The sequence below is a fragment of the Actinophytocola sp. KF-1 genome, assembly GCF_054661535.1.
Genome location: NZ_BAAFVK010000003.1, coordinates 288,358 through 344,075 on the forward strand (window position 1 = coordinate 288,358; position 55,718 = coordinate 344,075).

At 73.0% G+C, this 55,718-nt stretch carries 54 protein-coding genes and 3 pseudogenes (1 of these 57 running past the window's edge); 32 read left to right on the forward strand and 25 right to left on the reverse strand.

Going from position 1 to position 55,718, the window contains the following annotated elements:
• The 4 genes from ACYQ77_RS11225 to ACYQ77_RS11240 form a co-directional block, all read right to left on the reverse strand.
• A protein-coding gene (locus ACYQ77_RS11225; RefSeq protein ID WP_459710104.1) for an ATP-binding protein crosses the window boundary here: on the reverse strand, nt 1-2,773 show its 5' portion. The gene continues 143 nt to the left of window position 1, outside the view; the window shows 2,773 of its 2,916 coding nt (coding positions 1-2,773); it begins with the start codon at nt 2,771-2,773; its stop codon lies off the left edge, out of view.
• Nucleotides 2,774-2,876: 103 nt separating this feature from the next.
• A complete protein-coding gene (locus ACYQ77_RS11230; protein WP_459710106.1) occupies nt 2,877-3,116 on the reverse strand; it encodes a hypothetical protein in 240 nt (79 codons plus the stop codon).
• 18 nt (nt 3,117-3,134) lie between these two features.
• A complete protein-coding gene (locus ACYQ77_RS11235; protein ID WP_459710108.1) occupies nt 3,135-6,140 on the reverse strand; it encodes a type 2 lanthipeptide synthetase LanM family protein in 3,006 nt (1,001 codons plus the stop codon).
• Nucleotides 6,141-6,245: 105 nt separating this feature from the next.
• Nucleotides 6,246-7,478, reverse strand: coding sequence for a helix-turn-helix domain-containing protein (locus ACYQ77_RS11240; protein ID WP_459710109.1), 1,233 nt, complete (start codon nt 7,476-7,478; stop codon nt 6,246-6,248).
• A 320-nt stretch (nt 7,479-7,798) separates the two neighbouring features.
• Between ACYQ77_RS11240 and ACYQ77_RS11245 the strand changes: the two genes are divergently transcribed.
• Both ACYQ77_RS11245 and ACYQ77_RS11250 read left to right on the forward strand, forming a co-directional pair.
• A complete protein-coding gene (locus ACYQ77_RS11245; protein ID WP_459710111.1) occupies nt 7,799-8,416 on the forward strand; it encodes a hypothetical protein in 618 nt (205 codons plus the stop codon).
• Nucleotides 8,417-8,426: 10 nt separating this feature from the next.
• On the forward strand, nt 8,427-8,717 hold the full coding sequence (locus tag ACYQ77_RS11250) for a hypothetical protein (protein WP_459710112.1): 291 nt from the start codon (nt 8,427-8,429) through the stop codon (nt 8,715-8,717).
• On the opposite strand, the gene ACYQ77_RS11255 is transcribed toward ACYQ77_RS11250, so the two are convergent.
• Together ACYQ77_RS11255 and ACYQ77_RS11260 are read right to left on the reverse strand one after the other, a co-directional pair.
• Nucleotides 8,714-9,352, reverse strand: coding sequence for a response regulator (locus ACYQ77_RS11255; RefSeq protein ID WP_459710114.1), 639 nt, complete (start codon nt 9,350-9,352; stop codon nt 8,714-8,716). The two genes, ACYQ77_RS11250 and ACYQ77_RS11255, sit on opposite strands and share 4 nt — an antisense overlap.
• Entirely contained in the window at nt 9,353-10,420 is a 1,068-nt protein-coding gene (locus ACYQ77_RS11260) for a sensor histidine kinase (RefSeq protein ID WP_459710116.1), read from the reverse strand.
• A gap of 88 nt (nt 10,421-10,508) precedes the next feature.
• Here ACYQ77_RS11260 and ACYQ77_RS11265 point away from each other — a divergent pair, with 88 nt between their 5' ends.
• Nucleotides 10,509-11,414, forward strand: a complete 906-nt coding sequence (locus ACYQ77_RS11265) for an ATP-binding cassette domain-containing protein (RefSeq protein ID WP_459710118.1) — start codon at nt 10,509-10,511, stop codon at nt 11,412-11,414.
• On the forward strand, nt 11,411-12,166 hold the full coding sequence (locus tag ACYQ77_RS11270; RefSeq protein ID WP_459710119.1) for an ABC transporter permease subunit: 756 nt from the start codon (nt 11,411-11,413) through the stop codon (nt 12,164-12,166). Before ACYQ77_RS11265 ends, ACYQ77_RS11270 begins: the two co-directional genes overlap by 4 nt.
• Here the strand turns inward: ACYQ77_RS11270 and ACYQ77_RS11275 are convergent.
• Nucleotides 12,136-12,756 carry a TetR/AcrR family transcriptional regulator gene (locus tag ACYQ77_RS11275; RefSeq protein ID WP_459710121.1) on the reverse strand — a complete coding sequence of 207 codons (621 nt, stop codon included), beginning with the start codon at nt 12,754-12,756 and terminating at the stop codon, nt 12,136-12,138. The genes ACYQ77_RS11270 and ACYQ77_RS11275 overlap by 31 nt on opposite strands.
• 61 nt (nt 12,757-12,817) lie before the next feature.
• Here ACYQ77_RS11275 and ACYQ77_RS11280 point away from each other — a divergent pair, with 61 nt between their 5' ends.
• The 9 genes and pseudogenes from ACYQ77_RS11280 (at nt 12,818) to ACYQ77_RS11320 (ending at nt 21,648) form a co-directional block, all read left to right on the forward strand.
• Entirely contained in the window at nt 12,818-13,654 is an 837-nt protein-coding gene (locus ACYQ77_RS11280; protein WP_459710123.1) for an SDR family NAD(P)-dependent oxidoreductase, read from the forward strand.
• A 23-nt stretch (nt 13,655-13,677) separates the two neighbouring features.
• Nucleotides 13,678-14,916: a TetR family transcriptional regulator gene (locus ACYQ77_RS11285; RefSeq protein WP_459710125.1), complete on the forward strand. Its 1,239-nt coding sequence runs from the start codon at nt 13,678-13,680 to the stop codon at nt 14,914-14,916.
• 116 nt (nt 14,917-15,032) lie between these two features.
• A pseudogene (locus tag ACYQ77_RS11290) lies at nt 15,033-15,218 on the forward strand (siderophore-interacting protein); the annotation flags it as partial.
• A 73-nt stretch (nt 15,219-15,291) separates the two neighbouring features.
• Nucleotides 15,292-15,768 carry a siderophore-interacting protein gene (locus tag ACYQ77_RS11295; RefSeq protein ID WP_459710756.1) on the forward strand — a complete coding sequence of 159 codons (477 nt, stop codon included), beginning with the start codon at nt 15,292-15,294 and terminating at the stop codon, nt 15,766-15,768.
• Nucleotides 15,769-15,852: 84 nt separating this feature from the next.
• Nucleotides 15,853-16,797 (forward strand): NmrA/HSCARG family protein, encoded by a 945-nt coding sequence (locus tag ACYQ77_RS11300; protein ID WP_459710127.1) that lies wholly within the window; start codon nt 15,853-15,855, stop codon nt 16,795-16,797.
• 609 nt (nt 16,798-17,406) lie between these two features.
• Nucleotides 17,407-19,188 (forward strand): AfsR/SARP family transcriptional regulator, encoded by a 1,782-nt coding sequence (locus ACYQ77_RS11305; RefSeq protein WP_459710129.1) that lies wholly within the window; start codon nt 17,407-17,409, stop codon nt 19,186-19,188.
• A 9-nt stretch (nt 19,189-19,197) separates the two neighbouring features.
• Nucleotides 19,198-20,451 (forward strand): hypothetical protein, encoded by a 1,254-nt coding sequence (locus tag ACYQ77_RS11310; protein ID WP_459710130.1) that lies wholly within the window; start codon nt 19,198-19,200, stop codon nt 20,449-20,451.
• 61 nt (nt 20,452-20,512) lie between these two features.
• Nucleotides 20,513-21,028 carry a PadR family transcriptional regulator gene (locus tag ACYQ77_RS11315; protein ID WP_459710131.1) on the forward strand — a complete coding sequence of 172 codons (516 nt, stop codon included), beginning with the start codon at nt 20,513-20,515 and terminating at the stop codon, nt 21,026-21,028.
• The gene (locus ACYQ77_RS11320; RefSeq protein ID WP_459710133.1) at nt 21,025-21,648 is read left to right on the forward strand and encodes a GyrI-like domain-containing protein; all 624 of its coding nucleotides are present in this window, start codon (nt 21,025-21,027) and stop codon (nt 21,646-21,648) included. Before ACYQ77_RS11315 ends, ACYQ77_RS11320 begins: the two co-directional genes overlap by 4 nt.
• Here ACYQ77_RS11320 and ACYQ77_RS11325 read toward each other — a convergent pair.
• A complete protein-coding gene (locus tag ACYQ77_RS11325; RefSeq protein WP_459710135.1) occupies nt 21,645-23,075 on the reverse strand; it encodes an MFS transporter in 1,431 nt (476 codons plus the stop codon). The two genes, ACYQ77_RS11320 and ACYQ77_RS11325, sit on opposite strands and share 4 nt — an antisense overlap.
• Nucleotides 23,076-23,225: 150 nt before the next feature.
• Between ACYQ77_RS11325 and ACYQ77_RS11330 the strand changes: the two genes are divergently transcribed.
• The gene (locus tag ACYQ77_RS11330) at nt 23,226-23,873 is read left to right on the forward strand and encodes a transglycosylase family protein (protein ID WP_459710137.1); all 648 of its coding nucleotides are present in this window, start codon (nt 23,226-23,228) and stop codon (nt 23,871-23,873) included.
• Here the strand turns inward: ACYQ77_RS11330 and ACYQ77_RS11335 are convergent.
• Nucleotides 23,863-24,546: a hypothetical protein gene (locus tag ACYQ77_RS11335; protein WP_459710139.1), complete on the reverse strand. Its 684-nt coding sequence runs from the start codon at nt 24,544-24,546 to the stop codon at nt 23,863-23,865. The genes ACYQ77_RS11330 and ACYQ77_RS11335 overlap by 11 nt on opposite strands.
• A gap of 133 nt (nt 24,547-24,679) precedes the next feature.
• Between ACYQ77_RS11335 and ACYQ77_RS11340 the strand changes: the two are divergent.
• Both ACYQ77_RS11340 and ACYQ77_RS11345 read left to right on the forward strand, forming a co-directional pair.
• Nucleotides 24,680-25,183, forward strand: a pseudogene (locus tag ACYQ77_RS11340) (RNA polymerase sigma factor); the annotation flags it as partial.
• Nucleotides 25,173-25,871 carry a hypothetical protein gene (locus ACYQ77_RS11345; RefSeq protein ID WP_459710141.1) on the forward strand — a complete coding sequence of 233 codons (699 nt, stop codon included), beginning with the start codon at nt 25,173-25,175 and terminating at the stop codon, nt 25,869-25,871. The pseudogene ACYQ77_RS11340 and the gene ACYQ77_RS11345, both read left to right, overlap by 11 nt.
• On the opposite strand, the gene ACYQ77_RS11350 is transcribed toward ACYQ77_RS11345, so the two are convergent.
• The 3 genes from ACYQ77_RS11350 to ACYQ77_RS11360 all read right to left on the reverse strand — a co-directional run bounded on the left by ACYQ77_RS11350 (nt 25,868) and on the right by ACYQ77_RS11360 (nt 27,284).
• Nucleotides 25,868-26,080: a hypothetical protein gene (locus ACYQ77_RS11350; protein WP_459710143.1), complete on the reverse strand. Its 213-nt coding sequence runs from the start codon at nt 26,078-26,080 to the stop codon at nt 25,868-25,870. The genes ACYQ77_RS11345 and ACYQ77_RS11350 overlap by 4 nt on opposite strands.
• Nucleotides 26,061-26,357: a HEAT repeat domain-containing protein gene (locus tag ACYQ77_RS11355; protein WP_459710145.1), complete on the reverse strand. Its 297-nt coding sequence runs from the start codon at nt 26,355-26,357 to the stop codon at nt 26,061-26,063. Before ACYQ77_RS11355 ends, ACYQ77_RS11350 begins: the two co-directional genes overlap by 20 nt.
• Before the next feature lie 144 nt (nt 26,358-26,501).
• A complete protein-coding gene (locus ACYQ77_RS11360; RefSeq protein ID WP_459710147.1) occupies nt 26,502-27,284 on the reverse strand; it encodes a glycerophosphodiester phosphodiesterase in 783 nt (260 codons plus the stop codon).
• Nucleotides 27,285-27,365: 81 nt separating this feature from the next.
• Here ACYQ77_RS11360 and ACYQ77_RS11365 point away from each other — a divergent pair, with 81 nt between their 5' ends.
• The 3 genes from ACYQ77_RS11365 to ACYQ77_RS11375 all read left to right on the forward strand — a co-directional run bounded on the left by ACYQ77_RS11365 (nt 27,366) and on the right by ACYQ77_RS11375 (nt 29,783).
• A complete protein-coding gene (locus tag ACYQ77_RS11365; protein WP_459710148.1) occupies nt 27,366-27,716 on the forward strand; it encodes a hypothetical protein in 351 nt (116 codons plus the stop codon).
• Nucleotides 27,717-27,776: 60 nt separating this feature from the next.
• Nucleotides 27,777-29,501: a putative bifunctional diguanylate cyclase/phosphodiesterase gene (locus ACYQ77_RS11370; protein ID WP_459710150.1), complete on the forward strand. Its 1,725-nt coding sequence runs from the start codon at nt 27,777-27,779 to the stop codon at nt 29,499-29,501.
• Between the two features lie 90 nt (nt 29,502-29,591).
• On the forward strand, nt 29,592-29,783 hold the full coding sequence (locus ACYQ77_RS11375) for a hypothetical protein (protein WP_459710151.1): 192 nt from the start codon (nt 29,592-29,594) through the stop codon (nt 29,781-29,783).
• 322 nt (nt 29,784-30,105) lie between these two features.
• Here the strand turns inward: ACYQ77_RS11375 and ACYQ77_RS11380 are convergent, their stop codons facing one another.
• On the reverse strand, nt 30,106-30,837 hold the full coding sequence (locus ACYQ77_RS11380) for a dienelactone hydrolase family protein (RefSeq protein ID WP_459710153.1): 732 nt from the start codon (nt 30,835-30,837) through the stop codon (nt 30,106-30,108).
• 246 nt (nt 30,838-31,083) lie between these two features.
• On the opposite strand from ACYQ77_RS11380, the gene ACYQ77_RS11385 reads away from it, so the two are divergent.
• Nucleotides 31,084-31,674: a carboxymuconolactone decarboxylase family protein gene (locus tag ACYQ77_RS11385; protein ID WP_459710155.1), complete on the forward strand. Its 591-nt coding sequence runs from the start codon at nt 31,084-31,086 to the stop codon at nt 31,672-31,674.
• Nucleotides 31,671-32,570 carry an RNA polymerase sigma-70 factor gene (locus ACYQ77_RS11390; RefSeq protein WP_459710157.1) on the forward strand — a complete coding sequence of 300 codons (900 nt, stop codon included), beginning with the start codon at nt 31,671-31,673 and terminating at the stop codon, nt 32,568-32,570. Before ACYQ77_RS11385 ends, ACYQ77_RS11390 begins: the two co-directional genes overlap by 4 nt.
• On the opposite strand, the gene ACYQ77_RS11395 is transcribed toward ACYQ77_RS11390, so the two are convergent.
• Complete coding sequence (locus tag ACYQ77_RS11395) at nt 32,537-32,950, reverse strand: VOC family protein (RefSeq protein WP_459710159.1); 414 nt, start codon at nt 32,948-32,950, stop codon at nt 32,537-32,539. The two genes, ACYQ77_RS11390 and ACYQ77_RS11395, sit on opposite strands and share 34 nt — an antisense overlap.
• A 94-nt stretch (nt 32,951-33,044) precedes the next feature.
• Between ACYQ77_RS11395 and ACYQ77_RS11400 the strand changes: the two genes are divergently transcribed.
• Entirely contained in the window at nt 33,045-34,010 is a 966-nt protein-coding gene (locus ACYQ77_RS11400; protein ID WP_459710161.1) for a helix-turn-helix transcriptional regulator, read from the forward strand.
• On the opposite strand, the gene ACYQ77_RS11405 is transcribed toward ACYQ77_RS11400, so the two are convergent.
• Nucleotides 33,977-35,137 (reverse strand): FAD-dependent oxidoreductase, encoded by a 1,161-nt coding sequence (locus ACYQ77_RS11405; RefSeq protein ID WP_459710163.1) that lies wholly within the window; start codon nt 35,135-35,137, stop codon nt 33,977-33,979. The two genes, ACYQ77_RS11400 and ACYQ77_RS11405, sit on opposite strands and share 34 nt — an antisense overlap.
• A gap of 82 nt (nt 35,138-35,219) precedes the next feature.
• Here ACYQ77_RS11405 and ACYQ77_RS11410 point away from each other — a divergent pair.
• A pseudogene (locus ACYQ77_RS11410) lies at nt 35,220-35,405 on the forward strand (TetR family transcriptional regulator); the annotation flags it as partial.
• Between the two features lie 402 nt (nt 35,406-35,807).
• Here the strand turns inward: ACYQ77_RS11410 and ACYQ77_RS11415 are convergent.
• The 3 genes from ACYQ77_RS11415 to ACYQ77_RS11425 all read right to left on the reverse strand — a co-directional run bounded on the left by ACYQ77_RS11415 (nt 35,808) and on the right by ACYQ77_RS11425 (nt 40,748).
• Nucleotides 35,808-37,022: an MFS transporter gene (locus ACYQ77_RS11415; RefSeq protein ID WP_459710165.1), complete on the reverse strand. Its 1,215-nt coding sequence runs from the start codon at nt 37,020-37,022 to the stop codon at nt 35,808-35,810.
• Nucleotides 37,023-37,251: 229 nt separating this feature from the next.
• Nucleotides 37,252-39,003, reverse strand: a complete 1,752-nt coding sequence (locus tag ACYQ77_RS11420) for an ABC transporter ATP-binding protein (RefSeq protein WP_459710166.1) — start codon at nt 39,001-39,003, stop codon at nt 37,252-37,254.
• Nucleotides 39,004-39,026: 23 nt separating this feature from the next.
• Complete coding sequence (locus ACYQ77_RS11425; protein ID WP_459710168.1) at nt 39,027-40,748, reverse strand: ABC transporter ATP-binding protein; 1,722 nt, start codon at nt 40,746-40,748, stop codon at nt 39,027-39,029.
• Nucleotides 40,749-40,846: 98 nt separating this feature from the next.
• Here ACYQ77_RS11425 and ACYQ77_RS11430 point away from each other — a divergent pair, with 98 nt between their 5' ends.
• A complete protein-coding gene (locus ACYQ77_RS11430) occupies nt 40,847-41,755 on the forward strand; it encodes a sucrase ferredoxin (RefSeq protein ID WP_459710170.1) in 909 nt (302 codons plus the stop codon).
• Here the strand turns inward: ACYQ77_RS11430 and ACYQ77_RS11435 are convergent.
• Nucleotides 41,732-42,187 carry a protein-tyrosine phosphatase family protein gene (locus tag ACYQ77_RS11435; RefSeq protein ID WP_459710171.1) on the reverse strand — a complete coding sequence of 152 codons (456 nt, stop codon included), beginning with the start codon at nt 42,185-42,187 and terminating at the stop codon, nt 41,732-41,734. The genes ACYQ77_RS11430 and ACYQ77_RS11435 overlap by 24 nt on opposite strands.
• A gap of 22 nt (nt 42,188-42,209) precedes the next feature.
• A complete protein-coding gene (locus ACYQ77_RS11440; protein ID WP_459710173.1) occupies nt 42,210-42,812 on the reverse strand; it encodes a TetR/AcrR family transcriptional regulator in 603 nt (200 codons plus the stop codon).
• Nucleotides 42,813-42,843: 31 nt separating this feature from the next.
• Here ACYQ77_RS11440 and ACYQ77_RS11445 point away from each other — a divergent pair, with 31 nt between their 5' ends.
• Nucleotides 42,844-43,437, forward strand: a complete 594-nt coding sequence (locus ACYQ77_RS11445; RefSeq protein WP_459710174.1) for a DUF2867 domain-containing protein — start codon at nt 42,844-42,846, stop codon at nt 43,435-43,437.
• Nucleotides 43,434-43,880, forward strand: a complete 447-nt coding sequence (locus tag ACYQ77_RS11450) for a DUF6463 family protein (RefSeq protein ID WP_459710176.1) — start codon at nt 43,434-43,436, stop codon at nt 43,878-43,880. Before ACYQ77_RS11445 ends, ACYQ77_RS11450 begins: the two co-directional genes overlap by 4 nt.
• A 49-nt stretch (nt 43,881-43,929) precedes the next feature.
• Here the strand turns inward: ACYQ77_RS11450 and ACYQ77_RS11455 are convergent, their stop codons facing one another.
• From ACYQ77_RS11455 to ACYQ77_RS11465, 3 genes are all read right to left on the reverse strand, one after another.
• Complete coding sequence (locus tag ACYQ77_RS11455) at nt 43,930-45,228, reverse strand: SPFH domain-containing protein (RefSeq protein WP_459710178.1); 1,299 nt, start codon at nt 45,226-45,228, stop codon at nt 43,930-43,932.
• Nucleotides 45,229-45,354: 126 nt separating this feature from the next.
• Nucleotides 45,355-45,783 carry an NfeD family protein gene (locus ACYQ77_RS11460; RefSeq protein ID WP_459710180.1) on the reverse strand — a complete coding sequence of 143 codons (429 nt, stop codon included), beginning with the start codon at nt 45,781-45,783 and terminating at the stop codon, nt 45,355-45,357.
• 36 nt (nt 45,784-45,819) lie between these two features.
• Nucleotides 45,820-46,629 (reverse strand): DUF3097 domain-containing protein, encoded by an 810-nt coding sequence (locus tag ACYQ77_RS11465; RefSeq protein WP_459710182.1) that lies wholly within the window; start codon nt 46,627-46,629, stop codon nt 45,820-45,822.
• An 83-nt stretch (nt 46,630-46,712) separates the two neighbouring features.
• On the opposite strand from ACYQ77_RS11465, the gene ACYQ77_RS11470 reads away from it, so the two are divergent.
• Both ACYQ77_RS11470 and ACYQ77_RS11475 read left to right on the forward strand, forming a co-directional pair.
• Entirely contained in the window at nt 46,713-47,234 is a 522-nt protein-coding gene (locus tag ACYQ77_RS11470; RefSeq protein WP_459710183.1) for an RNA polymerase sigma factor, read from the forward strand.
• Nucleotides 47,231-48,127 (forward strand): VOC family protein, encoded by an 897-nt coding sequence (locus ACYQ77_RS11475; RefSeq protein ID WP_459710185.1) that lies wholly within the window; start codon nt 47,231-47,233, stop codon nt 48,125-48,127. The genes ACYQ77_RS11470 and ACYQ77_RS11475 overlap by 4 nt, the downstream gene beginning before the upstream one ends.
• A 351-nt stretch (nt 48,128-48,478) precedes the next feature.
• Here the strand turns inward: ACYQ77_RS11475 and ACYQ77_RS11480 are convergent, their stop codons facing one another.
• Entirely contained in the window at nt 48,479-49,405 is a 927-nt protein-coding gene (locus tag ACYQ77_RS11480; protein WP_459710187.1) for a helix-turn-helix transcriptional regulator, read from the reverse strand.
• A 41-nt stretch (nt 49,406-49,446) separates the two neighbouring features.
• Between ACYQ77_RS11480 and ACYQ77_RS11485 the strand changes: the two genes are divergently transcribed.
• Together ACYQ77_RS11485 and ACYQ77_RS11490 are read left to right on the forward strand one after the other, a co-directional pair.
• On the forward strand, nt 49,447-51,666 hold the full coding sequence (locus ACYQ77_RS11485) for an excinuclease ABC subunit UvrA (RefSeq protein ID WP_459710189.1): 2,220 nt from the start codon (nt 49,447-49,449) through the stop codon (nt 51,664-51,666).
• Between the two features lie 164 nt (nt 51,667-51,830).
• The gene (locus ACYQ77_RS11490; RefSeq protein WP_459710191.1) at nt 51,831-52,433 is read left to right on the forward strand and encodes a TetR/AcrR family transcriptional regulator; all 603 of its coding nucleotides are present in this window, start codon (nt 51,831-51,833) and stop codon (nt 52,431-52,433) included.
• Here ACYQ77_RS11490 and ACYQ77_RS11495 read toward each other — a convergent pair.
• A complete protein-coding gene (locus ACYQ77_RS11495; RefSeq protein WP_459710193.1) occupies nt 52,423-53,379 on the reverse strand; it encodes a helix-turn-helix transcriptional regulator in 957 nt (318 codons plus the stop codon). The two genes, ACYQ77_RS11490 and ACYQ77_RS11495, sit on opposite strands and share 11 nt — an antisense overlap.
• A 63-nt stretch (nt 53,380-53,442) precedes the next feature.
• On the opposite strand from ACYQ77_RS11495, the gene ACYQ77_RS11500 reads away from it, so the two are divergent.
• A complete protein-coding gene (locus tag ACYQ77_RS11500; RefSeq protein WP_459710195.1) occupies nt 53,443-54,582 on the forward strand; it encodes an epoxide hydrolase family protein in 1,140 nt (379 codons plus the stop codon).
• 14 nt (nt 54,583-54,596) lie between these two features.
• A complete protein-coding gene (locus ACYQ77_RS11505; RefSeq protein ID WP_459710197.1) occupies nt 54,597-55,694 on the forward strand; it encodes a winged helix DNA-binding domain-containing protein in 1,098 nt (365 codons plus the stop codon).
• Nucleotides 55,695-55,718 lie beyond the last annotated feature (24 nt).

The following is a 55,718-nucleotide window of genomic DNA, read 5'->3' on the forward strand; positions in this document are numbered from 1 at the left end:
GCCGGTCGGCGAGCAGGCGCAGCACCTCGTACTCGCGCACGGTCAGCCCCGCCGACCGCAGCGCCGACGGCATCTCCGCGAGCCCGGTGCGCCGCTGCCCGACCTTCACGCCGCTGTTGCGCAGCAGCGCCCGGCAGGCGCTGGCGACGGCGGGGATGTCGGCGGAGTGGAAGTAGTCCTCCGCGGCGCGCAGCCAGTCGACCGGGGTGCCCCAGCCGTCGGTGAGCGCGCATTCGGCGACCAGGCGCAGCCCGAGGTGCCTGCCCATGGCGTAGGGGGTGCCCGCGGTGAGCGCGTCGGCCAGCGCCTCCTCCGCCTCGGCGTTCTCACCGGCCCGCCCGGCCAGCACGGCCCGGCCGAACTGGGCGAACATCCGGTCCCACCGCAGCCCGGCGGCGGGGGAGGACGCGACCTCGTCGAACTCCTCGCGGGTGATCGTGGCGCAGACGGCGCCGAGCAGCAGGTTCAGGCCGTAGCGGCCGCCGAGGTGGTAGACGGTCGGGGTCGCGTCCTCGGCCCGCAGCGCGTAGGCCTGTTCCTCGACGGCCCGCGGCCGGTTCTCCTCCAGCAGCGCGCAGAACGCCCGCGCGAGCCCGTACACGCGGGGCGCGTAGAGCGGCTGGGCGTCGCCCTCCCACCGCCGGAACGTCGCGAGCGCCTCGTCCATCTCCTTGCGGCGGCCCCGGTGCCCGGCGAGTATCGCCCGCACGACCAGCACGTAGTGCACGTTCTCGACGAGCTTGAGCCTGCTGGAGGCGGCGAACACCTGGTCGACGAGCGACTCGGCGGTGGCGAAGTCGCCCTCGAGGATCGTGTACAGGGCGATGCTCTGCTCGGCCTGGTAGCGGGCGGTGACGGCGCCGACGAGGGTGGCCTGCGTGCGGGCCTGTTCGAGCCGGTCGAGGTAGCCGTCGCGCAGCGCGTCGTCGTTGCCGAGGCGCACGAGCGCGTGGATCTCCCAGATCGGCAGGTCGTGGCGCATGGCGGTGGCGCGGGCGCGTTCCAGGCACGCGGTCGCGGCGGCGGGGTCGGTGGAGCGCTGCAGCACGCCGAGCAGCTGCCAGGCCTGGCAGGCCACGACCGGCAGCGGCACGCGGTCGGCGACCTCGGCGGCCCGCCGCGCGAGCCGCTGTGCCTTCTCGATCTGGCCCTGGCCGGGTGCGTCGAGGACGAGGTGGGCCTCGACGACGTCGATGGGCGCGGTGTCGGCCTCGTCGGCGTCCGGGCCGAGCAGCGTCCTGGCGGCGCTGATCTGCGCGAGGCTGTTGGGTCCCGGCCCGGCGACCTGGGCGGCCCACGCGAGGCGGGTGTGCAGGCGGGCCCGCCGTCGCGGGTCGAGGCCGCCGACCTGGTCGAGGGTGCCGACGGACGCGAGCGCGCGTTCCACGAGCCCGGCCTCGGCGAGCGCGTAGACGAGGTGCTCGAGCGTGTCGGCGCGTTCGGCGGCCTCGTCGCCTGCCAGCAGCTCCCAGGCGCGGTCGAGCAGCCCGACGGCGGAGTTCGCGGCGCCCTGTGTGCTGGCGCGGCGGCCGGCCTCGGCGAACAACCGGCCCGCGACGGTGGTGTTGCCCGCCTCCAACCGCAGCGCGGCGGCGGTCTGGCACCACTCGCCGGGCAGCCCGGGGTACACGGTCTCCAGCGCGTCGGCGACCTGCTCGGCGAGCCGGGCGCGTTCGGCGGGCGCGAGGAGGGTCAGCAGCGCCTCGCGGATCAGCTGGTGCTGGAAGGTGTACCAGTCGGGCAGCTGGTCGTCGGGTTGCACGAGCTGCGCGACGGGTTCGCCGTGCAGGTGCGACAGCAGCTCCCGGTCGGGCAGCCCGGTGACGGCCTGCACGACGGCGAGCGGGAACCGCCTGCCCGCGACCGCGGCCACGGACAGCAGTTTCTGCACGGTGGGGCCGAGCGCCTCGATGCGGCGGGCGACGGTCCTGGCGAACGTGGCAGGCACGTCCTCGGGTGGCGGGTCGGCCATGCGCCAGCCGTGGTCGGCAGGCACGAGCAGGCCGCCGTCGACGATGCCGCCGAGCAGCTCCTCGATGAGGAACGGGTTGCCCGCGCTGCCCGCCCACAGCAGGTCGACGGCCGGTGCGGGCACGTCGGCGGCGGGCACCGACAGGCAGGCGCCCGCGAGGTCACGCAGGCCCGCACGGTCGAGCCGGTCCAGCTCGATCAGCACGGCGGTGCCCCGGCGCGCGGCCGAGCGGGCCAGGTCGAGCGCCGGGCACGGTTCGTTGCGGATGGCGCCGAGCAGCAGCGTGGGCTGCCGGTCGAGGTTGTCGATCAGGTACTCGACGACCGCGAGGCTCTCGGCGTCGGCGTCCTGGAGGTCGTCGAGGGACACCAGGCAGCCACGGCCCTTGCCCGCGAGCCCGGTCAGCCGCAGCACCGCCTCGGCGAGGATGACGAGCGACCCGCCCTCCTCCTGCGCGGCCGGGGTGCCCCAGTCCGGGATGAGCCGGGCCAGCACCGGCCGGTACGGGCCGAGCGCGTCGATGTCGATGTCGTCGCCCGCGCGCAGCAGCGACAGCAGCGCCTCGGTGAGGGACCGGAAGGGCACCATGGGGCCGATGGCGCTGCCGCGACCACGCATCAGCACCATGTCGGCCTGGAAGGCCTGGTCAGCGGCCGACGCCGCGAGCCTGGACTTGCCGATGCCGCTCTCGCCGACGAGGAACACCGCCCCGCCCCGCCCGGCGGCCGCCGCGGTCAGGGCGTGCTCGACGGTACGGAGCTCCTGGTCGCGGCCCACCACGGTTGACGAGCGGTTCCGCACGATTGCCGAGACTACCGAGGTGTCCGCCGCGTGATCCAGAGTGGTGCGGACCCGGCTCGGTCCGCACCCCCGGACCCGGCGTCAGTCTCCGTCAGCCTGCGTGTCAGTCGAGCTGACCGCCGCAGCAGGTGGTGTTCGCGCCGGCGGTGACGTCGTCGAAGGCGCCCGCGAGGCCGAAGGCGAGCGCGCCGGCCGAGACGGCCATGCCTGCGAGGGCGGCGGCCCGCACGCCGAAGGTGATCGCGGGCATGAACCGCATGAGCGGCGCGGGGTAGGCGCGGCCCTCGGCGGCGGGGGTCTCGTCGGTGGCGGTGGCATCGGTGGTGAACAGCTCGTCGGACACGGTGTGCTCCTTGTTCTCTCAGTGGGTGTGCAGGACGTGGTCTGTGGGGCGGGACGGTTCGAGCAGCAGGACCGACGGCACGCGCTCCGGGTGGCCGAGGCGCAGCAGGCCGTACCCGATGCCCGCGACGCCGCCGAGCAGGCCCGGGGTCGGCACGCCGCCCGGGGTGCCGCAGGTGGGGCCGTGCTGCGTGTACGCGTCGAGGATGAGGCCCGCGCGCCTGCGGCGGACGGTCGCCCCCTGTTCCGTGTGGTCGCCCGCGAGTGCCTCGACGATGCCCAGTTCGCCGTGGCAGAGGCTGAGGTCGCCGAGGACGGGCCGGTCGGCGGACAACGCGGGGTTCTCGTCGGTGACGCCTGCCATCGCGAGCCCCGCGGTGCCGGTGCACCAGCCGGGTTCGCCGGGCACCGCGGTGGCGTGCGCGGCGGCGAGTGCCGCCGCGTCGCGATCGTACGGGGCGAGTGCCCACGCGATCCCCGCGGCGCCGTCGGCGAACCCGGACGGCCCGTCCGGTCCGCCGCAGCGGCCGCCGGTGCGGCGGACCAGTTCGGCGAGCCCGTCGGCGCACTCCCTGGCGAGGTCCCCGGCTTCGCGCAGGCCGAGTTCGGTGTGCACGGCGGTCATGGCGGCGAGACAACCGGCGCCGCCGCTCGCGACGCCGGCGGGGCCGGGCGCCTTGGCGGCGGCCGCGGCCAGTTCGACGGCGGTGCGGGCGTCGTCGCGCAGCCCGTCGTCGCCGAGCAGGGTGGCGAGCCGGGCCAGGCCGTAGGCGATGCCGCCGAAGCCGTGGAAGCCGCCGCAGCCGACGGCGCCCGCGAGGTCGGGCCTGCTGCGCATGAGGTCGAACAGCTGCGGCAGGCCGCGCAGCGCGCTGCGGGCGATCTCGGCGTAGCGGGACACGCCGGACAGTTCGGTGAGCTGGGCGAGGAACAGCGCGACACCCAGGTAGCCGGTGCCGAGGCTCGCGCCCATCGGCAGCACGAGCCAGCGCTGGTCGTCGACGAGTTCGAGGCCGAGCCAGTTGACGCGGTCGCCGCTCGCGTGAGTGCGGGCCACGAGCCGGTCGGCGAGCGCGCAGGCGGTGACGACCAGCCGCTCCGGCGGCGCCGCGGTGCCCGCGAGGTGACCGGGCAGCGGCGCGGCCGCGCGGTGCGCGGTGCCGGGGGCGCGGGTGGCGAGCGCGGCGGCGATGATCCATTCCTGGTCGCGCAGGTCCATCTCGCTCATCGCGTTGACCTTGGCGAGCGCGCTGGCCAGGCCGGGGCGCTCCAGGGCGCCGGGCAGGCGCTGCCCGCTCGCGCTCCACAGGTCGGCCGACCCGGGACGGGCGGTGAACATGGGCACGTCGAGCGCCCACAGGTCGGCCAGCTCGTGGCGGCACACCCGCCACCGCAGCGGGTCGCCCGCGGACTCGACCCACAGCACGTCGAGCGCGTTGTCCCGGTCCATGCCGTCGCGGAGCAGCTCGGGCCGGGTGGACTCGGCGAGCAGCCGCGCGTAGCCGCGGGAGTGGCGGACCGCGACGCGCACCTCGTCCTCCGCGCACCCGTCGAGCAGGTCGGTGAACTCGGCGCGGTGGCGGATGATCGCGTCGTAGGCGGTGCGGAACCCGTCGAGCAGCGCCTTCTCGTGGTCGGCGACGTCCGCGGCGTGGTCGCCGAGCCGGGGCAGGTTGCCCGCGCCTGCGCGGGTGACGGTCCGCCGCACCTCGCGCAGCGCGCCCCGCTCGTCCGGCTCCCAGTCGGTGACCACGTCGGACACGGTCCCGCCGCCGAGCGCCGAGACGTCGGCGGCGCCGCCCTCGCCCGCGACGACGACCGGCAGCAGGCCGGTGCGCTGCACGGACTCGGCCAGCATGCGCCCGGCGGGGTCGACACCGTCGGACGGTGCGGCGAGCGCGGGGTGGAACAGCGCCTCGGTGTCGACGAGCACGGGCTGGTCACCGCTCGCGATGACGTTCTCGAAGTGCATGTCCGAGGCGTGCAGCGCGTGCAGCAGGACCAGCAGCGCGCCCTGCCTGCGGTAGAAGCGGTCGGCGGCGGCGAGGTCGGGCAGCGGGCGGGCGGGCACGAACTCGACCCAGCCGTACCCGTCGCGGACCACGGCGCCCGCGGTGCGCAGGCCGAGGTCGGGCACGACCGTGTTGAGCCAGCGCACGGCGGCGCCGAACCGTTCGTGCGCGCCGAGGTCCCGTGGCTTGTGGACGACGCGGCTGCCGTCGGCGAAGGTGAGGATCGCGACCGACCGGCCGTGCCGGTGGGTGTCGCCGAGGCCGGTGCGGATCTCGGTCAGCGGACCGGGGTCGGTGCCGCCGAGCAGCGTGGTGACGATCAGGTCGCGGTCGGCGGCGAAGCGGGTGAGCAGTTCGGCGAACGCGTCGGTCTGGAAGGTGCTGGCCTGCCCGAGCAGCCTGGCCAGCACCGGGTACTTGGTGAGCAGCCGGGCGAACCGGGCGGGTTCGGTGAGGCGGGTCGCGAGGTCGGCGGCGCCGGTCACGTGTCCCGCGACGATGGCGGCGTTGAGCTCGTACGCGAAGGTGCGCGCGGCGATGGACACGAGTTTGCGGGTCAGCCGTTCCGCGAACGCGGCGACGAGCGCGGCGAGGTCGGCCTGGTGGGCGTACTCGGCGATCCGGTCGGTGAGGTCGTCGGTGGCGGCGGTGACGAAGGGCCGCAGCACAGCGGCCAGCGCGGTTCGCCAGTCGGTTGTGTCGACGTGGTGGGCCATCGCGCCGCGGACCGCGCGTTCGGCGGTGCCCGCCCAGCCGGGGCGGGTGACGCGGGCGGCGAGTGCCGACGGTTCCTCGGTGAGCAGACCAAGGAGGGCGACCTCGTCCAGGCCGTCGGCGACGAGGCGCTGGTCGAACCGGTTGCCCGCGCCGAACCCGGCGCGCCACCTGGCGACGCGGTCGCGGGCCTGTGCGCTCGGCACGGTGCCGCGCACCGGTGCCGGCCGTTCGGCGAGCGCGAGGCCGGGCGCCCACCAGTCGGCGGGGAAGGCGCCGGCTGGGCCCGTCTCGGTCATGGACAGGACGGTGCCAGCCCGTGCGGGCGGGGTCATGGGTGGAAACTACGCATATTCCCGGCGCACGGCGCGGATCCGTATCGAGTTGTTCGCAAGTGCATCAGCTCATCGCGCCGCCCTCAGCCGGGGAAGGCCGGCTTCCTCTTGTGCGTACCGCCTGACCAGCGGGTTCATCCGGTACCCCGGTCCGGCCGGGGTGAGCAGGTGCGCGTGCGCGAGCGCGTCGAGACCGTCCCGCAGCGCCGGTTCGGCGGTGGCCAGCGGGTGGCACAGCTCGGCGGCGGTGAGGGTGTCGGTGTCCAGGTGCGCGAGCTGGTGCAGCAACCGCTGCTCGTCGGGGCGCAGCGTGGCGACGTGGCTGGCGATGCAGGCGCGGACGGACAGGTCGGCGACGGTGAGCCGGTCCAGCACGAGGTCGTCGTCAGTGAGCAGGGCGGCGAGGTCGGCGAGCGGGCGGTGCGGGCGCGCGGCGAGCCAGGACCCGGCGATGTGCAGCGCGACCGGCAGGCGGGCGCAGGCGTCGACGATCGCCTGCGCGGCCACGGGTTCGTCGCGCACCCGGTCGCCGACGAGCCGCACCAGCACCTGTCTGGCGCAGGCGGCGCCGAGCGGGTCGAGCCGCACGGTGTGCACGCCGGGGAGCGCGATCAGGTCACGGCGGCTGGTCATCAGCACGGCGCTGGGCGCGGCGCCGGTCAGCAGCGGCCGCACCTGCCCTTCGTGGGCCACGTTCTCCAGCACCACGAGCACCCGCCGGGCGGCGAGTTCGGCACGCACGAGCGCGGCGCGTTCGTCCCTGGTGGCGGGCAGGTCGGTGACGTCGAGGGACCGCAGCAGCCGCGCGAGCACGGCGTCGACGGACATCGGCGTGCGGTCGGGCTGGTCGAGGTCGGCGTAGATCTGGCCGTCGGGGAACCGGTCGCGCACCCGGTGGGCGACGTGCACGGCCACGGCGGTGCGGCCGACGCCGGGACCGCCGCTGACCAGCGCGGCGCGCGGTCCGGTGGTGGTGAGCGCGCGGGTGACGGCGGCGACGGGCAGGTCGCGGCCGCACAGTTCCGGCACGTCCGGCGGCAGTTCGCACCGGCCGCCGGGCGGTGGTTCCGCGTGCCCTCTGCCCGCCGCGGTGAGCAGGGCGGCCTCCTCGGCCTCGGTCAGCCGCAGCGCGAGGGAGAGCAGCGCGACCGTCTGCCGCTGGGGCCGTTCGGTGCGGCCGATCTCGAGGTTGCGGATCGCGCGGACGGACAACCCGGACCGGTCGGCGAGCTCCTCCTGGGTGAGGCCCACCCCGGTGCGGTAGGCCCGCAGGACAGCCCCGAACGCGGGACGCGTTGCCATGGCGGACCTCCTCGGGTCTGCTGTGGACGGGTGGACCTCCTCTACGGTCGCCTACCCACCCCACTCCCCGCATGCGTGCTGTCCACCCACATTTGCGCTGGCAGCCCGCGTGCTCACGCCGCGTGCGCGGGCCGGGACGCAGTGCTGGTTGTGCCGGTGGAAGTGCCGGTGGAAGTGCCTGGTCCGCGCTCCCTTGATCGGGTTTCGTCATGTCGGGAGCGCCGGGTAGGACGGCCTCTTGCACGGTGGCGGCACGGCTCCGGCCGGCCCCCTCACGGCAGTCGTGCCGCCACCGCTACGACGGGTCCTGGAGGTCAGTGTTGAGTGTCGCGTTCGGGTGCGTCGACGTCGCCGGCTTCGAGCTGGTGGGGTACACGTCGGGCCTGTCCGCCGGACTCGCGAAGGCACTGGCCGACCTGGACGACGCGGATCTGATGGCCGCGGCCCACGCGGGCTGGGCGGCCGTCCCCGCGCAACGAGTGCACGAGGGCGCCTCGGTCCTCGAGCACCACATGGCCACCTCCGAAGGGGTGGCGATCCTCGACGTGCGGCTGCCGGCAGGGCTGGTGCCGCTGCGGCACGCGGGTGATCGCCCGGAGGTGGTCGGGCTGCGGCTGGCCGCGGTGCGGATCGGGCTGGCGCGGAAGCTGCTCGACCAGGCGATTGGGGCGCTCACCGACGGCCGGCCGCCGCTCCACCACATGCTGCTGCTCGGCGCGGTCACCGACGTGCTCGGTGCGCTGACGGCGCTGCGGGGCAGGCTGGAGGAGGCGGCGCTGTGGCCGTCGCGTGCGGCGGTCGTCGACGTGCACCACCGGCTGACCCGGCTGGACTGGCAGGTCGCGAAGTTGTTCGGCCTGCAGGGGGATCTCGCCGACCACCCGGTCCGCGCGTTGTTCGTCGCCGAGCTGGTGGCGAACACGTGGGTCGGGGCATGACAGGAGTGCCATGGACGACCGAGGAGTGCTCTGCCCGCCGGCGGTGCCCGCACCGCGCCAGGAAGCGGACACCGACCCGGTACAGGTGACTTGCGAAGGCGCCGGGCAGCCGCCGTTGCCGGTGCTGGCGCGCGTGCAGCACGTGTTCTGCGGGGCGGCCGCGGGCGCGGTGTGGCCGATGCTGCGCAGGGAGCTGCGGGCGGGCACGGTGTCGGCGGGTGAGCTGGTGCTGTTGCGGATCGGCCGGGGCGCGGGCGAGACGTGGACGGAACTGGTGATCGCGGAGGACCGCGAGTACTAGCGCGCGTCGCGCACCAGCATGGCGACCTCGACGCGGTTGGCGCAGCCGAGCTTGGTCAGCACGCGGCTCATGTAGGTCTTGATCGTCGGTTCGCTCATGTGCACGCGGCGGCCGATCTCGGCGTTGGAGAGCCCTTCGGCGACCAGTCCGGCGATCTCGGTCTCGCGCGGGCTCAGCGCCGCCAGGCGGGCCAGTGCCTCGTCGCGGCGGCCCGCGGCGGGCGCGACCATGCCGAGCACCATCCTGGTGACCTCGGGTGAGAGGTAGGCGTCGCCGTCGTGTGCCGCGCGGACGGCGCGGACGAGCTCGCCGGGTGTGCAGTGCTTGAGCACGAACCCGGCCGCGCCGTCGCGCAGCGCGCGCAGCACGTTCGGTTCGGTGCCGAAGGACGTCAGCATCACCGCCCGCACCGACGGCGCCTGCCTGCGCAGCTCGCCGAGCGCGCCGAGGCCGTCGAGGACGGGCATGGTGATGTCGAGCAGCGCGACGTCGGGCCGGTGCGCGACGGCGGCCGCCACGGCCGCGTTCCCGTCGGCGGCGGTCGCGACCACCTCGATGTCGCCGTCGGCCTCGAGCACGGTGCGGATGCCCGCGGTGATCAGTGGTTCGTCGTCGGCGACGAGGACCCGCACCACCTAGCTCACCCCGGTCAGCAGGCTCGCGGGCAGCAGCACGAACAGCAGCGCGGCGGTCGCGACGCCGACCATGGTGGCGCGGGTGCGGCCGATGGCGGGCGGTGGTGCCACCGCGGTGGGCAGCATGGCCACGAGGGTGAACCGGCCGTGGTCGCGGCGGTGGTCGAGGAACCCACCCGCGGCGCCGACCCGTTCGGCGAGCCCGGCGAGCCCGAACCCGCCGCCTGGTTCGGTGCCGTCGGCGAGCGGGTTGGTGACGGTGACGACGAGCGTGCCGGTTTCGCGGGTCAGCCGTACGGCGACGGGCCGGCCGGGTGCGTGTTTCGCGGCGTTGGTGAGCCCTTCCTCGACGACCCGGTACACCGCGCGGGACGCGGCTTCCGTGAGCGGGCCCGGCGTGCCGGTGACGGTGACGTCGACCCCGGCGGCGCGGAAGTCGGCGATCAGGGCGGGTACGGCCTCGGCGCCCGGGGTGTCGTCCGCGGCGCCGCGCAGCGAGCCGATCAGCTGGTACAGCTCGGTCGCCGCGTCCCGGGCGCTGCCCGCGAGCGCGCGCACGGCGTCGCGTTGCGCGGGCGGCAGGTCGGTGACCTCGAGCGCGGCCGCCTGCACGGACACGAGGCTGAGCCGTCTGCCGAGCGCGTCGTGCATGTCGCGGGCGATGCGCAGGCGTTCCCGCAGCTGTTCGCGCTCGGCCAGCAGCGCCTGCTCGGTGCGCAGCTGCCGGTTGTGCGCGTCGAGCGTGCGGACGAGGGTGCGGTGCTGGGCCAGGTAGCGGCCGACGAGCAGCGGCAGTGTGAAGAACACGACGAACGTCGCGACGTGCTGCGGTGCGGCGGCGGGGGTGTGCAGCACCTGCAGCCCGCCGGCGACGGCGGCGGTGGCCGCGACCACCGCGGTGTCGACGCGGGAGAGCAGCGTGCGCCCGGTGAGGTAGGCGGTCCAGGCCAGCAGCGCGCAGGCGGCGAGCACCAGCAGCCCGAACGGCCCGCGGTGGCCGTGGAGCCCGGCGGCGAACGTCGCGCCTTCGGCGGCCAGGACGGCGGCGACGGCGAGGTATCGGCCCATGGCTGCAGGTTACGGGTCGACTTTCGTCGATCCTCCTCGCGACTTTCGCCGACAGCGGCCGCGGGCGGCGCGCTCCTAGCGTGCCGGTGTGATCGAGGTGGCAGGACTGACCAAGCGGTACGGGCGGACCCTCGCGGTCGACGACCTGACGTTCCGGGTGGAACCAGGTCGGGTGACCGGTTTCCTGGGCCCGAACGGTGCGGGCAAGTCGACGACGATGCGGATGGTGCTGGGGCTGGACCGGCCGACGGCGGGCCGCGTGCTCGTCGACGGCCGCCCCTACGGGGACCTGACGGAGCCGTTGCGGCGGGTGGGCGCGCTGCTGGAGGCGCGGGCGGTGCACGGCGGCAGGAGCGCCCGCCACCACCTGTTGTGGCTCGCGCAGACGAACCGGATCCCGGTGTCGCGGGTGGGTGCGGTGCTGGAGCTGGTCGGCCTGACCGGGGTGGCGCGCAAGCGGGTCAGGGGTTTCTCGCTCGGCATGCGCCAGCGGCTCGGGATCGCGGCCGCGCTGCTGGGGGACCCGGGTGTGCTGCTGTTCGACGAGCCGGTGAACGGGCTCGACCCGGAGGGCATCGTGTGGCTGCGCACGCTGCTCAAGGACTTCGCCGCGCAGGGCCGCACGGTGCTGGTGTCGAGCCACCTGATGAGCGAGATGGCGCTGACCGCGGACCACCTGGTGGTGATCGGCCGCGGCAGGCTGCTCGCGGACACGTCGGTGGCGGACTTCATCGCGGACAACTCCCGTCCGCACGTCCGCATCACCACCCCGGACCCGGCCCGGCTGCGCGCGGTGTTCGCGGCGGAAGGAATACAGGTGACCGACATCGAGGGCGGTGCGCTGGCGGCGCACGGCGTCGACCCGGCGCGGGCCGGTGAGCTGGTCGCGGCGCACGGACTGGTGGTGCACGAGATGGCGTTGCGGCAGGCGTCGCTCGAAGAGGCGTTCGTGCGGATGACCGCGACGGCCGTCGAGTTCCGGGAGGGGGAGTGACGGTGTTCCTCGCGGCGGTGCGCGCGGAGTGGACGAAGGCGCGGACGGTCCGGTCGACGTGGTGGAGCCTGTCGGTGTCGGCGGTGCTGTGCGTCGGGGTCGCGGCGCTGCTCGGGCTGCAGCTGTCCGGTGACATCGACCGGATGGCGGGTGATCCGGCCGAGCTGGGGTTCTTCTCGTTGCTGATCGGGCAGATCGCGCTGGTGGTGTTCGGGGTGCTGCTGGTCGGCGCGGAGTACACGACGGGCACGGTCCGCGCGTCGCTGGCGGCGGTGCCGAGCCGGGGTGTGTTCCTCGCGGCGAAGGCGCTGACGGCGGCCGGGGTCGCGGCGGTGCTGTCGGTGGTGGTCGCGTTCGGGTCGTTCCTCGCCGCGCAGTGGGGGCTGGGCGCACACGGTGTGGGGCTGGGCCATACCGGCGTATTGCGTGCGGTGCTCGGCGCGTGCGCGTACCTGACGTTGATGTGCGTGTTCGCGATGGCGGTCGCGACGGTGCTGCGGAGCACGGCGCTGTCGCTGGGGATCATGATCCCGGTGCTGTTCCTGAACTCGCAGGGCCTGGCGAACCTGCCTGCGGTCCGGCCGGTGACGCAGTACCTGCCGGACCAGGCGGGCGCGGTGATGATGACGGTCAGCGAGGGCGTCCTGGGCCCGCGTGACTTCGGGCCGGGTGGCGCGTTCCTGATCCTGCTGGCCTGGGTCGCGGTCGCGCTGGCGGGGGCCTACGTGTCGGTGCGCCGCCGGGACGCCTGAGCGAGGCCGCCGAGCGCGGTGTCGACCAGCGCGTCGATGAACGCGGTCGTGAGGGGCCCCGCACGGAACAGCCACCGGTTCTGCAGCGGCCCCCAGATCAGGTCGACGGCGAGGTCGAGGTCGGTGCCGGCGGGGAGCTGCCCGGCGGTGACAGCGGCCAGCAGCCGCCGCTTCTTCATCTCGCGGAGGGGGTGTTCGAGCCGTTCGCGGTAGGTGGCGGCGAGTTCGGCGTTGTCGAGGATCTCGACGGTGAGCGCGCGCATGGGCTCGCTGTAGCGGGGGTTGTTCAGCTCGTCGACGGTGGCGGCGAGCACGAGCTTGAGGTCGGCGGCCAGGTCACCCGTATTGGGCAGGTCCGCGTCGCCGTCGCCGTCGGCCAGTGCGAGCAGCGCGTCGAACAGGACGGCGCCCTTGGAGGGCCACCAGCGGTAGATCGTCTGCTTGCCCGCGCCGGCGCGGGCCGCGATGCCCTCGATCGAGAGCTTCCGGTAGCCGACCTCGGCGGCGAGGTCGAGCGCGGCGGCGAGGATGGCCTGCCGGGTCGGCTTGCTGCGGCGGGCGGAGTCGGGTGCCTTGCGTTCCGTCGGCATGCGTGTCACTCTACCACGAGACGAGACGCACCGTCTCGTTATCGACACAAGGGGAGACAAGATGCGCACGTGGTTCATCACCGGCGCGAGCCGTGGCCTCGGCAAGGCGTTCGCCGACGCGGCGCTGGCCGAAGGCGACCGGGTGGTGGCGGTGTCCCGCACCATCGAGGAGCGGTCCGACGACCGCGTGCTGGCGTTCCGGGTGGACGTCACCGACCGGGACGCCGTGCACGCCGCGGTCGACCGGGCCGTCGCGCACTTCGGGCGGCTGGACGTGGTCGTGAACAACGCCGGGTACCTGGCGATGGGCATGGTCGAGGAGTTCACGGAGGCGGAGGCCCGCGCGCAGTTCGACGTGAACTTCTTCGGCCCGCTGTGGGTGACGCAGGCGGCGCTGCCGCACCTGCGTGCCCAGGGCGGCGGGCGGCTGGTGCAGATCTCGAGCATCGGCGCGCTCGCCGGGTACCCGCTGACCGGCCTGTACAGCGCGAGCAAGTTCGCGCTGGAGGGCATGAGCGAGGCGGTGGCGGCGGAGGCGGCCCGGTTCGGGGTGCGGACGACGATCGTGGAGCCGGGCGGGTACTGGACCGACCTGTACCTGTCGGGACTGCGTGCCACGACACCGAACCCGGCGTACGCGGAGCTGCGGGCGGAGCTGGAACGCCGGTTCGCGGAGGGGTCGAAGGACAGTCTGCCGGAGCTGGCGGCGCGGGCGCTGGTCCGGCTGGTGGACAGCGACGACCCGCCGCTGCGGTTGCTGCTCGGCGACATGGTCTACGACCTGGCGGTGGAGGTGACGAACCGCAAGCTCGCCACCTGGGCGGAGTGGGAGGAGGTCAGCCGCGCCGCGGAACACGCGGTGCCGCCGCCCGCGTGGTACGGGGCGGCCACGGGTTAGGTGAGGCTGGGTACGGTACGGCTGTGAGCACGGAGCCCCGGAGCGGTCGCCGTCCCGGCAGGCCGCCGTCGCTGACCCGGGACGACGTGGCGCGGGCCGCGTTGGCGGAGGGCCTGCCGAACCTGTCGATGCCCACGGTGGCGCGCAGGCTCGGGGTGAGCCACTCGACGCTGTACCGGTACGTCCACGACCGGGACGACCTGCTGCTCGCGGCGCTGGACCTGGCCTTGCGCGAGTTCGACTGGCCGGGCACCGACATGGGCTGGCGGGAGGCGATGGTCTCCTTCGCCGACGCGCTGTGGCGGTTCCTGGAGCGGTACCCGGGCATGGCGGAGACGTCGCTGGTGGTGCCGAGCATGCCCGGCAAGGCGCTCGGCATCGCCGACCAGTACGTGACGCGGCTGCGGGCGGAGGGGCTGAGCGCGCGGGACGCGGTGATCGCGGTCGACTTCACCGCCGACCTGACGATCGCGGCGGAGATCGGGGTGCGCCGCATGAGCCGGGTGTTCGACACCCCGCGCGGCAGGCGCAGCCTGCGGGAGCTGTACGAGGGGCCGGACGCGTCGCGGTTCGAGCGGCGCGGGTGGCTCGACGACAAGCTCACGATCATGCTCGACGGGCTGGCGACCAGGCTGGGACAGCCGGTGGCGGACGTGCCGGGCGACCGGCCGCCCGCGCCCGTGCCGTCGTCGGTGCCGGACCGGGACGCGATCGCGGCCGCCGGGCGGGTGGTCGGTCGCCGCGACGGGCTGCACGCGGTGTCGGTCGCGTCGGTGGCCGAGGAGCTGGGCACCACGATGGCCGCGGTGCGACAGGTGGCCGGCGACCGCGACGGCGTGGTGGTCGCGATGCTCGACGCGGTCGCGGCGGACATGGTGGTGCCGGAGCCGGCGGCGGACCCGAGGGCGGAGATCCTGGGGCTGGTGTCGGCGGCGTACCGGGCGCTGGCCGCGGACCGGTGGTCGGTGCTGGCGATCACCATCGACGGGCTGGCCGGGCCGAGGATCGTGCCGGTGGTGTGGCGGGTGCTGGCGGCGTTCCGCGCCGCGGGGGTGCCGGAGGAGGACGTGCCGGACGCGTCCCGGATCCTGTGGGAGCACCTGTACGGCGCGGTGCTGGGGCGGTTCGAGAAGGTCGACGCGGACACGTTCGCCAACCGGACGGCCGCGGCGGCGGAGCTGCCGGTGCCGCCCGCGCGGCCGGGTTTGGCCGAGCTGGGGTTGGAGATCGTCGTGGATGGCATCCTCGCCCGCTTCCGCTAAGGTTAGGCATGCCTAACTACTCGACGTTCGAGCGGCTGCAGATGAAGGTCCTCGACAAGGCGGTCGGTCTGGTGATGGCACCGGCCGCGCAGCGCACGGTGTACGACCAGTTCACGATGACCGTTGTCGGTACAGCTGACCTGGCACCGAACGTCCGGCGGATCACGTTCCGGGCCGACGAGTTCGCCGACCACGTCCACACCGGCGCGGACGAGTACTTCGGGTTGCTGATGCCGCCGCCGGGCGCGGCGGCGGTGACGATGCCGAGCGAGGACCGGATCAACGTGCGGCAGGCGATCCGGCGGATGCCGGAGGACCAGCGACCGGACCTGCGCTGGTACACGATCCGGCGGCTGCGGCGCGCGGAAGCGCGAGATCGACGTGGACTTCGTGCTCCACGGCGACGCGGGCCCGGGTTCGCGGTGGGCGTCGCGGGCGGAGCCGGGTCAGACGGTCGGTTTCCGCGCGGGCAACGCCACCTACCTGCCCACCCGGCCGGGTCCGCAGCTGCTGGCGGCCGACGAGACGGCGCTGCCCGCGTTGTCGGCGATCCTGGAGGCGCACCGGGACGCGGACATCCACGCCTACGTCGAGGTGCCCGACGACAGCTACCGGCTGCCGATCGACTGCGACCGCCCCGTCACGTGGCTGGTCCGGGGCGAGGACGCCCCCGGTACGCGCCTGCTGCCCGCCGTCGCCGATCTCGATACGACTGACCTGGGATACGCGTGGCTGTGCGGCGAGTCCGCGATCGCCACCGGACTGCGCCGCCACCTGGTGAAGGAACGCGGGGTCGACCGCCGCCGGATCATGTTCTCGGGTTACTGGAAGGTGGGTTCGGCGCGCGAGTAGACGGCGCGTGCACAGGACGTGCACGGGACGCCAACGTCGCGGGACTTGTATCGGGACCGAGATCCCGACAACGGAGGAGTCCCGATGAGTGACAAGAAGGTCATCGCGGTGGTCGGCGCGACGGGTCAGCAGGGCGGCGGCGTGGCGCGCGCCATCCTCGACGACCCGGACGGCGGGTTCGCGGTCCGCGCGCTGACCCGCGACCCGTCCTCGGCCGCGGCGAAGGACCTGGCCGCGCGTGGCGCCGAGGTGGTGGCGGCGAACCTGGACGACGAGCAGAGCGTGCGCGCGGCGCTCGATGGTGCGTACGGCGCGTTCTTCGTGACCGCGTTCTGGGAGTACAACGACACCGGCCGCGAGCAGGCGCAGGCGCGCAACATGGCGAACGCGGCGAAGGCGGCGGGGCTGTCGCACGTGGTGTGGTCGACGCTGCCGGACACCCGCGACCACCTCGCGGAGGACGACGAGCGGGTGCCGACGCTGCAGGGCACGTACAAGGTGCCGCACTTCGACAGCAAGGCGGAGGCGAACCGCTTCTTCACCGAGGCGGGCGTGCCGACGACGTTCCTGTCGACGACGTTCTACTTCGAGTCGTTCCTGGAGTACTTCCCGCCCAGGCGCGGCGAGGACGGCAAGCTGGTGCTGGCCCTTCCCATGCGTGACCGCAGGCTGTCGGGCATCGCGGTGGCGGACATCGGCCGGATCGCGTACGCGATCCTCCGCCGAGGTACCGCCCTGGCAGGCGAGACGATCAGTGTGGCGGGCGAGAACCTGACGGGCGCGGAGTACGCGGAGCGCTTCGCGAAGGAGTTCGGCGAGGAGGTCACGTACCAGCCGATCGATGTGGACGTGATCCGCGGGTCGGGCGCCCCGGGCGCGGACGACCTGGCGAACATGTTCTTCTACTACGCCGAGCACGAGGACTTCTTCGCGGGCGCACGCGACCCGGAGGTGGTGCGCACGCTGCACCCGCACCTGAAGGATTTCGCGACGTGGCTGGCGGAGAACCGCGACAAGTTCACGCTCTGAGGCCCGGCGGGCGTGGCCTCCGGCCCCCTCGAACCAGCGTACGGCACACCACCGACAACCCCGCCCAGCCGCGGCGTCTCCTGTGGACAACCAGGCCCGCTGTGGACAACCCAGCGGTTCCCGATCTTGCGGGCCGGGCAGTGTCGGTGGCACCGGGTAGCGTGGTTCGAGGGGGCCGGAGGCCACCGGGGGTCCGGCCTGAGGCCGGGCAGCGGGGCCGGACAGCGGGCCGCGCACCTCGGATCGCGCTCTCGAGTTCGCGCTCCTGATCGGCTGCTCCGCTCCGTCCTGAGCGCGCATCCGTGGCATCCGTCTGCGCGCCGCCCCGCCATCCGACCCGGTCGTGCGGCGGCACCCGGCGGGTCGCATCCGCGGGCACCGTGCCTGCCCGCTCTGATCGCGGCCCGGCCGCCAACCCCGGCGGCAGACCCCGGACCAGACCCAGTACCTCGTCCCGGCCCGGACTGTGGACAACCCCTCCCACAGCGACGAAAACTGTCGGTGCCCGCCGCTACGCTGGAAACCGGGGGCCGGAGGCCAACCGCCGGAATACGGATCACCTCGCAGGCTGTTCTCCCGTCCAGTGGCGGTCGCGGAGAGGAGTCGTCGGTGGGCGGCGAGTTGCGGTTCGAGGTGCTGGGTCCGGTCCGCGCGTGGCTCGACGACACCGAGATCGACCTGGGCACCCCGCAGCAGCGGGCGATCCTCGGCATCCTCCTCCTGCGCGACGGCGCCGCCGCCACCCCCGGCCAGCTGATCAGCGCCCTCTGGGGTCCGACCGCCCCGCGCGCCGCCACCGGCATGATCCGCTCCTACGTCTCCCGCCTGCGGCGCGTACTGCCCGGGGACGTCATCGAGTCCGTCGGCGGCGGGTACGCCCTGCGGGCCGGCGCGCTGGACGCCACCGAGTTCGCCCACCTGATCGCCGCCGCGCGGACCGCTGCCGACGCGCGCACGAAGGCCACCCACCTGCGGAAGGCGCTGGGGTTGTGGCGCGGCACCCCGCTCGCGGGCGTCAACGGCGAGTACGCCGAGGGTGAACGGACCCGGCTCGCCCAGGTGCGGCTCGCGGCGGTCGAGGACCTCGCGGCCGCGGACATCGACACGGGCAGGCACGTCGAGGCGACCACCGCGCTCGAGGAGGTCATCGCCGCGCACCCGTTGCGGGAACGGCCGCGTGAACTGCTGATGCTCGCCCTCTACCGCGCGGGCCGCCAGGCCGACGCGCTGGCCGTGTTCACCGAGATCCGCCGCCTGCTCGCCGACGAGCTGGGCCTCGAACCGGGGCCCGCGCTGCGCGACGTGCAGCGCCGCATCCTGGCCGCCGACCCGGACCTGGGCGAACGCGGACGGCCGTCGGTGCTCGCGCAGCTGCCGCCCGACCTCCCGGACTTCGTCGGCCGCGCCGACGAGATCCGGACCGTGACCGCCGCGCTCACGCCGGTGCGCGGGCAGGTCCCGGTCGTCGGCGTCGAGGGGCTCGCCGGGGTCGGCAAGACGGCGTTCGCGGTCCACGTCGGACACGCGATGGCCGACCGCTTCCCGGACGGGCGCCTGTTCGCCGACCTCGGCACGGACGCGCTGCCCGGTCTGCTGCGCGACCTCGGGGTCACCGACCCGCCTGCGTCGCGGGCCGAGCAGGCCGCGTTGTGGCGGACCAGGACAGCCGGCCTGCGGCTGTTGATCGTCCTCGACGGCGCCCGTGACGCCGAGCAGCTGCGCCACCTCATCCCCGGCGCGGGCGGCGCGGCCGTGCTGCTCACCGCGCGCCGCCGCCTCTACGGCGTGCCGTACGTCCAGTGGCTGCGCCTGTCCGGGTTGCGCGAGGAGGAGTCGCACGCGCTGCTGGCGCGCATCGTCGGCGACCGGGTGCACCGCGAACCGGACGTGGCCCGGGAGCTGGTCGCGAACACCGCGGGGCTGCCGCAGGTCGTCGCCGCGATCGGGAACCGCATCGCGTCACGTCCGGAGTGGACGCTGGACGCGGCCCGCGACCGGATCGGCAGGCCCGCGCCGGGCGCGCCGGTGCCGCGCCCCGAGTGCGGCGCGATCGAGGGGCCCTACCTGTCCACCCTGGACGAACTGACCCCGGTGCAGGCGCGGGCGTTCCGGCTGCTGTCGGTCGCCGACGGCCCGGACATCACGCTCCCGGCGGCCGCGGCCGTGCTGGACCTGCCGGCCGGGGAGACGGCACTGCTGCTGGAGTCGCTGGTGGACGTCCACCTGCTCGAGCTCGCTGGCATCGACCGGTACCACTACCACGCGCCGGTGCGGCACTTCGCGCGCGGCAGGGCGTACCTCGACGACGGTCCGGAGGCCTGCCAGGCGGCGCTGACCCGGCTCGTCCGCTTCTACAGCGCGGAGCACGGCGGCGTGCCCGCGCCCGCTTAATATGAGCCGGTGCGAGCGTCATTCGGTGCGGTACGGGCGGATGTGACGGAATTCCTCGCCGACCCGCTCGGCCCGGCGACCGTCGCGCGGTCGCTGATGGACCGGCCGGGCGAGGGTGATCCGGTGTGGGCGGCGTACGCCGACAAGCACCACTTCGACATCCCCGGCATGGACCACGACGACGGCAAGTCGGCTGACTTGATCGTGTGGGGCAAGGCGCTGGACTGCCTCGCACACCGGTACGTCCGTACCGTGTCGTCGTGGACGGGCGCGCCGCACCGCCTGTACGTGCTGACCCGCCAGCGCCTCGCGCTGTACACCCGTACCGAACCCAGTGGGTTCCTCGCCCGGGCGGCCCGGGTGGGCAGCGGGATCGTGCAGCTGGGCAAGGACCTCGCGGAGAAGGTCGCCGACCGCCGCAAGCTGTGGGGGAGCGGCAACTACGAGGGTGAGCCGATCACGCCGCCGACGATGGAACCGCTGGCGGAGATCGGGCGGGGGCAGATCGCCGGGTTCGAGGTGGCGGAGCGGCCGGCCGACCGCACCACGGTGCCGGTGCTGCGGGTCCGGCTGGTGGACGGGTCGGGGCTGGACTTCGTGGTCGGCATGACCGACCGCGACGAGTACGAGTACGCGCTCGGCCTCACCCACGGCGCGCCGCCGCTGCGGCCCGGTGTCCGGGGCGACTGGGCCGCGGCGCTGGCCGGGCAGGCGCTCGAGCAGGCCGCGACGTTGCTGCCGGGCGAGGACATCCTGGTGGCGGCGACGGCGAACACCGGGTACGTGGGTGCGCAGATCGGTCGCGCGCTGCGGGTGCCGCACACCCCGATCGGCCGGATGCCGGAGTTGCGGCTGCCCGCGGTGCGCTGGCCGCTGCCCGCGGTGACGTCGCAGGGCCCGAACGGCTGGCTCGACGACCCGACGATCGCGTACTGGGCGCAGGCCGACCGGGCCGACCGGGACGCGGTGGCGGTCGCCGACCTGCTCAGCCACGCCGCGGGCGCGGCGCGGCTGGTGCTGACGCGGGAGCGGCTGACGCTGGTCGTGCCGACGACGGCGCTGGTGGCGCCGGCGGACCCGGCGCGGGAGGTGACGTCGCTGCTGGACGTGCCGCCGACGCGGGTCCGGGGTATCACGGCGGAGCTCGCGGGCCGCAGCCTGCCGCCGAAGCCGTGGTTGCGGGTCGACTTCACGGACGGTTCGACGCTGCGGTTGCGGGACCCGGTCGCGGCCCGCCACGCCGCGATGCTGGTCGGCGCCTGACGCGGCCCCGTCCTCGTCGAGGATCCCGCCAGGCCACTTATTCTAGTGCTAGAATAGCTGAGTGGAGCTCACTCCGGCCGAACTGACACTCCTCGGACTGCTCGTGGAGAAGCCGCGGCACGGCTACGAGCTGGAGGAGGTCATCACCGAGCGGGGCATGCGCGAGTGGACGGAGATCGGGTTCAGTTCGATCTACTACCTGCTCACCAAGCTGCAGGGCCGTGGCCTGGTCGAGCCGGCGGGCGAACCGGCGCGCGGCAAGGCACGCAAGGTGTTCGCACCGACCCCGGCGGGCCGCCGGGCGTGCGCGGAGGCGGCCGAGCAGGCGATCGCCGAGCCGCGGCCGGTGTTCTCCCCGCTGCTCGTCGGCCTGGCCAACCAGCCGGTGATCCCGCCGGACCGGTTGCGTGCCGCGCTGGCCCGCCGCGCCGAGACCCTCGCCGAACGTGAACGGCAGGTCCGTGCCGCGGTGCCGACGCAGGCGCCGCCGTTCGTCCGCGCGATCTTCGACCACTCACTGGCACAGCTGCGCGCCGAGCAGGCGTGGCTGGCCGCGTACCGGGAGGAACAGGCATGAGCGCCTACGACGTGAAGCGTGCGCTGAAGGAGTGCTACGCGCCGAGGAACCGCGAGTGGGCGCTGGTGGACGTGCCGCCGCAGCGGTTCGTGGCGGTGTCGGGCACGGGGAACCCGAACACGGTCCCGGAGTACGCGCGGGCGGTGGCGGCCCTGTACGCGGTGGCGTACACGCTGAAGTTCACGAGCAAGGCGGCGGGCCGGGACTTCGTGGTGGGGCCGTTGGAGGGTCTGTGGTGGTCGCCGGACCCGGCGGTGTTCACCGCGCGCGCGAAGGACGAGTGGTTGTGGCGGATGCTGATCAGCGTCCCGGACTGGATCACGACCGAGGACGTGAAGGAGGCGGCGGCGACCGCGCTGGCGAAGAAGAAGAACCCGGCCATCGCGCTGGTGGAACACGAGTCCCTGCACGAGGGCCGCTGCGCGCAGGTCCTGCACGTCGGCTCCTACGACGACGAGACCCCGGTCATGACGCGGCTGCACACCGAGTACCTCCCGGCGCACGGCCTCACCGAACGGGACCGCCACCACGAGGTCTACCTGAGCGACCCGCGCCGCACGGCCCCGGACAAGCTGAAGACCGTGCTGCGCCAGCCGGTCAGCCCCCGCGACCAGCGCTAGAGGATCTTCGGTTCCGGGTTGCCGACGGCGCGGATGGCCTTGCGGACCGGGACGAAGAACATCAGCACCAGCCCGATGAAGAAGAACACCACGAGCGAGATGATCGCCGGCCGGTACGAGCCGGTCGCGCCGGCGACCGCGGCGAACAGCAGCGGGCCCATCCACGACGTGGCGCGCTCGCCGATCTCGTAGATGGAGAAGTACTGCGCCTCCTTGCCCGGCGGCACCATCTGGCTGAACAGCGACCGCGACAGCGCGTTCGTCCCGCCCAGCACGAGACCGATGCCCGCGGCCAGCATGTAGAACTGGAGCGCCTGCCCGGCCTGCACGAAGTACGCGGCGGCGATGACGACCAGCCACACGGTCAGGCTCATCATGATGGTGCGTTTGGCGCCGACGCGGCGGGCCACGACGCCGTGCAGCACGCCGCCGACGAACGCGACGAACTGCACGATGAGGATGGTCGAGATGAGCACGGTCGAGTCGAAGTTCAGCTCCTCCGAGCCGTACTGGGCGGACACGTTGGCGACCGTGGCGATGCCGTCGGTGTAGATGAGGTACGTGCCGAGGAACGCCAGCGTCAGCGGGTAGGCCCGTGCGAGCTTGAGCGTGCTGCCCAGCTCGCGGAACCCGCCGAGCAGCACCCCGCCCGGCCCGTGTTCGGCCCCGTGCGGCCGCTGGTGGTCCTTGAGCCTGCGCAGCGGGATCAGCGTGAACGCCGCCCACCACAGCCCCGACAGCAGGAACGCGATCCGCGCGGCGCCGCCCTCGGTCAGCCCCAGTGACTCGTGCATCAGGTACACGACGAGCTGCACCAGCAGCGCGGTGCCGCTGCCGAGGTACCCGAACGCCCAGCCGCGGGTGGACAGGGCGTCGCGTTCGTCGGCGGTCGCGATCTCGGGGATGAACGAGTAGTAGATGACCACCGAGCAGCCGTAGCCGATGTTGCCGAGGATGAACAGGACCACCCCGAGCTGCCAGTTCGTGCCGGCGACCAGCGACATGAGCAGGGTGGCGGTGGCACCGCCGAACGCGGAGACGGCGAGCATCCGCTTCTTGTTCTGCGTGCGGTCGGCGATGGCGCCGAGCAACGGCACGATCAGCACCTGGATGATCGTCGCCGCGGCGAGCAGGTAGCCCCACAGCGAACCGGCCTGGAAGTGCAGGCCGAACACGGAGATCTGGCAGTCGACGAGCTTGTTGGTGCCGCCGTCGCCGTCGGCGGGGCACGGGTTCGGGCCGTTGGTCGCCGTGTCGGCGAGCGCCGCCTCGGCCGCGACGGCGGTCAGGTACAGGGACCCGAACACGGTGATGACCGACGTGGGGAACACCGAGTTCGCCCAGTCGTACCAGACCCAACCGCGCTGTTCACGCCTGCGGTCCGGTGCGCTGGGCACCGTCTCGGGGCTGCCGTCCACCACGCTCATCCATCCTCCGTCCCGCTGTCGGCACGCGGACCCTACAGGGAGGGGCGGGTTTGGTGATCCACTCGGGACAGGTGATGCGAAACAGTGCCGTGACGTGTGTGGCTGATGGTGCGGTTGTGACTTTTGTGACCAAAACGTACGGTGCTGGTCATGAGTGGTAGACGGATCGTCCTCATCGGACTTCTCGTGGCCGCGGGTGTCCTGCTCGGTCTCGCGCAGCCGGCCTCGGCCGACCCGCGCGGCGGCGACTGGGCGCGCCTGCGCCACTGCGAGTCCAGCGGCCGCTACGACATCGTGTCCGCGAGCGGCAAGTACTACGGCGCGTACCAGTTCGACCTGCCCACGTGGCGCAGCGTCGGCGGCCGCGGCCTCCCGCACCAGGCCACCCCCGCCGAGCAGGACTTCCGCGCGCTGTACCTGTACCGGATGCGCGGCTGGCAGCCCTGGACCTGCGCACGCACGCTCGGCCTGCGCGAGGACGCGGACGCGCGCAGCAAACGCGTCCCCACCTACGCCGAGGCCGCCTACATCGGCGGCGGTCCCGCCGCGGCCACGACGGCCGGGATGCCGCCGTGGCCGGGCAAGGTCTTCCGGTACGGCGACTGCGACCCGGCGCTGCGGCCGTTCCAGCTGCGGATGAACGCCTTCGGCTACGACTTCCAGGGCACCGGCTGCTACCGGGAGGAAACCCGTACGGCTGTATTGGCGCTGCAGCGCGCGAACGGCATCAAGACCTCCGGGCTGCTCGGCCCGAGGACGTGGGAGGCGGCGTGGAAGGGCAAGCCGCCTAGGGGTTGACGCGCCGGTACCGGCGGACCAGCAACACCGCGAGCCCGAGGGTGACGAGCCCGGCCGCGGCGACCAGCCACACCGGGAGCGGGGCGCCCGGCTGGTCGGCGGGCACGGTCGTCGCCTGGCTGCGCGGCGCCACGCTCGGCGGGTCGACCAGCGCGCGCGGCTCCTCGGACACGAAGCCCTGCGGTGCGCCCATGTCCGCGTCGGGTGCCGACGGCGGGAACGAGGGCCGCACGTCACCCCACTTCCAGGGGGCGCGTTCGGTCATCATGCTGGGCGCGATCTCGACCCCGCCCGGCACGGTGACGGTCGCGACGAGCGCGTCCGGCATGATCATCCCGTGCTCCGAGCCGATGGTCCACCGGCCGTCGTGCGGGAACACCACCTCGGCCGAGTAGTGCCCGTCGGTGGCGGTGGGGGTGCCGGGGAAGTCGACCGTCCCGCCCTTGCCGTCGGTCGCGCGCAGGGCGGTCGGGCCGAGGTCGCCGCCCTGGAACGGGTAGGAGCCGTGCTGGAGGATCCAGTAGCCGAACGTGTAGGTCACGCCGGCCTCGATCCGCGCGGGCGGCGGGTCGAGCAGGGTCTCCTCCCACGCACCCGCCTGGGCGGGCGGGGCCGCGAGCAGCCCGGTCGCCAGCACGGTCACAGCCATCACGAGGTATCGCCGCGTTCTCATGCCCTGACTACACCGGTGGAACCGATCCGGTTCCGGCGGTGTACCAGCTGGCAGAAGACCGGTCGAGGAGCACGAGACGGACGAGGACGAGGCAGTAGCACGGGCACGCGACGGTGACCAGCATGCGTACGCGCAGCTGGTCGCCCGGTACAGCGCGCTCGCACACCGGACCGCCTACCTGCTCGGCGCCGGGCACGAGGCCGAGGACGTGGTGCAGGAGGCGTTCGTGAAGGGCTACCGCGCGCTCGGCTCGTTCCGCGACGGCGCCGCGTTCCGGCCGTGGCTGCTGCGGATCGTCGCGAACGAGACCCACAACCTGCGCCGCTCGGCACGCCGCCGCACCACGCTCGAGCTGCGGGTGGCGGTGCACCCGGACGCGGCGGACCCCGCGTCCCCGGAGCAGTCGGCGGTCGCCGCCGACACCCACGCGGTCCTGCTCGCCGCCGTCAACGCCATGCCCGACCGCGACCGGCTCGTGCTGACCTGCCGCTACTTCCTCGACCTGTCGGAGACCGAGACCGCACAGGTCCTGGGCTGGCCACGCGGGTCGGTGAAGTCGCGGCTGTCGCGCGCGCTGGACAAGCTGCGCCGCGCCCTGCCGTCCCGGCTGGCGGAGGAGGTGCCCCGTGGCCGATGACCTCGAGTCCGCCCTCCGCGCGCTGGGCACCCGGCTGGCCGTGCCCGACCCGCCGGACGTGACCGGCGCCGTCCTCGCCCGCATCGCCGAACCCGCGCCCGCCCGGTGGTGGCGCCGCGTGCTCGCCGCAGTCGTGGCCGCGCTGGTCGCGCTCGCGACCGCCATGGTCGTCTCCCCGGCGGTCCGCGCCACGGTGTTCGACTTCCTGCGCATCGGCGGCGTGGAGATCCAGCACGGCCCCGCACCGGTCACCCCGTCCATGGACCCGCCGATGCCGGGGGAGCGGGACGTCACGCTCGAGCAGGCCCGCGCCGCCGTCGACTTCCCGCTGCGGTTGCCCGCCGGGCTGGGCCCGCCGGGCGCGGTCCGCCTCGGCGCAGGCGATCGCGTGGTGACCATGGCGTTCGGCGGCGTGCGTGTCGACCAGTTCGACGGCGGCCTCGACCCGATGTTCACCAAGTTCGCCTCGGCCGCCGACGTCCACCACGTCACCGTCGACGGCGCACCCGCCATCTGGGTCGACCGCCCCCACCCGGTCCTCTACACCGACCGCGACGGGAACCTGCGCGACGAGTCTGCCCGCCTGGCGGGCAGCACGCTGATCTGGGAACACGACGGCGTCACCTACCGCGTGGAGGGCGACCTGTCGCAACAGCGGGCGATCGCGATCGGCGAGTCACTGCGCTAGAGCCCCGCGTAGGTCCACAGCTCCTCGACCGACGCGGGCAGCCGCAAGGTCCGCAGCACCTCGGTGACGTTCCCCAGCCGCCACGCCGCGGACGGGACCTTGCCCAGCCCCGCCAGCAACCCGTCCAGCACCGACCCGGGCACCCGGTCCCGCACCGCGGCCAGGCTCACCGCCGCGTACCCGCGCAGGTCACCGTCGTGGAACGGCACCGGCGGATCCGGCCGCGGCGACATCACCCAGCCGGGTGAGCGCGACCGCCGCAGCCCACCGCACCGCCGCCGACCGGTGCGCCAGGTACGGCCGCACGACAGTGGGGGAGACGCCCAGCAGCCCCAGCGCCACCACGGCCGTCGCAACCACCCCGTCCGGCTCGTCTCCATCGAGCAGCGCCCGCACCCGGGACGACGAGTCGTAGGCGGGCAGCCAGCCCAGCACGTACAGCGCCGCGACCCGCACCTGCGGCGACGGGTCGGCCAGCAACTCCACGAACAGCCTCGTACCGGCTGCCCTGGTGGAAGATGTCGCCGCACAGCGCGTCCAGCGCCCGCAGCAGGTCCGGCACGTCACCCGCGGTCCCGTACGCGTGCCCGAGCCGCGCCCAGCCGACCGCGTCCAGCTCGGCGGGCGACCTCACGCGCGGGTCGGCCACAGGTCACGCGACCGCAGCACGTCCCGCAGCACACCCGGCCGGTCGGTCATGATCCCGTCCACACCGAGGTCGATCAGCTCGTTCATCTGGTCCGGCTCGTCGATCGTCCACACGTGCACCTCGATACCACGCCGCCGGGCCGCCGCGATCAGCCGCTTGTCCACGATCGTCAACCGGCCCTGCCGCACCGGCACCTGCGCGATCCGCTGGTGCCCGCGCCTGGCCCGCACGAACGCGGGCAGCCTGCCCGCCGCCCACAACCGCGCGATCGCCTTCGTCCCCATCGACGTCAGCAACCCCTCACCCGCCGCGCGCCGCACCTGCTCCAGCCGCGACTCCGAGAACGACGCCACGCACACCCGGTCGTAGGCGTTGGTCCGCTTCAGCGTGTCGATCAGCGGCCCCACCGCCCGCGACGCCTTCACGTCGATGTTGAAGTACGCGTCCGGCAACTCCTCGAGCACGTCCTCCAGCCTGCTCACCGGCTCCCGCCCACCGATCTTCGCGGTACGCACGACCTGCCACAGCTGCCGCGCGATCGGCCCGCACCCGTCGGTCGTCCGGTCGAGCACGGCGTCGTGGTGCACGACCACCACACCGTCGGACGTCGCGTGCACGTCGGTCTCCACGTAGTGGTAGCCCTCGGCCACCGCCCGCCGGAACGCCGACAACGAGTTCTCCATCCCCGCCAGATCGTCGTAGTGCCACCCGCGGTGGACGAACGCACGCGGGTACGGGCCGCCGAAAAAAGCGTGGTCATGCACACTGTCGAGTGTGCATCAGCGGCGTGGCTCGTGGGTGGACGGGCTGTTGCCAGCTAGCGTCAGCGACGTGAGGTTCGTCAGGTGATCGCTCCAGAACGAGTCAAGTCCCGCACCGCCGTCCGGCATTGCGGCTGGTGCGGACTTCGCTTGCCCGAGGACGGCAAGGTGGGCCGTCCCCGCCGCTACTGCTCCCAGTCGTGCCGCCAGCGCGCCTACGAACGCAGATCCGCGGTACAGCGCGGCGGCCTGCCGGAGGACGCCGTCGTCCTGTCCGCGGCCGAGCTCGCCGACCTGCAGGACCGCCTGTTCCAGCTCCGCTGCGCCGCCGAGGACGTGGCGACCGCCGCCGACGACGGAGCGGGCCCGCACGAGCTGCGGAACCTCGCCGCCGCGGTCGTCGAGAACGCTCATGGGCTCGAGCGGCTGCGCTGAACCCGCTCAGTCCACTACGCTTCGTGCGCAATTGCCCGATCAACCACGCGAGGCACGCGGATGGACACCGACAGCACCTCACTGAACGAGGTGCTGGACGCCGCCGACACGGCGTTCGCCGTGACGGACGCGCGATGCCGTGTGCGCTGGTTGAACCGCCTGATGGCCGAGCTCCTGGCCCTCACACCCGAGCAGGCGATCGGCCGTTCCCTGCCCGCCCTGCTGGTCGGCGCGCCGGACTGCCCGAGCGACGACGACGCGGACACCGACACCGCCGTCAGCGTCGTCCTCTCCACCACAACCGGGGCCGACGAACACCGCTGGCTCGACGTGCGCTGCACTCGGCTCAACGACGGTTACCTCTATCGGGTGATCGATGTGAGCCATTGGCGAGAAACGGACGTCGCACCCGCGGAACGCGACGAATGGCAGAAAGCCCTCATCCGAATGGCGGACGAGGACCCGCTCACGGGCCTGCTCAACCGCCGCGCCCTCACCAGGGAACTCGAACGCCAGCTCGCGCTCGGCGGCGACGGCGCCCTGCTGTTGCTCGACCTCGACAACTTCAAGGACATCAACGACCTGCGCGGCCACCCGGCGGGGGACCGCGTCATGTGCACCCTCGCCAACGTCCTGCGCGAACGCCTCGGCGACGGCCACGTCCTGGGCAGGCTCGGCGGTGACGAGTTCGCCGTCGTCCTCCCCGGCGCCGACGAGGCCACCGCCGTCCGCGTCGCCGACCGCCTCCGCAACGCCGTCGCCACGATCCCCGTGACCGGCGGCGTCGGCACCACCCGCGTCACCGTCAGCGCAGGCGTCGCCCGGTTCCAGTCGGGGGAGAGCTGGCAGGCCGTGCTCGCCAACGCCGACCTCGCCCTCTACGCGTCCAAGGACGCCGGCCGCAACCGCGTCACCGTCTACGAACAGGGCCACTACGCCGACACCGCGCTGCGCGTCACCGTCCTCGACCGCCTCCGGCACGCGCTCACCGGCGGCGGCCTCGAACTGCACGCCATGCCGATGGTCAAGCTCGGCAGCAACCGCGTCGTCGGCCACGAACTCCTGCTGCGCCTGGAGGACGGCCGCCAGCCCCGGCTCGGCCCCGGCGAGTTCCTGCCCGCCGCCGAACGCAGCGGCCTCGTCCTCGACATCGACCGCTGGGTCGCCGGCACCGCCATCGACGCGCTCGTCGCCCACCCGTACCCGGGCCTGCGGTTCAACGTCAACGTCTCCGGCCGCACCCTGGAGGACGGCGACTTCGGCGACTACGTGCTCGACCGCCTCGCCGCCGCAGGCGTGGCACCGGGCAGGCTCGGCTTCGAGATCACCGAGACCGCCGCCGTCACCAACCTCGCCGCCGCCCGCAGCCTCGCCCAGCAGCTGCGTGCCAGCGGCTGCCGCATCTCCCTGGACGACTTCGGCGCGGGCTTCGGCTCGTTCGTCCACCTCAAGCAGCTGCCGATCACCGGCGTGAAGATCGACGGCGAGTTCGTCCGCGGCATCGACTACGGCAGCCGCGACACCGTGCTCGTGCAGGGCATCGTCGACATCGCCCGCGGCCTCGGCGTCTCCGTCGTCGCCGAGTGGGTGGAACGCGCGAGCCAGGTCGACGCGCTCGCCCGCCTCGGCGTCCGTGTCGCACAGGGGTTCCACCTCGGCAAGCCGGAACCGCTCAAGGAGCTGCTGGCCCGTCCGCACGGCACATGGATGCGCAGGCCACGGCTCATGCCCGACACCGAGGGCACGGGCGAGGCGATGCCACTGGATGCCCAGAACACCACATGACAGACTCAACCGCCGTTCGAGCGCCCGGCGGTACACATAAGGGACGACCCAGTCGGGGTCGAGAACCCTTTCGGTTGGCGGTGGTGCCCCATGTCCAAGTCGAACGCCTCGGCGGAGATCAGCGGCCTGCAGATCTGCATCGTCAACACGGACGCGCAGATCGACGCCGCACTGGACAGCGGTGACCGGCGCGCGTTCCGCGTGTGGTGCCTGCGGCGGGCGTCGCTGATCGCCAGGGTCGAACGAGTGCTCGTCGAGGCCGCCACGGCGAAGGCTGCCTGACCCTCCGGCCCTACCCGTCCTTTCGTCACGTGACGAAAGTTTGCCGGGTTCAGGGGGGCGAGGGGAGTCAGGCGCACACCGGGCCTCCAGCGTGCTCGGTCACGCGGATCCGGGACCTGTCGGCCACGCGATGTTCGCCCAGAACCTGGCCGCTGGATCGGGCATGCGTTCTCGAACACGGGTGGAACACGGGCTGAGCGAGGGTGAACCGTCCGCCGGCCCCCTCTCCTCGACGCACGGGTAAGTTCGATAATCTACATTATGTTAAGTAAGACGTGGAGGGGTCCGGCCGGCAGCTCTCCTGCTGCCGGCCGGACGGGTCTCACGTCAGGTGCCGGGCGAAGAACCGGTTGCCGTCGTCCCCCTCGTGCGCTGGGACGCCGGTGTGCCCGCCCATGTTGGCGTGCAGTGTCTTCTCCCGGGAGCCGAAGGCGTCGAACAGGTCCAGTGCCATCTGCCGGTCGTTGCCGTCGTCGTCCCACTGCAGCAGGACCAGCAGCGGGATGGTGACCTGCCGGGCTTCCTCGAACATGCTGCGGGGCACGTAGCTCCCGGCGAACAGCACGGCGGCCGCGATACGTGGTTCGACCACCGCCAGGCGGGTGCCGATGGCGATCGCCCCGCCCGCGAGCCCGACCGGACCGCCCAGGCCGGGCAGTTCCAGGACGGCGTCCAGGAGTGCCTGCCATTCCGGGACGGCCTGGTCGACGAGCGGGAGGACGAGCCGGTTGACGATGTCGTCGTCGACCGGCTCCCCCGCTGCCAGTGCCCGGCGGAGATCGGTGCGGGCCTGGTCGGCGGTGGCGGAGCGGGGCCGGTCCCCCGCGCCCGGGAGTTCGATGGTGGCCGCGGCCCAGCCGCACGCCGCGGCGGCGCGGGCCCTGGCGGCGAGCCGCGGGTACATCCTGGACAGTCCGCCGGGGTGGCCGAGCAGGATCAGCGGGGCCGGTGCGGGTGCGGATTCCGGTGTCCACAGGATGCCCGGGATCTCGCCGAGGGTGAACGCGCGTTCGAGTACGCCGTCGTCGAGGCGTTGTTGGGTGGTGAATCGCACTGTCGTGCCTTTCGGGAGCTGCTGAACGGCGCTCCCGGGCGACCTATCGCCCGACCGTGACCCCCGAGAGGAGCACCCATGTCGTCATGTTCACGGGTACCACCTCCTCGGTCTCTCGCACGGTCTCGGGAACGGTAGCAGCGGTCGCCGTGTCCGCCAACGGATTTTCCTGGCGGGTGTCACACGCTCTCCCCCGCCGGTGTCTCCATGCCCGACGACAGGAACACGACGTGTGAAGGAGACACCATGGGCGGCGCACGAGTTCCCTCGGCGGAGATCACCGGGCTGTTCGGGGCGTTGGTGAAGCGGATGTCCCGCCGGATGCTGGGTGAGGTGCCGGAGTCGGCCGGGGTGCTGTGGCACCACCCGGCCGTGTTCAAGGACATGATGTCCTTCGGGCACAAGACGGAGAAGTGGGGCCGGCTCGACCCGAACCTGGCGACGTTCGCGCACATGGCGGCGGTCGGCACGGTCGGGTGTGAGGCGTGCCTGGACCTCGGTTACTTCATGGCGCACAACAAGGGCCTGGACGAGGCGAAGGCGCGGGAGGTGCCGAGGTGGCGTGAGTCGGCGGTGTTCACTCCCCTGGAGCGGCGGGTGATGGCGTACGCGGAGGCGATGTGCCGGACGCCGTTGGCGGTGACGGACGAGATGTCGGCGGCGTTGCTGGCGGAGCTGGGGGCGCCGGGGCTGGTGGAGCTGACGGCGCGGGTCGCGGCGGCGAACATGGCGGCGCGCAACAACATCGCGCTGGGGATCCCGTCGCAGGAGTTCTCGTCGGCGTGCGGGCTGCCGCCGCTGGCGGCCCGGTCGGCGGACGTAGCCTCCGGGGCATGAGCACGGACCCGTTCGTCGCCCACCGCGGGCTGTTGTTCACGGTCGCCTACGAGATGTTGTCGTCGGCCGCGGACGCCGAGGACGTGGTGCAGGAGACGTGGCTGCGGTGGGCGGACGTGGACAAGGCCGAGGTCCGGGACGCGCGTGCGTACCTGGTGCGGGTCGTGACGCGGCAGGCGCTGAACCGGTTGCGGACGTTGCACCGGCGGCGGGAGGACTACGTCGGTGAGTGGTTGCCGGAGCCGTTGCTGACGAGCCCGGACGTGGCCGAGGACGTGGCGCTGGCGGAGAGCGTGTCGATGGCGGTGTTGACGGTGCTGGAGACGCTGGGTCCGACGGAGCGTGCGGTGTTCGTGCTGCGGGAGGTGTTCGACCTGTCGTACGACGAGATCGCGGACGCGGTCGGGAAGAAGTCGGCGGCGGTGCGGCAGATCGCGCGGCGGGCGCGGGACCACGTCGCTGCTCGGCGTCCCCGGGTGGTGGTGGGGCGCGCCGAGCAGGAGCGGGTGGTGGCGCGGTTCATCGCGGCGCTCAATACGGGTGACTTGCAGGAGTTGATGGACGTGCTGGCGCCGGACGTGGTGGCGGTCGCCGACGGTGGTGGTCAGGTGCCTGCGACGCGCAGGCCGGTCGTGGGTGCGGAGAAGCTGGTCGCGTTGTTCGGTGCCGGCCTGCGGAAGGTGGCCGTGTTCGCGGGCGCGCCGGTGTGGGTCAACGGCGCGCCCGGGGTGCGGGTCGAGGTGGACGGTGAGCTGGCGGGCACGATCAGCGTGACGGTGGCGGACGGGCGGATCACCCGGCTGTTCTCGGTGTGGAACCCGCACAAGCTGGCGCGGCTGGCCGACGGGGCGGCGTTGACGCGTCAGGCGGTCATCTCGGCGAGCACCGCCAGGTAGTGCGGGTTGGTCATGATGCCGATGACGTTGCCGAAGGGGTCGGTCACGGACGCGGTGACGAAGCCGTCGCCGCGTGGGGTGATGCCTTCGAGCTGCGTGGCGCCCATGGCGATCAGGCGTTCGAGACTGGCCTCGAGGTCGTCGACGTGCCACTGCATGATGACGCCCGCCGGTCCGTTCGTGACGTCGTGGGGTGCGTAGCGGCTGTCGATGAGGCCGAGTTCTGCCTGGTAGTCGCCGATGCGGTATTCGAGGTAGGCGGGGGCGCCGTCGATGTCGCGGCGGAAGTAGGGCGGGACGCCGAGGAGTTCGGTGTACCAGGCCTCGGCGGCGCCCATGTCGTCGGCGAAGTAGCTGATGGTGGCGAAGCCGCGGAACATGGCGGTGGTCCTTCCTGCTGGTGTGTGCTGTCGGGAACCACTCTGTCGTGGAAAGTGCTCACCGATTGAGCACTTTCCACGACAGAATTCAGTCATGCGTGCGGACCGTTTGGTGGCGACCCTCCTGTTGATGCAGTCGCGTGGCCGGGTGACGGCCGCGGAGATCGCCGAGGAGCTGGAGGTCTCGGTCGCGACGGCGCGGCGGGACCTCGAGGCGTTGTCGACGGCGGGTGTGCCGGTGTACCCGCAGCCGGGTCGCGGTGGCGGGTGGTCGCTGGTGGGTGGCGCCCGCACGGATCTGTCGGGGTTGACGGCGAGTGAGGCGCGGGCGTTGTTCCTGTTGGTGGGGCCGGCGGCGGCGGTGGCGCCGGAGGTGAAGGCGGCGCTGCGCAAGCTGGTGCGGGCGCTGCCCGCGGTGTTCCGCGCGGACGCGGAGGCGGCGGCGGACGCCGTGGTCCTGGATCCCGCGCGGTGGGGTGAGCGGAGCAGGGACCGTTCCCCCGTGGTCGAGCTGTTGCAGCGGGCGGTGGTGGCGCGCAGGAAGGTGCGGTTCTCCTACGCGTCCCGGGGCCGGGAGCGTGCCGAGCGGACGGTGGCGCCGTGGGGTCTCGTCGACAAGGACGAGATCTGGTACGTGGTCGCCGGTACCGAGCGCGGGCAGCGGACGTTCCGGGTCGACCGTATCGCCGACGCGGTGGTGCTGGACGAGACGTTCGAGCGGCCCGAGGGGTTCGACCTGTCGTCGGCGTGGGCGCGGGTCGTCACCGAGGTCGAGGAACGCAGGTCGCTGTTGTCGGCGACGGTGCTCGTGGCCGAGCGGTTCGTGCACGTGCTGCGGATCCAGTACGGGCGGCACTGCGAGGTGCTGGGCCCGGCCGGTGACGGGCGGGTGCGGGTCCGGGTCGCGGCGCCGACGCCGTTGATGATCGCGCAGCCGCTCGCGGGGTGGGGTGGGCTGCTCGACGTCGAGGACTCCCCCGCGGTCCGTGCCGAGCTGGCCAGGCTGGGCGCGGAGCTGGTCGAGCGTTACGCGGACACGGGCAGCGGGCCGACGTCGTAGGTGTAGAGCCAGCTGGTGGCCTTCTCGTGGAAGTGCTTGATGCCGAAGGACATCACGGCGTCGTCGACCCTTCTGCGGAGCGGGCCGCGGGTCTTCCTGGCGCGGCTGTCCCGTCCGGTCTTGAGCACCTTGGTGATGCGGGGGCGGCGGGTGTCCTCGTAGGCGGCGAGCGCGGCGGGCACGGGTGCGGTGGTGAGTCGTTGAGCGAGGACGACGGCGTCCTCGATGGCCATGGACGCGCCCTGACCCGCGCCGACGGGGTGGGCGGCGTCGCCGACGAGGACGGTGCGGGTGCCGCGCCAGGTGGGTACCGGGGCGAGGACGTGGTCGAGGGTCGGCCGGTACAGGTGGGTGGCGGCGGCCAGGACGGCGAGGACGTGTGGTTCGTGGCGGTACCGGTCGCGCAGCGACGCGAGGTCGACGGTGCCGAGGTCGGGCTGGTCGGGTTCGGCGACCTGGGCGGCCCACCAGACGGTGCCGTCGTGGCCCGCGCCGTGGATGAACGCGCCGCCGCGGGCGAAGGTCATGTTGAGGATCCCCGGTTCGACGTCGACGTCGGCCGTGGCGGTGGCGGTGGCGGTGCCGGAGGCGGTGTAGATGCCCGCGTAGACCGGCCGGGGTGCGTGCGGGTCGAGCAGTGTGCGGACGGTGGACCAGATGCCGTCGGCGCCGACGAGCAGGTCCGAGTCGACCGTGTCGCCGTTGGCGAGGTGAACGCGGACGCGGTCGCCGTCCTCGTCGGCGCCGACGACCCGCTCCCCCGTGACCACGCGTGCGCCCGCGGCGGTCGCCTGCTCGCGCAGGGCGCTGACGAGGTCGGCGCGGCGGAGGGTGACGCTGTGGAGCGGGTCGCCTGACTTGCGTCCGCGGGCGGTTTCGCCGAGGAGGCGTCCGTTGCTGGACCAGAACCGCTGGGTGGGCACGGCCTGGCCGACGTTCTGGACGGCTGCCAGGCAGCCGACCGCGTCGAGTGCGCGCAGCCCGTTGCCCGCGAGGCTGAGGAACGAGCCGATGCTGCCCGCGGGGTCCGGATAGGCCTCGTACACGGTGACGTCGGCGCCGATGCGGCGCAGCGCGATCGCGCAGACGGTGCCGGCGACCCCTCCCCCGGCGATGCTGACCTGCATGTCTTCCTCCTGAATCAAGTTTCACCGAATATAGATTCACCGAAATCGTGTTCAGTATGATGTGGGTGCCGGCGACGTGTCAATGAGGGAGACCACGGTGGGTGTGCGGAAGGCGAAGGCGGCCGAGACCCAGGCGGCGTTGAAGGACGCCGCGCGCAGGCTGTTCGCCGAGCGCGGCTACCTGAACACGAAGATCACCGACATCACGGCGGCGGCCGGGCGGGCGACCGGCTCGTTCTACGACCACTTCCCCAGCAAGGAGGCGCTGCTCCAGGCGTTGCTGGCGGACATGGGGGCGCGCGCGGACGCCGAGATCGAGACGTGGGAGCACCCGCCGGACCACGATCTGACCGACCGGGCGCAGCTGCGTGACCACGTGGGGATGGCGTGGCGGGTGTACCGCGACCACCTGCCGGTGGTGGTGGCGCAGCTGCAGGCGATGATCGCCGACGACCCCGGCCACGGCCGCGCGTGGCACACGCTGACCGGGCAGACCGAGGACCTGCGCGCGCACCTGGAGTACCTGCGCGACCGCGGCCACGAGCTGCCCGGTGACCCGACGCTCGTCGCCGCCGCGATGGGCGCGCTGATGGGCATGCTCGGCTACGCGGTCATGACCAACCGCGACGCGACCTACGGCGACGACGAGGTCGTGGACACGGTGACGGCGCTACTGCTGCACGGTTTGGCCGGCCCGCACGTCGGCCAGGCGCCGCCAGGCGAGGACGGTCATGACCGCGACCATGGCGCCGGCGAGCCAGAACGGCACGAGCAGCCCGAACCGGGCCGCGGCGAACCCGCCGAGTAGCGCGCCGAGGACCGACCCGCCGACCGACGCGAGCTGGTAGACGCTGCCCGCCCGGCCGAGCAGCTCCGACGGGGTGGCGCGCTGGCGCGCGGTGGCCGAGACCGAGCCCCACACGATGGCGTGCACCCCGAACACGGTCATGATCGCGCCCGCGACCCACGGGTTGCTCGTCACCGCGAGCGCCAGGTACGTGAGCGCTTCGGTCACGAGCCCGGCACGCAGCAGCGTGGTCTGGCCGAACCGGGTTTCCAGTCGGTTGTACGCCCACGCGCCGCAGATCCCGCCGACGGCGCCAGTGGCGATGAACAGCCCGTACTGGCTGTCGGTCAGCCCGAGGTGCTGGGTGCCGTAGAGGACCCAGATGGCGAAGGCGCCGACGCCGGCGAAGTTCATCACGAAGATGCAGACGGCGAGGATCCGCAGTCCGGGGTTGCGCCACAGCCAGCGCACGCCGGCGGCGATGTCGGCCCGCAGTGTGGCCTGCGCTGGTCGTGGCCGGTGGGTGGCGGAGGTGCGCAGCACGATCAGCGCCGCCAGCGTGCACACGACGGCGTGCAGACCGAAGGGCACCGCGACGCCCAGTCCGAACAGGAGCGCGCCCAGCGGTGGCCCGGCGAGCTGGTTGTTGAGCATCGTGGTGACGGACAGGCGGGCGTTGGCGCGGCCGAGCTGGTCGGCGGGCACGCTGTCGACGATGAGCGCGCTGTGGGCGGTGTCGGCGACGGTCTCGATGGTGCCGAAGAGGAACGAGACGAGGTAGAGCTGCCACAGCGCCGGTGTGCCGGCCGCGAGCACGCAGGCGAGCGCGGCCATGGCGGTGGCGCGGACGAGGTTCCCCGTGACGACGAGCGTGCGGCGTGGCAGCCGGTCGGCGAGCGCGCCGCCGGTCAGCGCGAACAGCAGCCAGGGCAGTTGCTGGGCGAACAGCGCCGCCGAGACGGCGACCGGGTCGGTGGTGAGGGTGGCGACGAGGAGCGGTCCGGCGGCGAGCAGGACGCCGTCGCCGAGGTTGGTGACCGCGACGGCGGTCCAGTGCCGGTGGAAGGCAGGGGTGAGCGCTCGACGGTGTCGAGGCATGGCGGGACTCCCGGAAAGTAGACATGGCTACATGGCGATATGGCGACTGGTGTGTCCGCCGTCGCCGGGAGCCCGGTCAGTGCCGGGGACCGGTGTCCGAGACCGGTGTCAGAAACCCTGGGCGGCGGACGTGCCGTCCGCGGTCCGGCTGCGTGCCATGTCCTCACCTCTCGTCGGGTAAAGATCAACTCCGACGATACCGCAGGTGGTCAAGGCCGTCACGCCGGTTTCAGCCGCCGTGCCAGTGGCGCCACAGGGTGGCGTACTCCCCGCCCGCGGTGACGAGCTCGTCGTGGCTGCCCAGCTCGGTGATCCGGCCGCCCGCCATGACGGCGACGCGGTCGGCGTAGTGCGCGGTGTGCAGGCGGTGGGCGATCGCGATGACGGTACGGCCCTCCAGCACGGCGGCCATGGCGCGTTCCGCGTGCCGCGCGGTGGCCGGGTCGAGCAGCGCGGTGGCCTCGTCGAGGATCACCGTGTGCGGATCGGCGAGCACGACCCTGGCGAGCGCGAGCTGCTGGGCCTGTGGCGCGTCGAGGGTCATCGCGTTGGTGCCCAGCTCGGTCGACAGCCCGTCGGGCAGCTCCCGCACCCAGGTGGCGTCGACGGCGTCCAGAGCGGCGAGCATGGCGTCGTCGCCGGCCTCCGGCGCCGCGATCGCCAGGTTGTCGCGCACGGTCCCGATGAACACGTGGTGTTCCTGCGTCACCAGCACGATCCGCCGCCGCAGCTCCTCCGGGGCGAGCAACGCGACGGGCGCGCCGCCGACGGTGATCCGCCCGGCCCTGGGCGTGTCGACCCCGGCGAGCAACCGCCCGAGCGTGGACTTCCCGGCGCCCGACGGGCCGACGATCGCGAGCCGCTCCCCCGGCCGCACGGACAGGTCGACGCCGTGCAGCACGTCCCGCTCGCCGCTGTAGGCGTACCGGACGCCGGTGACCTCGATCCGGTCGTCGACCGGGGCGGCTTCCCCGACCGGTGCGGGCGCGACCTCGCCGACACCCTTGAGGCGGGCCAGCGACGCGCCGCTGCGCTGCACCTGCTCCATCCACATCAGGATCTGGTTGATCGGGTTGACCAGCTGCATCGCGTACAGGCTGACCGAGATCACCGCGCCGAGGCTCACGAGGCCGTCGACGTACATGACGCCGCCGACGAGCAGCACGACGACCATCGCGCCGACGCTGGCGAAGTCGATCATCGGGAACAGGACGTTGCGCAGGAAGAGCGTGCGGAGCTTGGTGCGGAAACCTTCCCGGACGGCGTCGTCCCCGTCGGCGATCCGCCGTGCCCGCAGGTCGAACGCCTCGATGGTGCGGGCGCCGTCGACGGTGGCGGCGATCGACTCGGACAGCTCCGAGGTCGCCGCGCCCTCGGCGAGGTAGGCGGTCCTGGCCCGCTTGAGGTACCAGCGGCTCGCGAACCAGAGACCGGAGATGCCGAGCAGAGCGAGCCCGGCCAGCGGAGGGCTGAGCACGAGCATCGCACCGAAGATCAACGTGCCCTGCAGGGCGCCCATGAACACCTCGGGCGCGGCGTCGCGCAACGCGGCCCCGACCGTCGCGACGTCGGCGGTGGTGCGGGACATCAGGTCACCCGTACCGGCACGCTCGACCACCGCGGTCGGCAACGCGAGGGTGCGGTCGACGAACTCCTCCCGCAGCCGCGCGAGGGACCGTTCCGCGAAGCGGTGGGCGAAGTAGCGGGCGTACCGGGTGAGCACCATGTGCGCCGCGGCGAACGCGACGATCGCGAGCGCCAGCAGGTCCACCGTCGACGCGTCCGCGGTCCCGGACTCGACCTGGTTGACGATCCGGCCGATGAGCCACGGCGCGCCCAGCCCGGCCGCCGCCGCGAGGCAGGTGGTCACGACGACCAGCAGCGTGGCACGCGGGTCGGCGCGGACGATGTCCCACGCCGCCCTCCGCACCCCGCGCGCGTCGGCGACCGGCAGCCGCCACCCGTCAACCCGCTCAGTCACGATGTTCGCTCCGCAAGCTCCGCTCAGTCACGCACCAGGTCCTCCTCACTCCCCCGGAACGCGAGGGTCCGGTAGCCGGGCTGGGTGGCGAGCAGTTCGGCGTGCGTCCCGGTGGCCGCGACCCGCCCGTCGACCAGGTAGGCGACCCGGTCGGCGCGGTCGAGCAGCAGCGGTGAGGTGGCGGCCAATACGGTCGTACGGCCGCGCCGGGCGGCGTGCAGCCGCTCGGCGACCACTGACTCGGTGTGCGCGTCGACGGCGGAGGTCGGTTCGACGAGCAGCAGCACCTCGGGGTCGGCGAGCAGGGCGCGGACGAGCCGCAGCCGCTGGCGCTGCCCACCGGACAGCGACCGGCCCTGCGCCTCCACGTACGAGCCGAGACCGTCGGGCAGCGCGTCGACGACGTCCTCGGCCATCGCGACCCGGACGGCGTCGGTGATGGCGCGGTCGTCGTGGTGGTCCTTCGCGGCGACGGCCGCGCGCAGCGGGCCTGCGAACAGGTAGGCGTCGTTGTCGGCGACGAGGATGCGGGACCGCACGTCGGCGAGCGGGACCTCCGCCAGCGGGGCGCCGCCCCAGGTGACGTCGGAGTCGGTGTAGCGGCCGAGCCGGTCGACCAGGTCGGTGGCGTCGGCGGGCACCGCCGCGGCGACGACGAGCAGTTCCCCTGGCCGCACGGTCAGCCCGCTGTCGGGGTCGTGCAGCGGCGCGGGCCCGGACGGTGCCGGTACGGATGACTTGTCACGCACGGCGGGCCGGATGCCGAGCACGGTGGTGACGCGGCGGGCGGCGACCAGGCCGCGGCTGATGTCCTGCGCGCCCTCGATGAGGAAGTACACGGGGGTGGAGAGGACGGCGACGTACCCGTAGACGGCGACCATCTCGCCGACGGTGATCTCCCCGGCGGCGGTCATCCGGGCGGCGAGCCAGGTGACGGCGGCGAGGAACAGGCTGGGCAGCCCGACGCCGACGCCCTCGATCCAGCTCGCGACGGCGCCGACCCGGTAGCCCTCGGCGCGCAGCGCCTGGGAGCGGCGGCGGTAGCGGGTGGCGAACAGGTCCTTGCCGCCGATCCCGCACAGCACCCGCAGCCCGGCGACGATGTCGCCCGCGCGGGCGGTGAGCGTGCCCTGGTGTTCGCGGTAGACGGCTTCGGTGGTGCGCAGCCGGTTGAGCAGCGGGCCGATGGACAGCACGAACAGCGGCACACCGACGAGCACGACGGCGGCGAGCAGCGGGGAGATCGACACGAGCAGCACGGCCACGGTGCCGTAGGTGACGAGCGCGCCGACGCCGGGCCCGGTGGAGGTCATGGTGCGGGCGATGCGGTCGAGGTCGGCGGCGCCGATGCTCACCACCTCGCCCGCGGTGACGCGGCGCGGCAGTTCGGCGCCGACCCGCACGGCGTGGCGGATGACGACCTGGACGGTGCGGTAGGCGGCGTCGTTGCGGATGAACGTCATGGTGCGGTGCCGCAGGACGCCGATCCCGGCGTTGGCGATCCCGGAAACGGCGAGCACGGCGACCCAGAACGCGAGGGCGCCGAGGTCGCGGGCACGCAGCCCGTCGTCGATGGCGCGGGCCATCAGGTAGGGCGGCAGCATCAGCAGCACCATCCACGTGATGGACAGCGTCGCGCCGAGCAGTACCCGCAACCGCTGCTTCCTCACCAGCCAGAGCAGGAAGCGCAGGGGCCCGCGCGCGTCGGGCACCCCCGGGTCGGCGTACGGGACCTTCGGCCGCATGATTTCCACCTTATGCGTCCGCGGCCAGCGATTTTCCGGACCGGCGTGCCCGCGGGCTCGACACCACCGGTGGTCCCGGCCGTGGGAGGCTTGTGGTGATGGAAGCGAACCGCACGGCTCCCGTGCCCCGGTGCGCGGCGCAGGCCGCGCAGCTCGGCGAACCGTTGGCGGGGACGGCGGCGTTCGCGCGGTCGTGGCTCGCGGTGGAGCAGCCGGGGCCGTGGGGCCGGGAGGCGCTGTCGGCGAGCCACCTCGACGCGGGGGTGGCGAAGGAGCTCGCGGCGCTGGCCGCGGGCACGGGGGTGCGGATCGTGCTGATCCGCAGGCCGGGCAGCCACCCGGACCGGCACCGCCCGGTGCCCAGGCACGTGTACCTCGCGCACACCGTGCCCGGCCGGACGTGGCTGGAACGCACCACGGTCACCGACCCGAAGCAGTTGCTGGACCTGGACTTCGTGCGGGCGGGCGCCGGGGACCGCGGGCTGCTCGGTACGGCTGTATCGGATCCGTTGCTGCTGGTGTGCACGAACGGCAGGCGGGACGTGTGCTGCGCGTTGCTGGGCAGGCCGGTCGCGGCCGCGCTGGCGGCGGAGCACGGTGAGCGGGTGTGGGAGTGCACGCACATCGGCGGGCACCGGTTCGCGCCGACCGCGGTGCTGCTGCCGACCGGGTATTCGTACGGTCGACTGACGACCGAGGCGGGGGCGCGGCTGCTGGCTGGCGGCCCCGAGGTGGCGGACTGCCGCGGCCGGTCCACGTGGTCGCCGCCGGGACAGGCCGCGGAGCTGGCGGTGCGGGAGTCGACCGGGATCACCGACCCGGATGCGCTGGCGGTGACGACCGTCGAGGAACCGGCCGAGGGCGGCTGGGTGGTGACTGTCGCGCACCGGGACAGCAGGACGTGGCGGGTGACGGTGGTCGAGCGGCAGATCTCGCCGGGCCGGGCCGCGAGCTGTGGCGCGGCGCCGACCCCGGCGGTCTCGCTATCCATCGCGTCCTGTCTCTAGCGCGCCAGCGAACCGCCTGGTGATCCACCGCCGCTGCCACGGGGTTTCCACCGCCCGGTGGTGGTAGTGGGTGCGGGCCCAGGCGACGGCGTCGCCGGCGGGCACCCCGGTGAGCACGGCGAGCGCGGCCACGACGGTGCCGGTGCGGCCGATCCCGCCGCCGCAGGCGACCTCGACCCGCTCCCCGGCGGCCGCGCGGCGGTGCAGCTCGCGGATGGCGGTGACGGCCGCGTCGGTGTCGCGCGGGAGCAGGAAGTCGGGCCAGTCGATCCACTGGTGGGGCCATTCGAAGGTGTGCCGGGCCCGGAGCTTGCCGGAGCCGAGGTAGAGCCCGAACTCCGGGGCCGGGCCGCCGGGTGCGGGGTTGCGCAGGCCGCGGGCGCGCACCCAGGCGCCGTCGGGGAGCTGGATCGCGTCGTCGAGCCGGGTCATGCGCCCACTATGGCGGACGCGGTCACCGCCGCAGGAGGTGTTCAGCGGCGAGCTGAACGACGTCGCGGGTGGAGCGGCCGGGGTGGTCGGCGACGATGAAGTGGCGGCCGATCGCGAGGGTGAACATGAGCGTGCTGCGTGCCTCGATCTCGTCGGGGTCGGACACGAAGCACGCGAACGTGGACCGCAGGAAGTCCATGCGCGCGTTGTCGATGCGCCGCAGCCGCGCCGCGACGGACTCGTCGTGCCGTGCCCAGGCCCGGACGGCGATGTCGATCCGGTGCAGTTCCTCGGAGAAGGTGAGCGCGCCGACGCGGCGGATCTTGTCGACCGGGTCGCCGCCCTCGGCTTCGACCTGGGCGATGACCTCCCGGGTGGAGCGCTGTTCCCACTCGTCGAGCATCTCGGCGAGCAGCGCGGGCCGGCCGTCGAAGTAGCCGTAGAACCCGCCTTTGGTCACGCCCAGCTCGGCGGCGAGCGCCTCCACGCGGACGGCGTCGGGACCGCCTCTGGCGAGCGCGGCGAGGCCCGCTTCGATCCAGCGGTTGCGTGTGGTGCGGGCGACAGCGGGGATCGGGCCACCTCCGTTGATCGGACCTGATCTGTACGTTAGCGTACAGATCAAATATACGCTTCCGTATAAATGGAGGTGGCCCGTGGCACGACTGGCCGGCACCGCCCACACCGCGCTCCCCTGGCGCATCCACGAGATCACCGGCGACTTCACCGTCGCGGACGTGTGGTCCTTCCGCACCCCAGGGGCCGGGCCCGGCGACTTCCCCGCGGTGCTCGCGGCGCTCCGCGCGGCGGGCGGCCTCGACAAACAGCCGTGGCCGGCCCGGTTCCTCTTCGCGCTGCGGTGGCGGCTGGGCGCGCTCCTCGGCTGGGACACCCCGTCGGCGGGCCTCGGGCAGCGGGTCCGGTCGCTGCGTGACCGCCTGCCCGCCGACCTGCGCGGCGCGCCGCCCGGCCCGGACGACGACCGCATGCCGCTGACCCCGGTCTACGAACTGGACCGGGAAGCCGCCCGCGAACTCGCGAACAAGACCGTGCACACCGTCATGCACCTGGGCTGGGTGCCCGGCGCCGACGGCGACCACGAGCTGCGGATGGCGGTGCTCGTCAAACCCAACGGCCGGTTCGGCCGCCTGTACATGGCCGCGATCGCCCCGTTCCGGTACCTCGTGGTCTACCCGGCGCTGACCCGCCAGTGGGAACGCGCGTGGCGCGAGGCGGTGCGTGCCCGATGACCGCGCGGGCGAAGCTCCGCTGGGCGGCGGGCATCATGGTCACCCTCGGCGCGGGACACCTGACGTTGCTCACGGTCCTCGCGTGGCAGGACGTCGCGGGCTGGTGGGACCGCGGCCTCTGGGCGGCGGTCCCGCTCATCGACCCCGCACGCACCGTGGCGTCGTTGCGGAACGAGGTCGCGTTCTGGGCGGGGCCGGGGAGTTTCGCGGTCCCCCTGGTGCTCCTGGGCTGCCTGATCCGGCACCTCGCCGGGCGCGGTGTCGCGGTGCCCGCCGGCATCGGCTGGGCCGTCGCGGCGTGGTCGGTGGCCGGCGGCGTCCTGCTCGTGCCGTCCCCCTACTTCGCCGGGGTGGTCGCCGGCGCGCTCGTCATCGCGGCGGCCAGGAACAATTCCGGATCGTCCACAACGGAACCTGTCCGCCACAATTCAGGCGACCGATGAACAATGGCCCCGCTCCCATCCGGGAATCGGGGCCATCGCCGGGTTTACGTCACTGATAGCGCGGCGGTTCGTCGGACAGTTCCGTCGACTCGGCGGGCCGGACCGGCGGCATGTGCTGCGTGGGCGTGCCGAGACCCTGCGGCGGCTCGTAGGCGGGCGCGACCGCGGTCGGCGGCTCGGGCGCGGGCTCCGGCGGACCCACCGGCAGCGGCGGCCGGGACAGCGCCGCGGGCGCTGCCGGCTTGGTCAGCGGGCTCGGGACCTCCTGCCGCGCAACGGCTTCCGCCGCGCGCACGGCCTCGGCGACCTTCGGGTCGGTGGAGGTGTCGAACCAGCTGGCGATCTCCTCCTCGTCGTCGTCGCGGCGCTGCGGCGGCTCGTAGGCGGGCGGCTCGTACCGGAACACGCCGTCGTCGCCGGGCGCGCCCAGCATCTTCGCGAACCCCTCGAGGGCCTTGCCGAAGTCGTTGGGCAGCATCCACACCTTGTTGGCGTCGCCCTGCGCCATCTGCGGCAGCGTCTGCAGGTACTGGTAGGCCAGCACCTCCGGCGTCGGCTTGCCCGCCTTGATCGCGTCGAACACCTTCTCGATGGCCTTCGCCTGGCCCTGCGCCTGCAGGTACCGCGCGGCCCGCTCACCCTGCGCCCGCAGGATCCGCGACTGCCGCTCACCCTCGGACGCCAGGATCGCCGCCTGCTTCGCGCCCTCCGCGGACAGGATCTGGCTCTGCTTCTGGCCTTCCGCCGTCTTGATCGCCGCCTCGCGGGTACCTTCCGCGGTCAGGATCATCGCGCGCTTCTCCCGGTCCGCGCGCATCTGCTTCTCCATCGAGTCCTGAATGGACGGTGGCGGGTCGATCGCCTTCAGCTCGACGCGGGCGACGCGGATGCCCCACCGCCCGGTGGCCTCGTCCAGCACGCCGCGCAGCTGCCCGTTGATGGAGTCACGCGAGGTCAGCGTCTCCTCCAGGCTCATGCCACCGACCACGTTGCGCAGCGTGGTGGTGGTGAGCTGCTCGACACCGACGATGTAGTCGGAGATCTCGTACACCGCGTCACGGGGGTTGGTGACCTGGAAGTACACGACCGTGTCAATCGACACCGTCAGGTTGTCCTGGGTGATCACCGGCTGTGGCGGGAACGAGACCACCTGCTCGCGGCGGTCGATCCGCGCGCGGACGCGGTCCAGGAAGGGCACCAGGAAGTTCAGGCCGGGCTCGGCGACCGACCGGAATCTGCCGAGCCGTTCGATCACCGCGGACTGGGCCTGCGGGATCACGAGGATCGACTTCACCACGACCGTGAGTACGAACAAGACCACGACCGCGACGATGATGAGAATGGTCAACGTGCCTCCACTCCGGACGGCGCTTCCTGGGCGGTGTTGTGGCAGTAGATCACATCAGCCACCCGAACATGCGCATGTCAGGGCCGCGTCCAACCAGAAGTTGGATCACGTTCACCCCGGTGCCGGTCACTCCACGTCCGCCAGCACGACCGCGGTCGCGCCCGCGATCTCCACGACCGTCACCGACGCCCCCGGCGCGATGGGCCGCTTGTCGTCGAACGCGCGGGCCGACCACACGTCCCCGTCGAGCCGGACCTGCCCGCCGTGGGCGTTCACCTCCGACACCGCGACCGCCTTGCGGCCGATCAACGCGTCGGCGTTGGTGTGCACGAGCTCGCCGTGCATTCTGCGCTTGAGCCATGGCCGCGCGAAGGTCACCAACCCGATCGACACGAGGGCGAACACCGCGCAGCTGACCAGCGTGTTACCGAAAATCGCCTCGGCACCGGCGCCGGCGAGCGCGCCGACACCGACCATGAGCAGGAAGAAATCCCCCGACAGGATCTCGGCGGCGATCAGCGCGATTCCACCGATGAGCCAGAACAATGCGGCCATGCCCGCAATGATCTCAGAACGGGGCCATCCGGGTCACTACTCTTCACCGGTGGTGACGAAATCGATGAGCCGCTCCACCGCGCCGATCAGCGGCGTCTCCAGGTCCTTGTAGCTGCGCACACCGGCCAGCACGCGCCGCCACCCGTCGGCGGGTTCGCCCCAGCCCAGCGCCGCGCAGATCCCTTCCTTCCACGGCGTGCCGCGCGGGACCACCGGCCACTCCCGGATGCCGACCGCGGCCGGTTTCACCGCCTGCCACACGTCCACGTACGGGTGGCCGGTGACCAGCACGTTCGGGTCACGCAGCGACTCGACGATCCGGGACTCCTTGCTGCCGGCGACGAGGTGGTCGACCAGCACCCCGAGCCTGCGGTGCGGCGCGGTGCCGAACCCGGCCACCAGCGCGGTCAGGTCGTCGATGCCGTGCAACGGTTCCACGACCACGCCCTCGACACGCAGGTCGTGGCCCCACACGCGTTCCACCAGCTCGGCGTCGTGGATGCCCTCCACCCACAGGCGGCTGTCCCGCGCGGTGCGGGCCTTGTGCCCGGTGACCCGCACCGACCCGGACGCGGAGATCACCCGTTCGGGCGCCTTCTTCCGGGTGGGCTGGACGAGCGTGACCGGTTTGCCGTCGATGAGGAACCCGGCCGGCGTGAGCGGGAACAGCCGGTGGCGGCCGTGGCGGTCCTCGAGCACGACGTGCCCGTTCTCGAACCGGACGACGGCGCCGGTGAACCCGCTCGCCGGGTCCTCGGCGACGAGCCCCGGCTCGGCCGCGACTTCCGGGATCTGCTTGCGGCGGGCACCGCGGCCGAGGATGTCGCCGTAGTTCTGCGATCGCACGGCGAGTCACCCTATCGAGGACTCCGGCGAAAACCTGGGACGAAGGGCGTCGGAGATGTCGTGTCCCGGACGACGATGGGGACATGGGCACGCGAGAGGGCCCGGTGCCGGACCCGGCGCTGGGACTGCTGGCGCGGTACGACGAGGCGTTGCCGCACGTCTACGGCTACCTGCTGGCGCGCTGCGGGGACCGGACGGTCGCGGAGGACCTGACCGCGGAGGTGTTCCTCGCCGCGGTCGTCGCCGTGCGCAGACCAGGGTCCGCCGAACCGACCGTGCCGTGGCTGATCGGGGTGGCGCGCCACAAGCTCGCCGACCACTGGCGCCGCCGCGAACGGGAGGAACGCGGGCTGCGGCTCGTCGAGCACGCGACCGAGACCTGCGACGACCCGTGGGACGAGGCGCTCGACGCGATCCGCGCCCGCGCGGTGCTCGCCGGCCTCGGTCCGCACCACCGCGCCGCGCTGACGTTGCGGTACGTGGACGGGCTGCCGGTCGGCGAGGTCGCCGAGTGCCTCGGCCGGACCGTGCACGCGACGGAGGCGTTGCTGGTGCGTGCCCGTGCCGCGTTCCGCAGGAGCTACCGGGAGGAGGGCCGGCCGTGACCGATCCGTTCGAGGCACTGCGCCGGCCGGTCGTCCCGGTGGCGCCCGACCCGGCGTTCGCCGACCGCCTCCGGGAGCGGCTCACCCGAGCCGTGTTCGACCAGGGAGAAGACATGGCAGTACAACTGACCCGCCGGGAACCGGCATGGCCCCCGTCGCTGACGCCCTACATCGTGGTGTCCGACGCCCGGGCGGCGTTCGCGTGGTACACGGAGGTCTTCGGCGCCGAACGCCGCGGCGACCCGCACGTGAACGCCGACGGCACCATCGGCCACATGGAGGTGGCCCTCGGCGACGCGGTGCTGATGTTCGCCGAGGCGTCCGACCTGTACCCCGACACACCCGTGTCGGCACCCGACTCGCCGGCGACGTTCAGCCACACCCTCCACCTGGAGGTCCAGAACGTCGACGAGACGTTCGGGTTGGCGCGACGCCACGGCGCCCGGGTGGAACGCCCACCCGCGACCGAACCCTACGGCCGCGGCGCCGTGATCGTGGACCCGTTCGGCCACCGCTGGATCCTGCTGCAGCGCCCAGCCCGCGCGGCGAGAGCCCGCCAGGGCGACGCGGTGCGCGTGTCGATGGCGACCCCGGACCCGACAGAGGCGAAGGACTTCTACGAGGCGGTGCTGCAGGTGCCGTTCGAGCCGGGCCGCACACCGGGTTCGTGGCGGACGGAGGAGACACGGCCGCCCTTGAGCATGTGGGCCCCGGAAGGCGCCGAGCCCGAGGTCCAGCTGTGCTACCGGGTGGACGACATCGCCGCCGCCGTGGCCCGGGTCCGCACGGCGGGCGGCGAGGCGCGGGAACCGGTGCGCGAACCGTGGGGCCTGATGTCCGACTGCGTGGACAGCCAGGGCAGGAACTTCCAGCTGTGGCAACCCGTCGACTGACGCGACGCCCCCTCGCCGACGAGGCCCGCTGCCAGTGACCACGGCGGCCACCGCGCCGAACGCGGCGCCGTGGTCACTGCGCACTGGTCACGCGCGCACGACCCCGGACCGCAACATTCCGGACCGCAACATTCCGGACCGCAACGCCCCCGACTGCCACGTTCCAGCCCCCACATCGCCCCGGCGAATCGCGAACCGCCCGGAACGCAAACCCCGCCCGATCCCGGGGGCCACCCGCCATGCCAGTCTACCAGGGGACCGACATTTCCTTGCCGTGCAGCGAAGTTGTGGACAACCGAGGCGGCTGTGGACAACTCGCGATCATCCACGGGGGACTGTCGGTGCCGCCCGTTACGCTGGTGATCGGGGGGCCGTGGCCCGCGCCGCCCGCGCGGCGAGGGCCTCCGTCTCCGCCACCAGTTCCGGTGGGGACGCCACCCGGTACGGCACCCCCACCGCCGCGACCACCCCCGCCAGCCACGCCCAGTCGTCCGGCGGGCTCGTGTACCGGCACCGGTCCTCGCCCGCCGACTCCAGCGCGCCCGCCTCCGCCCGCAGCCGCGGCGACACCGCCGACACCGGGGCGTCGAAGTGGATCACCGCCGCCCCACCCGCCGCCGCGGGGTGCACCATCGTGTCCGGCAGCGGGTCGCGGGGCGCGAATGTGCTGCCCGGCACCTCCACCGACGCGATACGGTCGACTCGGAACGTTCGCCAGTCCGTCCGGTCCAGGTCCCACGCCAGCAGGTACCAGTGGCGGTCCAACAAGACCTGCCGGTACGGCTCCACGTGCCGCTCCGTCTCCGCGCCCGCCCGGTTCCGGTACGTGAACCGCACGTCCCGCCGCTCGTGCGCCGCCACCGCCAGGGTGTCGACCACCGCCAGGTCCGGCGCCTGCCTCGTCACCGCGTGGGTCACCGCCGCCATCGCCCGCACCCGTCCACGCAGCCGCGGCGGCAGCACCCGCTCCAGCTTCCGCAGCGCGCCGTCGGCCGCCTCGCTCGTCTGCGCCGCCATCCGCAACCCGGCCACCGTCGCGATCGCCTCGTCGTCGGTCAGCACCAGCGGCGGCATCGCCTTGCCCGCCACCAGCCGGTAGCTGCCGCCCGGCCCGCGGGTCGACGCGACCGGGTACCCGAACTCCCGCAGCCGCTCCAGGTCGCGGCGCAGCGTGCGCGTCGTCGTGCCGAGGCGGTCCGCCAGGTCCCGCGCCGGCCACGCCCGGCCGGTCTGCAGCAGCGACAGCAACTCCAGCATGCGTGCGCTGGGCCCGTTCATGTGGACATTATGTGTCCACAACCGGCGTTAGCGTCGAGCGCATGATCACCGTCACCGGCGCCCGCGAGCACAACCTCCGCGACATCGACGTCGCCATCCCCACCGGCACGCTCACCGTCGTCACCGGTGTGTCCGGCTCCGGCAAGTCCTCGCTCGTGTTCGACACCATCGCCGCCGAGTCCCAGCGGCAGCTCAACCAGACCCACACCTCCTTCGTGCGCAACCGGCTGCCCAGCTTCGGGCGGCCAGACGTCGACGCCGTCGACAACCTGCCCGCCTCCGTCGTCGTCGACCAGCGGCGGCTCGGCGGCAACAGCCGCTCCACCGTCGGCACCGTCACCGACATCCACTCGCTCATGCGGCTGCTCTGGTCCCGCGCGGGCACCCCGCACATCGGCGAGTCCACCGCCTTCTCGTTCAACGACCCCGCAGGCATGTGCCCGCGCTGCCACGGGCTCGGCACCGTCAAGTCAATCGACCTGGAACAGCTCGTCGACCGCGACCGCTCACTCAACGAAGGCGCCATCCGCTTCCCCACCTTCGGCGTCGGCGGCTGGATGTGGCGCACCTTCACCGGCTCCGCCCTCTTCGACAACGACAAACCACTGCGCGACTTCACCGCAGACGAGTGGCAGGCCTTCCTCCACGGCGCCGACGACGCACTCGTCCAACGCCCCACCGACACCGCACCCGTGCCCAAGCAATACGAAGGACTCATCCCCCGCTTCGAACGGATCTGGCTGCCCAAGGACGTCGAGTCCCTCAAAGGCCCCACCCGCGCCGCCTACGAACGCGTCGTCACCCAGGACACCTGCCCCGACTGCAAGGGCACCCGCCTGTCCGCCGCCGCCCGCGCGGTCACCGTCGACGGCTGGTCCATCACCGACGCCGCCGCCGTCGAAGCAGAACAACTCGCCGGCATCGTCCGCGGCCTCGACACCCGCACCGCCCGGCCCGTCGCCGACGCCCTCGCCACCCAGCTCGACCGCCTCACCGCGATCGGCCTCGGCTACCTCACCATGGACCGCGCCACCAGCACGCTGTCCGGCGGCGAGTCCCAGCGCGTCAAGACCGTGCGGCACCTCGGCAGCACCCTCACCGGCCTGCTGTACGTGTTCGACGAACCCAGCGTCGGCCTCCACCCCCAGGACGTCGCCCAGCTCACCGCCATGCTGACCGCCCTGCGCGACAAGGGGAACACCGTGCTCGTCGTCGAACACGACCCCGCCGTCGTCGCCGTCGCCGACCACGTGATCGACCTCGGCCCCGGCGCGGGCCGCGACGGCGGCACCGTCCTCTACACCGGCGACGTCGCAGGCCTCGCCCGCGCCGACACCCCCACCGGAAGGCAATACGGCCGTACCCGAACCATCAAACAGCAGCCGAGGACACCCACCGGGGTCATCGAGATCCGCGGCGCCACCCGCCACAACCTCCGCGACGTCGACGTGGACCTCCCCACCGGCGTCCTGACCGTCGTCACCGGCGTCGCGGGCTCCGGCAAGAGCACCCTCGTGCACGGGTTCGTCCCCGGCGCGGTGCACGTCGACCAGCGCGCCGTACGCGGCTCCCGCCGATCCTCACCCGCCACCTACACCGGTGTGCTCGACACCATCCGCGCCCGCTTCGCCGAAGCCAACGACGTCAGCCCCGGGCTGTTCACCCCCAACGGCGAGGGCGGCTGCCCCGAATGCGGCGGCCTCGGCGTCATCTACACCGACCTCGCCTTCCTCGACCCCATGGTGTCCACCTGCGAACGCTGCGACGGCAGGCGCTTCACCGCCGAAGCGCTGCGACACACCTGCAACGGCGTCGACATCGGCCAGGTGTTCGCCATGAGCGCCCGCGAAGCACACGACCTGTTCCCCGACGACCGGCTCGCCAGGCTCGTCGACGTCGGCCTCGGCTACCTGACCCTCGGCCAGCCCCTCACCACCCTCTCCGGCGGCGAACGCCAACGCCTCAAGCTCGCCACCGAACTCGGCAAACCAAGTCAGGTGTATGTCTTCGACGAACCCACCACCGGCCTCCACCCCGCCGACGTCGACGAACTCCTCACCCTCCTCGACCGCCTCGTCGACGGCGGCGCCACCGTCATCGTCATCGAGCACGACCTCGACGTCATCAGCCGCGCCGACCACGTCGTCGACCTCGGCCCCGGACCGGGCAGGCACGGCGGCCGCGTGCTGTTCACCGGCCCACCCGCCCGGCTCGCCACCCAGGACACCCCGACCGGACGCCACCTCCGCGCCACCCGATGACCACCACCCGATGACCACCACCGACCGTTCACCGCACGCGAACACGCGGACACTGGCGCCCTCACCAGCATCGAGTACCGTGCTCGCCAACGGCACGTCACGCCCCGTGCCCACCCCGCCACGCTGCCGTGGCCACATCCCCGGGTACCACGTATTGGACAGCCATGCCCACAAAAGTCGATCACCGCGCGCGCCGGGCCACCATCGCCGAGGCGGCGTGGCGGATGTCCGCGCAGGGCGGCATCGAAGCGGTCACCATGCGGCACGTCGCCGCCGCCGCGGGCATGTCACTCGGCCAGCTCCAGCACTACTTCACCACCAAGGACGAGCTCCTCGCGCACGCCTTCGACCTGCTCGTCGACCGGGTCACCGACCGCGTCGACACCCGCGAGCACCCACCGGCCGACGAAGAGCCGGAACCCAAGGACACCGTCCGCGACGTGCTCACCGAACTGCTGCCGCTCGACCACCGGCGCCGGGTCCAAGCGCACTTCCTGCTCATGTTCCTCGCCAGGTCCGCCGTGTCCGCCGACTACGCCGCCCGCCTCCGCAAAGCACACGCCGACCTGCACGCCTTCCTCGACGACCAGCTCCGCCGCGCCCAGCGCCGCGGCACCGTCGCCCTCCACCGCGACCCCGCCCGCGAGGCACGCACCCTCCTCGCCGTGCTCGACGGCCTCACCACCCACGTCCTCGTCGGCCACCACACCCCGCACGACGCCGAACAGGCACTCGACGACCACCTCGACGCCCTCTTCAGCTGCTGAGCCCCGCCGCCCGCCCGAACAACCCCGCCAGCACCCGCACCTGCTCGACCAGCTCCGGCGGCTCCAGCACCTCGAACTCGAACCCGATCCGCGCCACGTACACCGGGAAGTCGGCCAGCGACCGCCCACCCACGTGCAACACACACGTATCCGCGTCCCGCGCCTCGATCACCCCGGACGCCGGCGACACCCGCTCCGCCGCCACCGCCGCGGGCACCCGCAACAACACCTTCCCCTGGTACCGGTACGGCGCGGTCGAGATCGCCCGCGAGACGTACGCCGCCACGTCCTCCTCCGGCGGCTCCCGCGGCGGAAACCGCCCCACCACCACCGGCTCCGACCCGATACGGTCGACCCGCAACGTCCGCCACGCCCCGGCCGACCGGTCCCAGCACAGCAGGTACCACCGCCGCCCCGTGCACGCCAACCGCACCGGCTCCACCGACCGCCGCGACGACGACCCGTCCGACCGCTCGTACTCGAACCGCAGCACGTCCCGGTCCCGGCACGCGGTCGCCAACCGCGTCAGCAACGCCGGATCCACCGTCGGCCCCCGGTGCGCCAACGACACCGTCGCCTGCCCCACCGCGTTCACCCGGTGCCGCAACCGCGCAGGCAGCACCTGCTCCAGCTTCGCCAGCGCCCGCACCGACGTCTCCTCGATACCGGTCACCGTCCCCGCCGTCCGCAACCCCACCGCGACCGCCACCGCCTCGTCGTCGTCCAGCAGCAACGGCGGCATCGCCGTCCCCGCCGCCAACCGGTAACCACCCGCCACCCCCGGCTGCGCCACCACCGGATACCCCAGGTCCCGCAACCGGTCGACGTCCCGGCGCACCGTCCGCAACGTCACCCCCAACCGCTCCGCCAGCAACGCACCCGACCAGTCCCGCCGCGCCTGCAGCAACGACAGCAGCTTCAACAACCGCGCCGACGTCTCCAACATGCACGGAATCCTCCCACCAATTGGTGACCGAACCCGTCACCATCGCCGCATAGCGTCCCCGGCATGGACATCACGCCCTTCCGCATCGCCATCCCGCAGGCCGACCTCGACGACCTGAACCGGCGCCTCGACGCCGTCCGCTGGCCCGACGAACTCCCCGGCGTCGACTGGTCCCACGGCGTCCCCCTCGCCTACCTCAAGGACCTCACCCAGTACTGGCGTACCGAATACGACTGGCGCGCCCAGGAGAAACTGCTCAACGACCTCCCCCAGTTCACCACCGAGATCGACGGCCAGAACATCCACTTCATCCACGTCCGCTCCCCCGAACCCGGCGCCCTCCCCCTGCTCCTCACCCACGGCTGGCCCGGCTCCATCGTCGAGTTCCTCGACGTCATCGGCCCCCTCACCGACCCGGCCGCCCACGACGGCGACCCCGCCGACGCCTTCCACGTCGTCATCCCCTCCCTGCCCGGCTTCGGCCTCTCCGGCCCCACCCGCGAACAGGGCTGGAACACCACCCGCATCGCCAGGGCATGGGCCGAACTCATGCACCGCCTCGGCTACGACCGCTACGCCGCACAAGGCGGCGACTTCGGCGCCCTCGTCACCCCCGACCTCGGCCGCGTCGACCCCGACCACGTCGCCGGCCTCCACGTCAACGCCGCCACCGTCGGCTTCATCCCCTTCGGCGACGTCGACCTTGACGAGCTCACCGACGTCGAACGCGCACGCCAGGCCCGCCAGAAGCACTACATGGACGACGGCAGCGCCTACTTCCAACTCCAGGCCACCCGCCCCCAGACCCTCGCCTACGCCCTCACCGACTCCCCCGTCGGCCAGCTCGCCTGGATCATCGAGAAGTTCAAGGAATGGACCCACCCCGTCGACGCACTCCCCGACACCCTCATCGACCGCGACCGCCTCATCACCAACGTCATGCTCTATTGGCTCACCGGCACCGCGGGCTCGGCCGCCCGCATCTACTACGAGAACACCCACTCCGGCGACTGGCCGTACAAGACAGACGTACCGACCGGCGTCGCCGTCTTCGCCGAGGACATCGCCATCCGCAAGTACGCCGAGCAGACCAACACCATCACCCACTGGACCGACTTCGACACCGGCGGCCACTTCGCCGCACTCGAGGTGCCGGACCTGCTGATCGCGGACGTGCGACAGTTCTTCCGCGGACTGCGCTGAGAAGGGGACGACGGGTGGGCACACTGAGCCTGCGGGCGGTCAACCGGGCAACGCTGGCGCGCCAGCACCTGCTCGCCAGGAGCGACATGCCCGCGATCGCGATGATCGAGCACCTGGTCGGCATGCAGGCCCAGGCACCCTTCCCGCCGTACACCGGCCTCTGGACCCGGCTCACCGGCTTCCACCCCGACACGCTCGCCACCGCACTCGTCGACAGGCAAGTCGTCCGTATCGTCCTGATGCGCGGCACCGTCCACCTCGTCAGCGCCGCCGACGCCTGCTTCCTCCGGCCGCTCGTCCAGCCGCTCCTCGACCGCGACCTGCGCACCAACACCCTGCACGCCCGCCACCTCACCGACCTCGACCTCGCCGAACTCGCCGAAGCCGCTCGCAAGGCACTCGCGGCACAACCCCTCACCGCCAAGGAACTCGGCGCCGCACTCGCCGAACACTGGCCCGACCGCGAACCCAGCGCGCTCGCCCACGCCGCCCGCGGCGTCCTGCCCCTCGTGCAGGTCCCGCCACGGGCGGTGTGGGGCCGCAGCGGCCTCACCAGGTACCACACCGCCGAGCACTGGCTCGACCGCGAACTCGACCCGTCACCCGACCCGAAACGCATGGTCCTGCGCTACCTCGCCACCTTCGGGCCCGCCACCGTCGCCGACGTCCAGGCCTGGTCCGGCCTGACCCGCCTCCGCGAGGTCACCGACACCCTCGACCTGCGCACCCTCACCACAGAGGACGGACGCGAACTACTCGACCTCCCCGACGCGCCCCGCCCGGACGAGGACACCCCGGCACCCGTCCGGTTCCTGCCCGAGTTCGACAACCTGCTGCTGTCCCACGTGGACCGCACCCGCGTCATGAACGACGAACACCGCAAACGGCTCTTCGGCGTCAAGAACGGCGTCTTCCCCGGCACCTTCCTCGTCGACGGCTTCCTCCGCGGGTCGTGGCGCATCGACAAGCAACGCAAGTCAGCCGTACTGACGATCACGCCATGGGCGCGGACGACCAAAAGGGACGTCGCGGCCCTCACCAAGGAGGGGCTGCGCCTGCTCGCGTTCCACGCCCCGGCGGCGGAGTCGACGGACGTGCGCATCGAGTCCTGACACAGCGACCCTTCTTGATCTTCG

Bases quoted from the DNA above. Each gene is read 5' to 3' on its own strand.
- ACYQ77_RS11370 (WP_459710150.1), top strand. From the start codon at position 27,777: ATGGACACCGACAGCACCTCACTGAACGAGGTGCTGGACGCCGCCGAC.
- ACYQ77_RS11335 (WP_459710139.1), bottom strand. From the start codon at position 24,546: ATGAGAACGCGGCGATACCTCGTGATGGCTGTGACCGTGCTGGCGACC.
- ACYQ77_RS11300 (WP_459710127.1), top strand. From the start codon at position 15,853: ATGAGTGACAAGAAGGTCATCGCGGTGGTCGGCGCGACGGGTCAGCAG.
- ACYQ77_RS11390 (WP_459710157.1), top strand. From the start codon at position 31,671: ATGAGCACGGACCCGTTCGTCGCCCACCGCGGGCTGTTGTTCACGGTC.
- ACYQ77_RS11470 (WP_459710183.1), top strand. From the start codon at position 46,713: ATGGGCACGCGAGAGGGCCCGGTGCCGGACCCGGCGCTGGGACTGCTG.
- ACYQ77_RS11485 (WP_459710189.1), top strand. From the start codon at position 49,447: ATGATCACCGTCACCGGCGCCCGCGAGCACAACCTCCGCGACATCGAC.
- ACYQ77_RS11275 (WP_459710121.1), bottom strand. From the start codon at position 12,756: ATGCCGACGGAACGCAAGGCACCCGACTCCGCCCGCCGCAGCAAGCCG.
- ACYQ77_RS11375 (WP_459710151.1), top strand. From the start codon at position 29,592: ATGTCCAAGTCGAACGCCTCGGCGGAGATCAGCGGCCTGCAGATCTGC.
- ACYQ77_RS11250 (WP_459710112.1), top strand. From the start codon at position 8,427: ATGGACGACCGAGGAGTGCTCTGCCCGCCGGCGGTGCCCGCACCGCGC.
- ACYQ77_RS11325 (WP_459710135.1), bottom strand. From the start codon at position 23,075: ATGAGCGTGGTGGACGGCAGCCCCGAGACGGTGCCCAGCGCACCGGAC.
- ACYQ77_RS11500 (WP_459710195.1), top strand. From the start codon at position 53,443: ATGGACATCACGCCCTTCCGCATCGCCATCCCGCAGGCCGACCTCGAC.
- ACYQ77_RS11400 (WP_459710161.1), top strand. From the start codon at position 33,045: ATGCGTGCGGACCGTTTGGTGGCGACCCTCCTGTTGATGCAGTCGCGT.
- ACYQ77_RS11395 (WP_459710159.1), bottom strand. From the start codon at position 32,950: ATGTTCCGCGGCTTCGCCACCATCAGCTACTTCGCCGACGACATGGGC.
- ACYQ77_RS11490 (WP_459710191.1), top strand. From the start codon at position 51,831: ATGCCCACAAAAGTCGATCACCGCGCGCGCCGGGCCACCATCGCCGAG.
- ACYQ77_RS11430 (WP_459710170.1), top strand. From the start codon at position 40,847: ATGGAAGCGAACCGCACGGCTCCCGTGCCCCGGTGCGCGGCGCAGGCC.
- ACYQ77_RS11405 (WP_459710163.1), bottom strand. From the start codon at position 35,137: ATGCAGGTCAGCATCGCCGGGGGAGGGGTCGCCGGCACCGTCTGCGCG.
- ACYQ77_RS11415 (WP_459710165.1), bottom strand. From the start codon at position 37,022: ATGCCTCGACACCGTCGAGCGCTCACCCCTGCCTTCCACCGGCACTGG.
- ACYQ77_RS11280 (WP_459710123.1), top strand. From the start codon at position 12,818: ATGCGCACGTGGTTCATCACCGGCGCGAGCCGTGGCCTCGGCAAGGCG.
- ACYQ77_RS11235 (WP_459710108.1), bottom strand. From the start codon at position 6,140: ATGACCGAGACGGGCCCAGCCGGCGCCTTCCCCGCCGACTGGTGGGCG.
- ACYQ77_RS11425 (WP_459710168.1), bottom strand. From the start codon at position 40,748: ATGCGGCCGAAGGTCCCGTACGCCGACCCGGGGGTGCCCGACGCGCGC.
- ACYQ77_RS11495 (WP_459710193.1), bottom strand. From the start codon at position 53,379: ATGTTGGAGACGTCGGCGCGGTTGTTGAAGCTGCTGTCGTTGCTGCAG.
- ACYQ77_RS11480 (WP_459710187.1), bottom strand. From the start codon at position 49,405: ATGAACGGGCCCAGCGCACGCATGCTGGAGTTGCTGTCGCTGCTGCAG.
- ACYQ77_RS11260 (WP_459710116.1), bottom strand. From the start codon at position 10,420: ATGGGCCGATACCTCGCCGTCGCCGCCGTCCTGGCCGCCGAAGGCGCG.
- ACYQ77_RS11320 (WP_459710133.1), top strand. From the start codon at position 21,025: ATGAGCGCCTACGACGTGAAGCGTGCGCTGAAGGAGTGCTACGCGCCG.
- ACYQ77_RS11460 (WP_459710180.1), bottom strand. From the start codon at position 45,783: ATGGCCGCATTGTTCTGGCTCATCGGTGGAATCGCGCTGATCGCCGCC.
- ACYQ77_RS11240 (WP_459710109.1), bottom strand. From the start codon at position 7,478: ATGGCAACGCGTCCCGCGTTCGGGGCTGTCCTGCGGGCCTACCGCACC.
- ACYQ77_RS11435 (WP_459710171.1), bottom strand. From the start codon at position 42,187: ATGACCCGGCTCGACGACGCGATCCAGCTCCCCGACGGCGCCTGGGTG.
- ACYQ77_RS11450 (WP_459710176.1), top strand. From the start codon at position 43,434: ATGACCGCGCGGGCGAAGCTCCGCTGGGCGGCGGGCATCATGGTCACC.
- ACYQ77_RS11330 (WP_459710137.1), top strand. From the start codon at position 23,226: ATGAGTGGTAGACGGATCGTCCTCATCGGACTTCTCGTGGCCGCGGGT.
- ACYQ77_RS11385 (WP_459710155.1), top strand. From the start codon at position 31,084: ATGGGCGGCGCACGAGTTCCCTCGGCGGAGATCACCGGGCTGTTCGGG.